Here is a 55,783-nt window from a genome sequence, read left to right as displayed (position 1 = left end):
AGGGCGGCGCGGGTGGCGCCGTTGCAGCCCGGGCCCCAGCAGTACGTCACCACCGGCACAGACTTGTCCAGGAGCTGCTCCGCCTGCTCGGGGATGAGCGCGGTGGGCAGGTGGACGGCGCCGGGGATGTGCCCCTGGTCCCAGGACTCGGTCGAGCGCGAGTCCACGACGACGAAGCCGGGGTCGCCGCCGGCCGCGAGCGCGGCGGCCACGTCGGAGACATCGGCGTGGAAGGCCAGGCTCGCCCGGAAGTGGGCGGCCGCCTCGGCGGGGGCCGCGGGCGCGACGCGCAGGACAGGGTTTTCCGTGGTCTTCGTGATCATGAGTGGAAATCTACGGCTCGCGGCCCGGTCCCTGAAGCAGGGATCCACGGCGTTCCCCTTGTCCAGGCCGGGATTTCCCTGCTATCCATCCGGGATGACCGTGTATTCCCCGGACGCCACCGACTGGCGCATCCTCGAGGTCCTCCAGCGCGAGGGCCGGGCCAGCTACGCCGAGCTGGCGCGGGCGGTCTCCATGTCGCCGAGCGCCGTCACCGAACGGGTCCGCCGGCTGGAGGAAGCGGGCGTGATCCAGGGGTACGCGGCGGTCGTGGACCCCGAGCGGCTCGGGCTGCCGATCCTCGCGTTCGTACGGCTGCGCTACCCGAACGGCAACTACAAGCCGTTCCACGACCTGGTGGCCGCGACGCCCGAGATTCTGGAGGCGCACCACGTGACGGGCGACGACTGTTTCGTCATCAAGGTCGCCGCCCGGTCCATGTCCCATCTGGAGGAGATCTCCGGGAAGATCGGCGCGCTGGGCTCGGTGACCACCAGCGTTGTGTACTCCTCGCCCCTGCCCCGGCGCGCACTGGGCCGCTGACGCCGGGCACCTGGTCAGACCCCCCGCTGCCGCAGCGCGGACCCCGATCTGCCCTTGACGACCTCCAGTTGGGCGTGGATGCGGCGGCGCAGGTCGGGGACGTGGCTGACGATGCCGACGCTGCGGTCGCGTTCGCGCAGGGAGTCCAGGACGTCGAGGACCTCGTCGAGGGTCTGGTCGTCGAGGCTGCCGAAGCCCTCGTCGATGAACAACGTGTCGAGGCGGACGCCGCCGGCTTCGTCGGTGACGACGTCCGCGAGGCCGAGGGCGAGGGCGAGGGAGGCGAAGAAGGTCTCGCCGCCGGACAGGGTGGCGGTGTCGCGTTCGCGTCCCGTCCAGGCGTCGACCACATGCAGCCCGAGCCCGCTGCGGCCGCGTCCGGTGCGGTCGTCGGAGTGGACGAGGGTGTAGCGGCCCGACGACATGCGCTGCAGCCGGGCGGTCGCGGCGGCGGCGACCTGCTCCAGGCGGGCCGCGAGCACATACGACTCCAGGCGCATCTTGCGTTCGTTGTCGGCGGAGGTGCCCGCGGTGAGGGCGGCGAGGCGGGCGACCCGGTCGTACTCCTCGCGGAGCGGGGCGAGCCGTCGGACGGCCTCCCCGGCGCGCGCGGAGAGGCGGTCCAGCTCGGCGCAGCAACGGGCCGCCGCATCGCGTGCGGACGCCGCCTCGCGCAGCCGGTGTTCGGCCGTGGCGGCCGCGCGCTCGGCCGTGGCCGGGTCGGCGGGCGGGCGCTGGGCGGCGGCCGCGGTGTCGGCCTCCGCCAGTACCGCGCGTACGGCGGCCTCCTCGGCCTGCCAGGCGTCCAGGCGGTGCTGCAGTTCGCGGTGGGCCGCCGCGTCCAGGAGAGCGCCGGCCGCGGCCTGCGGGGTGTCGAAGCCGGCCCGGTAGGCGGCGTCGGCGAGGCGGGCGTCGGCGTCCTTCAGTCGCTGGGCGGCGTCCTCGGCGGCGCGCACGGCGTCGGCGGCGTCGGTCAGCAGCGCCGTCTGCCGCTCCAGTTGCGCGGCACGTGCCGCCACACTGCCGGAGTTGCCGCGCGCCTTGGTCAAGGTCTCTTCCAGTTGGGCCTGTTCGCGCTCCAGGGTCTCGCGCCGGGTGAGCCGGGAGGCGGCCCGTACGGCGGCCTGCTGGCGGTCGGCGAGGCGCTGTTCGCGCTCGTGCTCGGCGCGCCGCAGCTCCTCGTGGGCGGCGTGCAGCGCGGAGGCGTCGCGCCGGGCACGGGCGTACTCGTGCTCCAACTGCGCGCTCGCCTCCTCAAGTTGGGTGGTGGGCGTGTCTCCGGCCTCGGCGGTGGCGGCGGCCAGGGCCTCGCGGACGACGCCGAGCCGCCGCTCGTCCTCGGCGTGCTGCTCCTCGGCGCGCCGGCAGTCGGCCAGGGCCCGGTCCTCGGTCTCCCGGTCGACGTGTCCGGCGACCTTGCGGGCCGGCGCCGGGTGTTCGGTGGCTCCGCAGACCGCGCAGGGCTCGCCGTCGGTGAGGTGGGCGGCCAGTTCGGCGGCGATGCCGTTCAGGCGCTGTTCCTTGAGGTCCAGCCAGTGGGCGCGGGCGTCGAGGGCGCGCTGACCCGAGGCGGCCGCCTGCAGCCGGGCCCTCTCCAGGTCGGCGGCCAGCTGGTCCCGGGTGCGGGCCGCTTCGAGGCGCCCGCGCATCGGTTCCCGCTGGACGGCGAGCTGTTCGGCGCGGGTGGCGGCCTCCTGGGCGGAGTCGACGCGGGACTGCAGCGCCGCGCGGGTGGCGTCCCAGCCGTCGAGCCAGGCCTCGGCCTCGCGGAGCACGTCCTCGTCCGCTCGCTCCTGGCGGTCGAGCCCGGACCGCTCCTCGGTCAGTTCGGCGAGCCGCCGCTCCGCCCGCCGGGCCGCGTCCAGACCGCCCAGCTCCTCGGCGGCCCGGCGGGCGGCGGCGGCGAGTCCGGCCGCGCCCGCGTCGGCGTAGGACTCGGGGAGCATGCCACGCGTGCGTGCCTCGGCCGCGGCCGTCCTGCGGTGCTCCTCCTCGGCGGCCTCGCGCAGCTCCAGCGCGGGCGCGACCGCCTCCGCCTTGCGGGACCGCTCCATGCGCCGCTGGGCCTCGTGATGGGCGCCCGCCCGCTCCTGGAGCCGCTCGGCGCGCTGCCGGGCCTCGGCGAACCGGCTCTGCAGACGGGCGAGTTCGCGCACGTCGTCCAAGCCGCGCCGGGTCTCGGCGTGGGCCGACTCGGCGGCGGCGAGCCGGCAGTGGGCGACCGTGAGGCGTTCGCGGGCGGTGGCTCGGGCGACCGCGGCGGCGCCGAGGACGGCGTCGGCCAGGCCCGGGTCACCGGGAGCCAGCTCGGGCAGCTCCATGGCGTCGCCGGCCTCCTGCTGCATGCGGTGGGCGTCGGCGAGCAGCGCCGCGTCGCCTTCCCGCACGCGTGCCTCGGTGGCGCGGCGGCGCTCGGCGAGTCGCTTCTCGACGTCGGCGAAGCGCTGGGTGTCGAAGAGGCGGCCCAGCAGCCGGCCGCGGGCCTCGGCGTCGGCGCGCAGGAAGCGGGCGAAGTCGCCCTGGGGCAGCAGCACGACCTGGCAGAACTGCTCGCGGCTCATGCCGAGCAGCTGGGTGATCTCCTCGCCGATCTCCTGGTGGGAGCGGCTGCGGTCCTTCCAGGCCCCGGCCGCGGCGTCGTACTCGCGCAGCCAGGTCTGGGCCTTGTCGACGGTCGTACCGGCGCCGCGCAGTTTGGGCCGCTCCCAGGGCGGTTGCCGGGTGATCTCCAGGCGGCGGCCGGCGACGGTGAGGTCGAGGCGGACCTCGGTGCGGGTGCGCGGCTCGGCGTGGTCGCTGCGCAGGTGCATGCCCTGGCCGCTCTGCCGGGCGCCGGGGACGGAGCCGTACAGGGCGTAGCAGACGGCGTCCAGGACGGAGGTCTTGCCGGCGCCGGTGGGGCCGTGCAGCAGGAAGAGTCCGGCGGCGGACAGGGCGTCGAAGTCGATGCTCTGGGAGCCGCCGAAGGGCCCGAAGGCGGTGATGTCGAGCCGGTGGAGCCTCACCGGGCCACCTCCCGTACGGCGGCGTCGGCGCGCATGGCGTCGAAGGCCTCGCGCAGCACGGCCGCCTCCCGTTCGTCGGGCCCGGCGCCGCGCACATGGGCGACGAAGTCCTGGGCGATCTGCTGGTCGCTGCGGCCCGCGAGACGCCGGGCGTAGGACACCTGGGGGTCGTCCGGGCCGCGCTCGGGGGCGAAGACGAGGCTGAGGGTGTGCGGGAAGCGCTCGGTGAGCCGGGCCATGGGTTCGGCGGGACGCACCGGGTCGGTGAGGGTGGCCTCGACCCAGGCGTCCTCGTGGCGGGCCAGTGCGGGGTCGGCGAGGAGGTCGTCCAGCGTGCCCTTGATGCGGGCCAGCGGGCGCGGCACCGGGCAGTCGACGCGCTCGGCGGAGACGGAGCCGTCGGGCCCGAGGTCGATCAGCCACATGCTCTTGCGGTGGTCGGCCTCGGAGAAGGAGTAGGCGAGCGGGGAGCCGGAGTAGCGCACGCGCTCGGTGAGGGCCTGGCAGCCGTGCAGATGGCCGAGCGCCACATAGTCGACACCGTCGAAGACCCCGGCCGGTACGGCGGCGACCCCGCCGACGGTGATGTCCCGCTCGCTGTCGCTGGCCTCACCGCCGGTGACGAAGGCGTGGGCCAGGACGACCGAGCGGGTGCCCGGCCCGCGGCCGGCGAGGTCGGCGCGGACCCGGTCCATGGCGGCGCCGAGCACGGCCTCGTGTCCGGCCTTGTCCACCGCGAACTCGTCCTTCACCAGGGCCGGTTCGAGGTAGGGCAGACCGTAGAAGGCGACGTCGCCGTGTGCGTCGGTGAGCACCACGGGGGTGCCGGCGGCCGACGGTTCGGTGCGCAGGTGGATGCCGGCGCGGTCGATGAGTCCGGCGCCGACGCCGAGGCGGCGGGCGGAGTCGTGGTTGCCGGAGATCATCACCGTGGGCACACCGAGGTCCGCGAGGCGGTGCAGGGCGTCGTCGAACAGCTCGACCGCGGCGAGCGGGGGCACCGCGCGGTCGTACACATCGCCCGACACGACCACCGCGTCCACCTCGCGCTCGCGCACGGTGGTGACGAGGTGACCGATGAACTCGGCCTGGGCCCCGAGCATGTTCACCCGGTGGAAGGCCCGGCCGAGATGCCAGTCGGACGTGTGCAGGAGTCTCATGATCCCCGAGACTAACGGCCGGGTCTGACATCACGGGCGGTTACTCCCGTATCGACCCGACACAGCCGGTCAACTATGGCCGCATTTGCCCGACCGGGGCGGTATGTCAGGCATCTCCGTAGGCCTCGCCGCCCAGTTCGAACCCTGCCGTGCCCGCCGTCGCATCGGCGAGCCAGGCACGGAAGGCTGCCACGTCCGCGTCCGGCAGGCCGATCTCGATGGTGACCGCCTCGGCGTAGCGGACGTCCCGCACCTCGCGTCCGGTGGCGCGCAGGTCGTTCTGGACCTTGCCGGCGCGCTGGTGGTCGACGGTCACCGTGGCCAGCCGGAAGCGGCGCCGGGTGATCGTGCCGAGGGTGTCGAGGGCCTCGCCGACGGCGCCGCCGTAGGCCCGGATGAGTCCGCCGGCGCCGAGCTTGACGCCCCCGTAGTAGCGGGTGACGACCGCGACGACGTAGCGCATCTCACGGCGCAGCAGCATCTGGAGCATGGGGACGCCGGCGGTGCCGCCCGGTTCGCCGTCGTCGCTGGCCTTCTGCACGGAGGCATCGGCGCCGATGACGTACGCCCAGCAGTTGTGGGTCGCGTCGGCGTGCTCCTTGCGCACGGAGGCGATGAAGTCCTGCGCCTCCTGCTCGGTGGCGGCCGGGGCGAGGGCGCACAGGAAGCGGGAGCGGTTGATCTCGATCCCGTGCACGCCCGCGCGGGCGACTGTGCGGTACTCGTACTGCATCCCGCAAGCCTATGTGCTGACACGGAGTGGGCGGCGACGGGCGCATGCCGACGATGGGGGCACGGACGACGGTCGGGTACGCGCGCGCAGCCGGTGGTCACGGCGCGGGCGCGCACGCGCGCGTGGGCCTACTTCGTGGTTGCCGGAGATCCGGACCAGCGGCGGCCGCGCGCACGCGCGCGTGGGCCTACTTCTTCTTCCCGCGTGCCACGATCAGCGAGGTCAGGAGGGCGGTGCCGGCGCCGAGGGCGGGCCAGCCGGTGCCGTGCCAGGACAGGACGGCGATGGCGGACGTGGGGAACTTCGTCCGCACCCGCTCCAGCGTGTCCTCCAGACCGTCCCGCGCCAGCTCCAGGACGAGTTCCTCGAGACCGGGGTTGTGCCCGACCAGCAGGAGCGTCTCGACCTCGGGCGGCGCCTCGTGGACCACCTCCAGGAGTTCCGGTACGCCGGCCGCGTACAACCGCCGGTCGTAGCGCACCGGCGGCGGAGTGCCCCACTCGGCGGAGGCCAGCTCCCAGGTGCGGCGGGCGCGCACGGCCGGGGAGCACAGGGCGAGGTCGGGCAGGCAGTCGGCCTCGGCGAGGGCGCGTCCGGCGGCCGGGGCGTCGCGCAGCCCACGCGGCGCGAGCGGCCTGCGGTGGTCCTCGACGCCCTCGGGCCAGGCGGACTTCGCGTGCCGCAGGACCACCAGCCGGCGCAGCGAGCCCCTGCCCGCCCGCGTGATCACGCCGGGCTCCCGAGGTCGCGGGCGAGGTCGAGGGCCAGCAGCCGGTCGGCGTACACGTAGGTCTCGAACCGGGCTCCGTCGGGCAGGTCCGGGGCGCTCTCCACGTCCCGCAGCACCGCCAGCACTCCGGGCAGGTCGAGATCGTCCTCCCACGCGGAGCGCAGCCGCGCCCGCACCTCGTCGGGCACGGGCCGCGAGGGCTGCCGCGCCCACCCCGCCACTGCCCGCCGCCACCGGTCCAGCCGCCCGGCGACCTCCTCCAGCACGGCGAGGCCCAGCCGGACCGGCTCACCACGCGGCACGCGGAGCAGCGCGAGCCGAAGGGCAGCGGGGTCGGAGAGACCGGAAAGGAGGTCCGGGAGCGTGGGGTGTGCAGCGGGCTCGGGGACGTGCCCCGCGACGGGATCCGCCCCCGGGCCGCCCACCGGCTCCCCCGTCCACTCCACCGGCGCCACCCACGCCACCGGCCCCCCGCCGGGGGTGTCCGGGATTTCGGTGGTCACGTGGATCGTCTGCGCCTCCCCGAGGCCCGGCGTGACGTCGTGGGCGTCCTCGAAGGGGCGGATGGCCAGGGTGGTCGCGGCGGTGCGGAGGCCGACGGGGCCGTGGGGTGCGGCGAGGGTCGCCCAGACCGGTGTGCCGCCCAGTTCCAGGGCGCGGACGAGGAGGTCGGCGGTGAGCAGCACCCGCAGGGAGGTCGGGCCGGGGCCGGAGGCGTGGGCCTCGATGCGGGTAAGGCCGCGGCGGGCGGGCGCGGCGGGGACGGGCTCGCCGGTTCGGGCGTCGAGGATGCGCAGCACGGGCTGAGCGTAGGCGGGTGGACGGTCGTACGCAGGCATCTTGTGTCCATTCCGGACATGGTGGCGAGGCGGCGGGCCGGGAATCCGGACCTGCCGGGGTGCTGTTGCCCAGGGGAACAGTTTCCCGCAGCCCCGAGGAGGCGGCGTGTACGGCGACGAAGCGACGATCCGCAGGATCCTGACCGAGCTGGGCGACACCTGGGCGGTGGTCGGTCTGTCCGGCAACCGGAGCCGGGCCGCGTACGGGGTGGCGCAGGTGCTCCAGCGGTACGGCAAGCGGATCGTGCCGGTGCACCCCAAGGCAGAGACCGTGCACGGTGAGCAGGGCTACGCCTCCCTCGCGGACATCCCCTTCGAGGTCGACGTGGTCGACGTCTTCGTCAACGGCGGCCTGGCCGGCGCGGTGGCCGACCAGGCGGTGACCAAGGGCGCGCGGGCGGTATGGTTCCAGCTCGGTGTCGTGGACGAGGCCGCCTACGAGCGCACACGGACGGCAGGTCTCGACATGGTCATGGACCGGTGTCCGGCCATCGAAATTCCCCGTCTGGGCTAACGAATCTCTCCTTCTACTCACAATTGGTCGCTGAATATTGACATTCCGACTAGGCATCTGACCTGTGACAAGTCAGTGACCGAGTGTGCGCCCAAGACACCGAAGATCCCAGGTCAAAATTTGGTTAACACTCTTTTGCTCACTCGGAAAGCATCCCTAGCCTGTGGCCTCCTTGCTCGTAAACGCTGCGTATAGATCTGAGAGGCCACTAGACATGGCGAAAGTCGACCAGGCTGCTACGCCGGTAGCCACAAGCGACACCGGCGGCGGCCTGCGCCGCGATGTGGGGCTCATCGGCCTGATGTGGGCTTCGGTGGGTTCCATCATCGGCTCCGGCTGGCTCTTCGGTGCCGAGAAGGCGGTCACGGCGGCTGGCCCCGCGGCGATCATCTCGTGGGTGATCGGTGCCGTGGCGATCGTGCTGCTCGCCCTCGTGCACGCCGAGCTCGGCGGAATGTTCCCGGTTGCGGGCGGTACCGCCCGTTACCCGCACTACGCCTTCGGCGGTCTGGCGGGTATGTCCTTCGGCTGGTTCTCCTGGCTGCAGGCCGCGACGGTGGCCCCGATCGAGGTCGAGGCCATGATCGGCTATGCCAAGCACTGGCACTTCGCCGACGGACTGCAGAACGCGAACGGCACGCTCACCACCAGCGGCATCGTCGTCGCGGTGCTCCTCATGGCCGTGTTCGTCGCGGTCAACTTCCTGGGCGTCCGCGTTCTGGCCCACACGAACAGCGCCGCCACCTGGTGGAAGATCGCGGTCCCGCTCGCGGCGATCTTCATCATCGCGATCGGCAACTTCCACCCGGCCAACTTCACCTCCGAGGGCTTCGCCCCGTTCGGCGCCAAGGGCGTCCTCACCGCGATCAGCTCCAGCGGCATCATCTTCGCGCTCCTCGGCTTCGAGCAGGCCATCCAGCTGGCCGGCGAGAGCCGCAACCCCAAGCGTGACCTGCCGCGCGCGACGCTCGGTTCGGTCGCCATCGGCGCCACGATCTACGTCCTGCTCCAGGTCGTGTTCATCGCCGCCCTGCCGCACGCCTCCTTCGCCAAGGGCTGGGCGAACCTGGCCTACGCCGGCATCAGCGGCCCCTGGGCGGGTCTCGCCTCGCTGGTCGGCCTGGGCTGGCTGGCCTGGGTCCTGTACGCCGACGCGATCATCTCCCCCGGCGGCACCGGCCTGATCTACACCACCGCCACGTCCCGTATCTCCTACGGCCTGGCCAAGAACGGCTACGCGCCGAAGGTCTTCGCCAAGACCGACTCGCGCGGTGTGCCGTGGTTCGGCCTGGCGATGTCGTTCGTGACCGGTGTGGTCTGCTTCGCCCCGTTCCCGAGCTGGCAGACGCTGGTCGGCTTCATCACCTCGGCGAGCGTGCTGATGTACGCGGGTGCCCCGCTGGCCTACGGCGTCTTCGCCGACCGGCTGCCGAACCACGAGCGTCCGTACAAGCTGCCCTTCGGCAACATCATCTCGCCGCTGTCCTTCGTGGTCGCCAACCTGATCATCTTCTGGTCCGGCTGGGACACCCTGTGGCGCCTGGGCTTCGCGATCCTGATCGGCTACGTGCTGCTCGGCTCCTACGCCTGGTACGCGATCCGCAAGGAGCTGCCCAACGCGCCGCGGCTGGACTTCAAGGCCGCGCAGTGGCTGCTCCCCTACCTGGCGGGCATCGGCGTGATCTCCTACCTGAGCACCTTCGGCGGTAACGGTGACCTGCCGCTGTGGTGGGACATCCTGGTCGTCGCGGTGTTCTCGCTCGGCATCTACTACTGGGCCAAGGCGACCGCCTCCAAGCCCGAGCAGATCGAGCGCGACATCGAAGAGGTCGTCGTCACCGACACCCCCGCCCACTGACCCCCTCCCCCCTGGTGTCCCGTCGGCCGGATCCGGCTGACGGGACACCGTCATAATGCGGGGATGATCTCCCCTTCCCCCCACCTCCACTCCGCGCCCGAGGAACGCCGTACGATCGTCGTCGTGGGCGCCGGGCCTGCTGGGCTCACCGTCGCCGGCATCCTGCGGGCCGCCTCCGTCGACTGCGTCGTCCTGGAGACCGAGAGCAGGCAGTTCATCGAGACCCGGCCCAGGGCCGGTGTCATCGAAGAGTGGGCGGTGCGTGAACTCGGCCGGCGCGGACTGTCCGAACGGCTCCCGGAGCGGGCCGAGTCGCACAGCGCCTGCGAGTTCCGCTTCGACGGCGAGCGGTACCGCTTCCCCTACGCCGACCTGACCGGCAGCCGTCACTACGTCTACCCGCAGCCGTTGCTGGTGACGGACCTGGTGCGGGAGTACGCCGAAGCACGCGGCGGCGACATCCGCTTCGGCGTGCGTGACGTCACGCTGCACGACCTGGGCTCCGACCGGCCCGCGGTCTCGTACCGGTGCCCGGACACGGGTGAACGGCGGCTGCTGCGCTGCGACTTCGTCGCGGGCTGCGACGGGGCGCGCGGGGTGACCCGGGACGCGATACCCGTCGAGCGCCGGCGCATCGCACGGCAGGACGACGGCATCGGCTGGCTGGCGCTGCTCGCGGAGGTCCCGCCGTCGACGGACTGCGTCCTGTTCGGCGTCCATCCGCGCGGTTTCGCCGGCCAGATGCCCCGCAGCCCGGAGCTGACCCGGTTCTACCTCCAGTGCCCGCCCGGCGACGATCCGGACAACTGGCCGCACGACCGGGTCTGGACCGAGCTGCGCGAGCGGCTCGGCGCGGCCGGAGCGCCCCCGCTCACCGAGGGCCGGCTGATCGAGAAACGCGTCCTGGACATGCACCACTATGTCGTCGAACCCCTGAGCCACGGGCGGCTGTTCCTGGCCGGCGACGCCGGTCACCTGGTCGCGCCCATCGCCGCGAAGGGCATGAACCTCGCCCTGCACGACGCCTTCCTGCTCGGTGACGCGCTCGCGGCCTGCGTCACCAAGGGCGACGGCAGCGGCCTGGACGGCTACTCGACGGCCTGTCTGCGCCGGGTGTGGGACTACCAGGAGTTCTCGCAGTGGCTGTCGGACATCTATCACGGTGTCGCGTCCGGCGATCCGTTCCGCGCCGGCACCACACTGGCCCGGCTGCGCCGCCTGTTCACCTCACCGGCCGCGGCGGCGGCCTTCGCCGAGCAGTACCTCGGCACCGCCACCGCCTACTGAATCCCGCCATGGGCCGGGCCATGCGAGGGGCAGCCGCCTCAGGCGACCCCGAGGCCCTCCAGCACCACGGCGCCCGGCAGTTCCGCGAGGGCCTTGCCGGGCACCAGCAGCTTGCCGCGCCGGCGTCCGCTGCCGACGAGGACGTAGGGAAGGTCCACGACGGCCGAGTCGATCAGCAGCGGCCAGCCGGCGGGCAGTCCGACCGGGGTGATGCCGCCGTACTCCATGCCGGTCTCGCCGGTCGCCGTCTCCATCGAGGCGAACGAGGCCTTGCGCGCGCCGAGTTGGCGTCGGACCACGCCGTTGACGTCGACCCGCGTGGTGGAGAGCACCAGGCACGCGGCGAGGGTGGTCTCGCCGCCCCGCTTGCCGGCGACCACCACACAGTTCGCCGACTGCTCCAGCAGCTCGCGGCCGTAGTGCTCCACGAAGACGGCGGTGTCGGCCCAGCGCGGGTCCGTCTCGACGTAGAGGACGCGGTCGGCGGGGATCACACCCCGCCAGTTGCGTACGGCGTCGGCGACCGGGGCGGTCAGCTCCTCGAGGCAGTCCGGGACAGGGGTGGCGGTGTCGAAGTCTCCGATGGGTGCGCGCATGGCCGCACGCTAACAGGCCGCCGGAGTGCGGTTCAGCGCACGGGCGGCACGGAGACGGCCATCACCATCTCCATCGGTACGTCACCCTCGTTGCCGTAGGTGTGCGAGGTGCTCGCCTCGAACGTGGCGCTCGCGCCGGTCGGCACCAGGTGCTTGACGCCGTCCACGGTGAGGGTCAGTTCGCCCGCGGTGACATGGACGAGTTCCACGGTGCCCACGGGGTGCGGCTCGGAGGGGCTCTGCTCGCCGGGCATCAGCCGCCAGTCCCACATCTCCAGCGGTCCGGGCGCCTCCGTGCCGGCGAGGAGGCGGTTGTAGCTGCCGGCGTCCGTGTGCCACAGCCGTACGGCCTGTTCGGCGGGGACGATGCGGACGGTGGGGCCCTGTTCGTAGTCGAGCAGGGTGGTGATGCTGATGCCGAGCGCGTCGCCGATCTTGACGACGGTGCCGATGCTGGGGTTCGTCCGCGCCTGCTCGATCTGGATGAGCATGCCGCGGCTGACGCCCGCGCGGGCCGCGAGCGCGTCCAGGGTGAAGCCGCGCTCGGTGCGCCAGCGCTTGACGTTGCGCGCCAGGGACTGGGTCAGCAGGTCGAGGTCCGACACATCACGTCCATCGATGAGGGTTCAATATATGGGATGACGGGGTTCACTTGACTGAACTACGGTGTGGTGTACCTGATTGTTCACCAAACTGTACTGCGAGGTCGGCCGTGACAGCATTCTTCGCCCTCACCACCAGTCTGCTGTGGGGACTGGCCGACTTCGGCGGTGGACTGCTGACCCGGCGCACGCCCGCGCTGACGGTCGTCGTCGTCTCGCAGGCCGTCGCGGCGACGGTCCTCGGCGCGATCGTCGTCGCGACCGGTGGCTGGAGCGAGGCGGGGCCCCGCCTGTGGTTCGCGTTCGCCGCGGGGCTGGTCGGACCGATCGCCCTGCTCTCCTTCTACAAGGCCCTCGCGCTCGGCCCCATGGGGGTCGTCTCCCCGCTCGCGACACTGAGCGTGGCCGTGCCGGTCGGCGTGGGCCTCGTCCTCGGCGAGCGGCCCGGGCTGCTCCAGGTCGCGGGCATCGCGGTCGCCGTCACCGGGGTCGTCCTCGCGGGCGGCCCACAGTTGCGCGGCGCGCCGGTCCAGCGGCGGACGATCCTGCTCACACTGATCGCGGCGCTGGGCTTCGGCACGGTCTTCGCCCTGATCACGGAGGCCTCGACCACCGTCACCGGCCTGTTCCTGTCCCTGTTCGTCCAGCGGCTGACGAACGTCGCGGTCGGCGGGGCCGCGCTCGCCGTCTCCGTACGGCGGGGCGGCCGGGCGGTGCCGGAGGGCGGCTTCCCGTGGGCCTCGCTGCCCGCGCTGGCCTTCGTCGGGCTCGCCGACGTGGCCGCCAACGGTACCTACGCGGTCGCCGCCCAGCACGGCCCGGTCACCGTGGCGGCCGTCCTCGCCTCGCTGTACCCGGTGGTGACCGCGCTGGCCGCGCGCGGCTTCCTCAGCGAGCGGCTGCGCACGATCCAGGCGGCGGGCGCGGGCCTGGCCCTGCTCGGCACACTGCTGCTGGCGACCGGCTGAGCGGGCCGCGGACCCAGTTCCAGCTGGGCCGACCTTCGGTTTCCAGCTCCGAAAGGGTCAGCCTGCGGGCTCTGGTCCTGACGGAGCCGACCTGCGCGCCCTGGTCTCGGTCGAACCCGCCTGCGGAATACCACCACCGAGCTGACCTGCGAGCCCCGGTCCCGATCAAGCCGACCTGCGGATTCGGCCCCGGCCCAACCCACCCGCGGATTCCGGTCCCGGCCGAACCGACGGAATCCACCACCACCGAGCCGACCTGCGCGCCCCGGCCCCGACCGAACCGACCTGCGGGCTCCGCTCCCGACCGAACCGACCCGCGGGTTCGGCCCCGGCCCAACCCCCTGCGGATTCCGGTCCCGGCCGACCCACCTGCAGGCTCCGATCCCAGCCGAGCCGACCCGCGGGCCCCGGCCCCGACCGAACCGACCTGCCGATTCCGCTCGCGACCGAACCGACCCGCGGGCGCCCGTCCCGACCGAACCCACCTGCGCAATCCACCACCGAGCCGACCTGCGGGCCCCGACCCCGGCCGAACCGACCCGCCGACTCCACCCCCAGCCGAACCGACCCGCGAACTCCACCCCCGACCGAACCGACCCGCCGACTCCACCCCCAGCCGAACGACCCGCGGAATCCACCCCCAGCCGAGTCAGCTCTCGGTTTCCAGTTCCGCGAGGCGGGCCACCGCGTCCTCGTCCAGTTCCGCCAGTGCCCGCAGCTGCTGTGGTGTCATCCCGTCCGGGATCGGCACCGGGGCCGGCGTCCTGAGCGGCGGCTGCCAGCCCTGCTCGGTCGTCCAGCGCCGGACGACCCGGGCGGGCGCCCCCGCCACGACGGCGTGATCGGGCACCGTGCCGCGGACCACGGCGCCGGCCGCGACGACCACGTTCCGGCCTATGCGCGCGCCCGGCAGGATCACCGCGCCGGTGCCGATCCAGCAGCCCGGGCCGATCTCCACCGGCTCCATGCGCGGCCACTGCCTGCCGATGGGCTGGTGCGGGTCGTCGTAGGAGTGGTTGGTGGAGGTGACGTAGACGTACGGGCCGAAGTAGCAGTCGCTGCCGATGGTGACCGTCGTGTCGGCGATGACATGGCTGCCGCGGCCGAGGACCACGCCGTCGCCGATGCGCAGGATCGGGTCCGGGCCGAGGTCCAGGTCCGGCATCAGGCCGGCGGTCAGCGTGACCTGTTCGCCGATGATGCAGTGCGAGCCGAGGTGGATCCAGGGCTCGCCGAAGACCGTGCCCAGCGGGAAGGCGAGCCGGGTGGCTTCGCCGATCGCGCCGAACTTCAAGCGGCCGGGATGCTCGGCGGAGACGGAGCCGGTGCGTTGGGCCCAGGCCCAGGCCGTGTGCACCGCGCGTTGGGCGAGGCGGCGGCGCCAGGACGAGAACGTGTTCTTGGGCTTCGGCACGGGCTTACGTTACTCATCGGTCGCCTTCGGCGAGAGGGCGGGCTGCTGTGATCTTTGCCCCACGCCGTGTCGTAGCGTGCGGGGTACTTATGGATGCGAGGAGACGGTGATGACACAGCAGGCGCTGATCGTGGGCATCGGGGGCAAGGAGCCGCGGGTCGATCCGGAGGCGTTCGTGGCGCCGACGGCTTCCGTGATCGGTGATGTCACGCTGCACGCGGGGGCCAGTGTCTGGTACGGGGCTGTGGTGCGCGGGGATGTCGAGACGATCACCGTGGGTGCGCAGGCGAACGTGCAGGACAACGTCACGCTGCATGCGGATCCCGGGTTCCCGGTGAGCGTGGGCGAGCGGGTGTCCATCGGGCACAACGCCGTCGTCCATGGGGCGACCGTGGAGGACGACTGTCTGATCGGGATGGGGGCGACCGTCCTGAATGGGGCGGTGATCGGGGCGGGGTCGCTTGTCGCGGCTCAGGCGCTGGTCCCGCAAGGGATGGTCGTGCCGCCCGGGTCGCTGGTGGCCGGGGTGCCGGCGAAGGTCAAGCGGCCGTTGTCGGAGGAGGAGCGGCAGGGGGTCACGCTCAACGGCACGATGTATGCGGAGTTGGCCAAGGCGCATCGTGGGGTGCATGAGTAGGCGCATCGGCGGGTGAGGGTGCGGGTGCGGTTGATCGCGTAGTTCCCCGCGGCCCTGTGGGGGCCTCTTACTCCCCGGCGCTTACAGGTTCTGTCTCTCGGTCCGCCTGATGCTGGGCCTTCTTCGCCTTGCGCTTGATGATCAGCATGGTGGCGAGGCCGAGCAGGACCGCCGCCGCGAGGCCCACGTAGGAGAACTTCTTCAGCCAGCCCTCGGCGACCACGCCGACGTAGTAGACGGCGGCCGTGGTGCCGCCCGCCCAGCAGATGCCGCCGAGGACGTTGGCGATCAGGAACTTCCAGTACGGCATCTGGAGGACGCCCGCGAGCGGGCCGGCGAAGATGCGCAGGAGGGCGATGAAGCGGCCGAAGAAGACGGCCCACATGCCCCACTTCTCGAACGACCGCTCGGCGGTGGCCACATGGCCCTCGCTGAAGTGTCTCGGGAACTTGTCGCCCAGCCAGGCCAGCAGCGGGCGGCCGCCCTTGCGGCCGATCGCGTAGCCGATGGAGTCTCCGATCACGGCACCCGCGGTCGCGCACGCGCCGAGGACGACCGGATTGATGCCCGAGTGCTGGGAGGACATCAGCGCCGCCGAGACCAGGATGATCTCTCCGGGAAGCGGGATGCCCAGGCTCTCCACACCGATCACCAGGGCCACCACTGCGTAGACGGCGGCCGCGGGCACCGTGTCGAGCCATTCCTGGACGTGCACCGCGGGATCCTCCCCTGTCGCTGTCCTGCCTTCCGGGCCGCCGCATGCACGGCGCGCCCCAAGGGAAGGCTACCTGGTCGGCGGTGAACGGCGGCTTGCGCGCACCCGCCCGGCGGCACCGTCCCGCCCTCGCGCCTTCGGTTTTCGGACATCCCCGTGTCACGCGGGAGGGGAAGGCTCCCCGCGGTATCGCCCGACCCGCCTCCCCCAGGTCCCCGCAGGGACCCGCTGCGGAAGGACGACGTCCCCGTGTCCTCACTGTCTCCATCCCCCTCAGTGTCCTCCCCGCCGTGCCCCCGGACGGCGGATCCGCTCCCCGTCGACTCCGGTGCCCCGCCCGACACCGGTTCCGAATCCGCTCGTCGGTCCGCGTCCCCCCTCGCGGCCCGGCACGTCCGGCTGGTCCTGTGCCTGGCACCTCTGCTGCTCGCCGCCGGCTGGGCCGTCGCCAACCGCCCCGTGATGTACGAGGGGGTCCGGCGGCTGGTCGCGGCCGACCCCGGGTGGCTGCTGGCCGGGGCCGGTTTCACCTGTCTGAACTGTGTGGCGGCCACGTGCGTCCGGCAGGGCGCGCTGCCCGACCGGGTGCCCCCGGGGCTGCTGCTGGCCTCGCAGTTCGCCGCCGGTGCCGCCAACCACGCGCTGCCGGCCGGGCTCGGCGCCCATGCCGTCACGCTGCGCTTTCTGCGGGGCCAAGGGGTGCCGCCGGCCCGGGCCACCGCGTCGATCGGGCTGTACTCGCTGGCCAAGTCGAGCGCGAAGACCCTGGTGCTGCTGGTGTTCCTCGCCACCTCCCCGGCCTGGCGGCGGCTCGCGGATCTGGTCCCGGACGGACGGCTGGTGGTTCCGGTCGCCGCGGTCGTGGGCGGGGCCGTCGCGGTGGCGGGGGTGCTGCTGACGGTCGTACGGCCGTTGCGGCGGCCGGTGACCGGACTGCTGCGCTCCGCCCTCGCCGACGCCCGGGAGGTGCACACGAGGCCCTGCCGCGTGGTCGCGCTGTGGGGCGGGGCGGTGGCGATGCCGCTGGTGCAGGGGTCCACCCTGGCCTGTGTCGGTGCCGCGCTCGGGCTGGGGCTGCCCTGGGCGCATGTGGTGCTCGCCTATCTCGCGGCGGGCACGGCCGTGGGTGCGGTTCCGGCGCCGGGCGGGTTCGCGGTCGACGCGGCGCTGGTGTGGACGCTGGTCACGTTCGGCGCCGGGCCGGCGGTGGCCACGGCGACGGTCATCGGCTACCGGGTGCTGACCGACTGGGTGCCGCTGCTGCCGGGCACCCTCACGCTGTCCGCGCTGATCCGGGCCAAGGTGCTGTGAGCGGGGTCACTCGCGGCGCGCCACCAGGCGGTAGGCGTTGGACAGGCCGAGGCGGTGGGACAGGGGGCGTATCGCGAACCGGTCGAGCAGCGTCGCCGCGATGAGCGCGGGCACCCCCGCGAGCAGCAGTGCGGTGCGCGTGGCTCGGCGCAGGGCGCCGGGCGGCTCCGGCAGCCAGGGGGCGTCCTCGCGCGGGGCGGTGTGGTCGAGGGCCAGCCAGACCGCGGCGAGCAGGTCGACCGGGTCATGCGCTTCGGCGTGCTGCTCGGCGAGCACGGTGAAGCCCCGCTCGGTCAGCCGCCGTCGGAGGCCCGCGACCGGCATGAAGTGCAGGTGCTGGGGCTGGAGCCAGGGCAGCCACCAGCGGCCGAGCAGCCGGGCGTAGCGGCTCTCCGGGTCCGGCACCTCGATGAGCAGGTGGCCGCCGGGGCGTACGACCTGGTGGGCGGCACGGAGTTCGCGGTCCGGGTCGGTGCTGTGCTCCAGGTAGTGGAACATGCTCACCACGTCGTAGCGGGCGGCCAGTTCGGGGGCCAGATCGGGGAAGGCGCCGCGGTGGGCGTGGTCCACGCGGCCCTCGCGGGCGGCGAGTTCGACTCCGTCGGTGAAGTCGAGGCCGTCGAAGGAGGTGCCGGGCAGGACGGCGCGGGCGCTCGCGCAGAAGTGGCCGTGGCCGGTGCCGACGTCCAGCCAGGTCTTCGGGGCGGGGTCGTACGGGAGCATCGCCTCGGCGCGGGCCCGGTACATGGCACCACGGCCGCCGAAGGTGCCGCTCATGCGCTGCTCGCCGAGGCCGTCGTAGAAGTCCCGGTAGTAGAACTCCAGTCCGTCCTCGGTGAGTTGGGGGTTCTGGAAGATGTGGCCGCAGTCGTCGCACCGGTCGAGGGTGAAGCGGCCGGGCTTGTGCTGGAGCAGGTCGGTGGTGCGCAGGCGAGTGGTGAGCCGGGCCGAGCCGCACCAGGGGCAGTCGGGGCGGCGGTCGGTGAAGAAGCGGTCCGTGCCGGCCGCCAGGTCGCTCTGGTAGGCGGGACGCAGGGCGGCGATGCGCGCCGTCTTGTCCTTCTCGGCGCTCTCGGCGTTCTTTTCTTCGTGGTCGCTCATCGGCTCTCCGCTGCGAGTCGTTCGAGATGGGCCGCCGCGGACCGGGCACCGCCCGCGGCGCGGAACGCGGTGCGGATGCGGACGGCGGCGGCCCGGTGGACCGGATCGGTGAGGACGGTGTCGAGTGCCGCGCCCAAGCGGTCCGCGCGGGCCCGGCCGAAGCGGACCCGGACGCCGGCGCCGGCGTCCACGACCTGTCCGGCCACCACCGGCTGATCGTCGCGAATGGGCGCGACGACGAGCGGGACGCCGTGCCACAGGGCCTCGCACACGGTGTTGTGTCCGGCGTGGCAGACGACGGCGTCCATCCGCTCCAGCAGAGCGAGCTGCGGCACGGACGGAAGGACCAGGACGTCCTTGTCGCCGGGTGGCACCGCGAGGGCACCACCCGGGTCGGCGATCACCGCCTGCACCCGGTCGGCGCGTTCCCGCAGCGCGCCGAGGCACTCGGCGAGGAACCGGCCGCCCGCGTCGGCGTTCGCCGTGCCCAGGGTCACCAGCACCTTCGCCCGGGACCGGTCCAGCCGTTCCCAGGGGAAACCGGGGCCGGTCGGGCGGGCGGCGAGGGAGGGGCCGACGTAGTGGATGTGCGTGGCCAACGGCGCCTGGGGGCCGAGGAGTTCGGGCGTACTGAAGATCAGCATCAGGTGCGGCGAGAAGCGTGGGTCGGCGGTGCCGGACGGGTCGCCGACGCGGGCGCGCAGTTCGGTCAGGCGGTCTCGCAGCCAGGAGGCGACCTTCGGCAGGCCGTCGTAGGCGCCGGTGAACTCCGCCGAGGTGGTGGCCGAGGTGGCCCACGGCAGGCCGAGGCGTTCGGCCACCAGGGCGCCGGCGAAGGCCTGCTGGTCGGCCACCACCACGTCCGGGCGGAACGCCCCGGCCGCCGCCCGGACACCGGGCGCCATGGCGTCGGCGAGCGGGAGCAGATAGCCCTCCCACAGGAACCTCAGCGCCTCCGCGCCGCGCAGGTCCGGCGGCCGTACGGCACCCTCGTCGCCCGGCACCGGGCCCGCGCAGCCGAACACCTCGGCGTCCGGACCCGCGAGCCGCCGTACCAGCGGCGGGTCCGCGCACACCCAGGCGACGCGGTGTCCGTGCGCGGCCAGTCGGGCGGCGACGCCGACGGCAGGGTTGACGTGCCCGGTCAGCGGCGGCACCACGAAGAGGAAGCCGCTCATCCGAGGACCCCCGCCCCGGCGCCGATCAGGTCCAGGATGTGCCCGCCGACGGCCGTGTGCGCCTCCACGAGCACCGAGTGCTCGTGCCCGGGCAGCACGACCGCCCGGTAGTCCGTCAGCAGCGCCCGCATCAACGGGACCAGGTCCGCGAGGTCCGACTCGCCGCCGTAGACGCCGAGGACCGGGCAGCGTACGGCCCTGATGGCGGCCTCGGTCAGCACCCGGCTGGTGGGGATGTCCCGGCCGAGGGTGGTCTCGCGGGCGAGCCGGGCCGCGCCCTTGGCCAGCCGGGCGGTGTTGTGGCCGCGGTGCGCGGTGATCCAGGCGATCGCGTCGGGTTCGTTGTGGGCGAGTTCGGTCATGACCCGGTCGAGGATCCGGCCGAGTTTCGCCGCCCAGGCGGTGGTCGCGGGCTCGGACTCGATCAGCGTCAGACTGGCCGTGCGCGCCGGGTGGCGGGCGGCGAAGCCGAAGGCGATCGTTCCGCCGTAGGAGTTGCCCACGAGATGGACGGGCCCGGTGACGGCCAGCCGGTCGAGGAGGGCCTCCAGGTCGTCGATGTTGTGGTCGAGGGTGTAGCCCCGCGCCGGGCGCTCGCTGCGGCCGTGGCCGCGCAGGTCGTACATGAGGACGTCGAGTCCGGCCGCGGCGAACATGGGCGCGACGGTGAAGTAGTAGCTGGCCAGGCTGTCGGTGAGCAGCCCGTGCACCAGGACGACGGTGGCGTGCGGGACGCGGCCGTCGGCCGGCCCCGTGCGCTGGACGTGCAGCCGGATCCCGCCGGCGTCGACCATCGCCACGGCTCAGCCCGCCTGCGCGGTCTTCAGGCTCCACACGACGTGCTCCACCAGCCGGCCGACGGTCAGTTCGATGATCTCGTCGAAGTCCATGCCGGCCAGGAACTCGGCGAGGTTGACCCGCTGCCCGTAGCGCTCCTCCAGCAGCCCGGCCAGGGTGACGAGGTCGATGCTCTCCAGCTCCAGGTCGCGGTTGAAGGTGGTGGACATGGTGATGACCACGTCGTCGTCGCCGTACTCCGCGAGCACCGTGCGGAGCATGCCGGTGAGGTCGGCGAGCACGGTGTCGGCGGTGGGCTGCGCCGGGGCCGGCTGGGTGGGGTTCATCGGGGGTACTCCTCGGCTGCTTCGTCTGGTTGTCCGGCGTCGGGGTGTCCGGCATCGGCTGCGGGCCCGGTCGTCCAGGCCACCACGTAGGTGCGCTGTGGCAGGGCGGGCGGGTTGGCCACCGGGGTGCAGTGCACGGTGTAGACGCGTTCCAGGCGGCCGGAGACCAGCAGCCGGGTGCCGTCCGGCGCGGCCTCCAGCACCGCGAAGTCCCGCGGTCTGCCGCCCAATCCGGCGCCCTCGGCCTTGGCGACCGCCTCCTTGGCCGCCCAGAACCGGGTGAACCACACGGCCTGCCCGCCCGTGGCCGCATGGGTGTGCAGCAGGCGCAGTTCGGTGGGGCCGAGCGCGGTGGCGAGGGTCGCCGCGTCGCGCTCGGCGACCTCTTCGATGTCGATGCCGGGGCCGGGCCACGGGGTGTGCGGCCGGACGATCGCCACGGCCGCCTCGGCCCGGTGGGCGAGCGACACGTCCAGCGGGGGCAGGGCGCGTCCGTACACCCCGGTGGCGTACGGGCGCCCCGACTCGTCGTTGCGCACGCGCAGTTCCGCGGGGAACACGGGTCCTTCGCCATGCTGCCAGAGCCACTGCCGTACGGCGTCCTTGACGGCGATCCGGCCGAGCAGCCACTGGCGGCGGCCGCGCGGCGGGCGTTCGGCGTACTCGGCCCGTTCGGCGCCGCCGAGCGAGTTGCGCATGATCAGCTCGCGGGAGGCGAGGTCCGGCCAGCGCTCGTGCACCAGCGTCCAGCCGCCGGGCATGGCCTGGGACAGGGTGTGGCGTTCGGGGAAGCGTTCGACGGGCCGGGTGCTGGGGTCGTTGTCGAAGCGGCGGTCCTGCCAGCCGCCGATCACCGCCCACACCCGGCTGCCGACGGTGAGCTCCGCGTCGGCCTCCAGGACGGTGTCCGTGAGGGAGCTGATCCGCAGCACGCAGCCGACCTCGGTGCCGGGGGCCGGGTGCGGTCCATGGAACCGCAGGTGCCGTATCCGCACGGGGAAGACGACGGTCCGCTCGGTACGGGTCGCCATGATCCAGTAGCCGAGCAACTGGCCCACGTTGTCCAGCAGCGCGCCCGGGGCGGCTGGCGCGGTGATGACTCCCCGGATGTGCCGCTCGCCGATCGCGGTGAGGTCGGTCAGGCCCTGGAAGCCGGGGCCGTGGAACATCCAGCGGTCCCGGTAGAGCTGGGCGGCGGTGTGCTCGGGCCGGCGTTCGGGGGCGTTCGGGAGGGGGCTGGGTGGGGGCTGGGTGGGGTAGTGCGGGGCGAGCTCGACCGTGGCGCGGGCCGTGGGGCCGAAGGCGACCGTGACGCGGATCGGGTGGCCGGGGGCCGGAGTGACGGTGACCGGTACGTCGACGGGGGGTGTGGCGGTGAGCCAGCGGTCGAACCGGGCCTCGTGCACGGCGACCGCCCGCAGGCCGGGGGCCGCCGCCTCCGCCGCGTCGATCATGTGCCGGACGATCGTGGTGGCCGGGACGACCGGCCACCGGTCCTCCAGGTCCGGCCAGTCGGGGCGCTGGGGGAAGAAGCAGTGGTCGAGGAGGTGGGGCATGGTGTGAGGGGAGATGTGGACGGTGGTGGTCGTCGCGGTCGGCGTGACGGTGGTCCTGGTCGCGGTGGGCACGGCGGGTGGGGCGGTGGGCGGGGCAGCGGGCGCGGGCGCCGTGGCTGTGGGGGCGGGGCCGCTCCGGTCGCGCCGGGCGCTCGCCGCGATCAGCTCCGCCGCGGTGTCCGCGGTGTCCCGCAGCAGGGCGGTCAGCTCGGCGGCAGCCGGGAAGTACGGGGCCAGGTCGTCCAGTTCGCCGAGGCCCGGGCCGTTCGGGCGAGCCGTGGGCGCGGGGCGTGCGGCGGCGGACGGTCCCGGGTTGTGCGTGGGTGCGGGGTGTACGGCAGGTGGTGCGGGGCGCAGTTCTGCGCGGAGCGCGTCGAGTGCTGGTCCGTCCAGCGAGACGAGGGCCCCGCCGAGGTCGAGCCGGACGGGTGGGCGGCGCCGGGGGACCAGTGTGGTCGCTGTGACGGGTGGCGGCCCAGCGGACGTCGTCGCTGTGGTGGCCGGTGGCTCAGTGGGCGTGGCCGCCCTGATGTGCGCTGCCATGGCCGGCACCGCCGCTGCCACCGCCGCTCCGGCAGTCCACAACGCCGTTGCCGCACGGTGCAGTTGGGCCAGGCCACTGCGCTCGGGCGCGTTGGCGGTCACGGACAGGTGGTCGCGGTCGCCGAGGGTGTCGGCGATCAGGGAGGTGAGCCGACCGGGGCCCATCTGGACGAAGACGCGGTGCCCGGCGGCGTACAGGGCCTCGGTCAGCTCGCGGAAGCGGACCGGTTCCAGCAGATGCCGTACGAACAGCTCGCGCACCGCCCGCTCGGCCCGGGGGAAGGGCGCGGCGGTCGTCCCGGACCACACCGGTACGGTCGGCGGGTGGAGCCGGAAGCGTTCGGCGGCCTCCCTGATGGGGGCGAGGTACGGCTCCAGCATCGGCGTGTGGAAGCCGGAGCGGAAGGGCAGCACCTGGCAGATCACACCCTGGGCGCGCAGGGACCGCACGAACTCCTCGACTGCCGCGCCGGGGCCGCAGACCATGGACTGGCGGGGCGCGTTGTCGTGCGAGAGCACGATCCCGGAGTCGGCCCAGGCCTCGGCGAGCAGGGCGCGGACGTGCGCGGCGGACGTGCCGAGGGCGGCGAAGGTGAGACCGGGGACGGTGACGGTGTCCGGGTCGAACCCGGCCATGAACGTGTCCACTTGCTCCGGCGCGTACAGCCCGCCTGCCGCCATGGCCGTCCACTCGCCGACGCTGTGCCCGGCGACCGCGTCCGGTACGACACCCATACGGCGCAGGGCCCGGTCCAGCAGGCGGCCCACCCCGACGACGCCGAAGCCGTGCCGACCGACGTCACCGACGCGGACGTCCGTGCCGGGCAGCGGGGTGAGGCCGAAGTGGGCCGCGAGGTCGTCGGTGCGGGGTGTGAAGTCGCCTTCCAGGCCGGGGAAGACGAACACCAGCCTGCCGCCGCCGGCCGGGCCGAGCAGTGGGTCCGGCCGGAACCAGACATCGCTCCGGCCGTGCCAGCCACGCCCCTTGGCGACCGCACGGCGGGCCAGGGCGAGCCGCTTGGCGGTAGGGTCCACGATCCCGAGCCGGACCGGCCCGGCGACGGGGTGCGCCCGGCCCGGGTCGAGACCGGCGGCGAGGACGGCGGAGTCGTCGGCACCGAGTACGGCCGCGAGGTCCGTCACGCCCTCGGCGGCGAGCAGCAGGATCCGCTCGGGCTCGCTGACCTGCGCGGAGGCGGAGGCCGGGCGCGCATCGGGCGGCGCTGTCCCATCCACCCCTGGTCCCCCCGACCGGCCACGCACCGTCTCCGCAGGCTCCCGACGAACACGCGCGACCCCCGTCCGGCCGGAAGGCGCACCCGTGGCCCGGCCCGGCCTGGAACCGGCACCCGGCGCCTCCTCCAGCACCACATGGGCGTTGATCCCGCCGAAGCCGAACGCGTTGACGGCGGCCCGGCGGACCGGCTGCCGGGGGTCCTTCTCCCAGGGCTGTGCCTGCTGCAGCGCGCGGAAGCGGGTGGCGGCGAGGCCGGGATGGGGGTCGTCGCAGTGGAGGGTGGGCAGGAGGGTGCCGTGGTGGAGGGCGAGGGCGGCCTTGACCAGGCCGGCGACCCCGGCGGCCGGCATGGTGTGACCGATCATCGACTTCACCGAGCCGAGGACCGGGCGGATGCCCTGGCCGTTCGGTGGCCCGAACACCTCGGCCAGAGTGGTGAGTTCGGCCGCGTCACCGGCGGGTGTGGCGGTGCCGTGCGCCTCCAGCAGGCCGAGGGAGTCCGGTGCGGCGGGGTCGAGCCGGGCGGCCCGCCAGGCCTGGCGCACGGCTCTGGTCTGCCCGCCGGGGTCCGGTGCGGCCGGCCCCGCCGTACGACCGTCGCTCGCCACGCCCGTGCCCCGGATCACGGCGTAGACGCGGTCGCCGTCGCGTTCGGCGTCCGCGAGCCGCTTCAGTACGACGACGCCGGTGCCCTCGCCGATGAGGATGCCGTCGGCGCCGCGGTGAAAGGGGCGGATGCGCTGGCTCGGGGACAGGGCGCGCAGTTGGGCGAAGACGCTCCAGAGGGTGATGTCATGGCAGTGGTGCACTCCTCCGGCCAGCATCAGGTCGCAGCGGCCGGTGGTGAGTGCGGTGACCGCCTGGTCCACGGCGACCAGGGAGGAGGCGCAGGCCGCGTCCACGGTGTAGGCGGGGCCGCGCAGGTCGAGCCGGTTGGCGATGCGGGAGGCGGCGAGGTTGGGGACCAGGCCGATCGCGGACTCGGGGCTGTCGGGGCCGAGCCGTTCGGTGAACGCCGCGCGGATCCGGTCGAGTTGGGCGGTGGCGAGGTCGGGTAACAACTCGCCCAGGGTGCGGGTGAGTTGTCCGGCCGTGCGCACCCGCTGGTCCAGGCGGACCAGGCCCGGGGTGAGATAGCCGCCGCGGCCCAGGGCGACCCCGATCCGGTCTCGGGCCGGGAGCCGTTCCTCGCCGCCCGCGTCCGCGAGCGCGGCGGCGGCCACGTCGAGGGCGATCAGCTGGTCGGGCTCGGTGCCCGGCACCGAGGCGGGCATGATGCCGTAACGGGTGACGTCCACCTCGGCGAGGCCGTCCACGAATCCGCCGCGCCGGCAGTAGATCCGGTCGGGGGCGGCGGGTCCGGTGGCCGAGCCGGGCCGGTAGTAGTCGGCGTCCCAGCGGTCCGCGGGGACGTCGGTGATGGCGTCGACGCCGTCGCGCAGGTTGCGCCAGTAGGCGTCCAGGCCGGGGGCGCCGGGCAGCAGCACCGCCATCCCGACGACGGCGACGGGGATCTGACGTGCCGTCATGTCACCAGCCCGACGCGGTGTAGACGACGGCACGGGCCGACGGTTCGCCCCAGGCGAGTTCCCGCAACAGGGCCGCGGTGCCCTCGTCGGGGTCGATCAGCTCGATCCCGCGCCGGGCGTACTCCCGGCCGAGTTCCGCGCCGACCATGCCGCCGTGCGTGGCGGCCGGCGCCCAGGGGCCCCAGTGGACGGTCAGCGCGCGAGCGCCGGTCCGGGCGGCCCAGTCGGCGCCGAGGACTTCCAGGGCGTCGTTGGCGGCGGCGTAGTCGGCCTGGCCGCGGTTGCCGAGCACGGCGGCGATGCTGCCGAACAGCACGGTGAACGCGGGTGCGCCCGGCAGGTCGTCCAGGGCCGCGAACAGGGCGGCGGCCCCGGCCGTCTTCGTGCCGTAGACCCGCTGGAAGGACGCGGGGGTCTTGTCGGCGATCAGCCGGTCCTCGATCACCCCGGCGGCGAAGACGACCCCGTCGAGCCGGCCGTGTTCGGCGTGGATCTCCTTGACGGCCCGCAGGACGGCGTCGCGGTCCCGGAAGTCCACCGAGCGGTAGCGTGCCTCGCTGCCGAGCGCGCCGAGTTCCGCGAGGGTCGCGGTGATCTCCCGCTGAGCGAGGACCAGTCCGGCGGCCCGGTTGATCTCGGCTGGGCCGGGCGCGCCCGGTCCGGCGGCGAGCGCCGCCCGCAGCTCGACCGGGGTGCGCGCGGCGGCGGTGTGCGGGTCCTCGGGTGCGGTGGGCGCGGGCGTACGGCCGAGCAGCTGGATACGGCAGCGGCTGGCGCCGGCCAGGGTGGCCGCGAACCTCGCGGTGATGCCCCGGGCGCCGCCGACCAGCAGGACCACGGAGTCCCGGTCGAGGCCGAGCGCTGCGGCCTCGGCGGCGCCGTCCCCGGCGGGTCCGGCACCGGTGGCGGCGAGCGGGCCGAGAGGCGCGGGCACCAGCGCGAGACCCCGCCGGGCACCGGCCGCCGTACGGAGGACCACGGGAGCCGGTTCGGGCGCCCGCAGCTCGGCGAGCAGGGCGTCGGCGACGGCCGCCGGGGCGGTGTCCGCGACGGCGACGACCCGTGCGAGCAGGTCCGGGTACTCGCGGCCGACGCTGCGGAACAGGCCGTCCAGTCCGGCCGACCGGAGAACGCCGGCACGGTTGGCTGCCGGCAGAGCGCCCGCGCGATCGTCGGCCCGCAGGGCGCCGTCACGATCGTCGGCAGGCAGGGCGCCATCAAGGTCGGTGGCCCGGACGGCGAGCAGTCGGCGCGGGCCGCACGCGAGCGCCGCGCGGAGCACCGGGAAGGCGTCCGGCAGCACGGGGAGGTCCGGGCCGGGCAGCGCACCGAGGTACACGACGTCGTCCACCGGGCCGTCGGCCGCTGTGAGGAGGTGGCCCGCGTCGAGCAGTACGGCTTCGGCGCCGTGCTCGGCCAGCCGCGCCGCGGCCTCCGCCGCCGCACCCGCACCGTCCCCGAGGAGGGCGAAACGCCGGCCGGACAGGGCGTGGTCCTGTGCGTCGGCGGCAGCCGGGTCCGGCTCCGGGAGGGGCACGGGCCGCAGCTCGCAGCGCCGGGGCGAGACGCCGAGGGCCGGGGCGGGGGCGTATACCGCCTCGGCCGGTTCCCGGGTGGGCGGCGCCGCCGCGTCGGTGAAGGCCGCCTCGGTCTGCTCTTGCGCGTACCCGGCCTGGCCGCCGGTGCTGGACTCATCGTGTCGGCCTTGCCCGTGACCGGACCGCGCCCCCATCCGCGCCGTCAGCCACCCCGTCACCGCGGCCGCCGTACGCGCCTTGGCCAGTTCCTCCATTTCGGCGTCGTCCAGTACCTCGGCGCCGCCCGCGATGCCCAGCCGCCTGGCGAGTTCGCCCGCTATCTCGGCCCGCTTGATCGAGTCGATGCTGAGGTCGGCCTCCAGGTCGAGGTCGGGCTCGATCATGTCGACGGGGTAGCCGGTGCGTTCACCGATGATCTCCAGGACGACCCGCTCGACGTCGTCCACCGGTCCGGCCGACTCGGCTTCAGCCGGTGGTGGTTCAGGTGTGACCAGCTGCGGAAGCGGTGCGGATGGGACGGGCGCCGGCGGTGTCACGCCGGGTGCCGCGCCGAAGTAGGTGAGCAGGACATCGCGCTGGGCGGTGATCATCTCCCGGCTGGTGCGCAGGAATTCGGAGATGAGCGCGTCCCGGTCGGCCGGGGTGCCGTACGGCTGGTCGGTGGTCACGGTCGTCTCCACGACTCGTCGGGCCGGTGCGAGGGCACCGGGCAGGAGTGCTCCGTCGGCGGTGCGGACGAGGTGTCCGTCGACCGTCCAGCCGGGTCGTTTCGGTGCATGGCCGCGCAGCGCGTCGACGGCGTCGCGGCCCCGCAGGAGCCAGGAGGTGCGCACGGGCTGTCCTGCGACGGCGAGCCGGGCGAGGGCGTCGAGCCAGCCGCGCAGGCCGCTGTCGGCGTCCGGTTCGCAGGCGATCGTGCGGTGCGGGCGGTCGCCGAGGATGCGTGCGACGAGCCGGGTGAGGACGGTGCCGGGGCCCGCCTCGACGAATATGCGCGCACCGGCCTCGTACATGGCCTCGATCTGGGCGGCGAACGCGACGGGGGCGCCGATCTGGGCGGCGAGTTCGGCGCGCACGTCGTCGGGGTCGAGCGGATAGGGCGCGGCGGTGCGGTTGGCCCAGACGGGGAACTCGGGGGGCCGTACCGTCTTGTCCGCGAGGATCTTGGCGAACCGTTCCCCCGCCGTGGCCACGAGCGGGCTGTGGAAGGCACAGGCCACGGGGATGCGCCGGGCGCCGAGCCCCGCGTCGCGCAGCAGCCCTACGGCCGCCTCGACATCCGCCGTCGGTCCCGAAATCACCGTCTGCTCGGGTGAGTTGAGGTTGGCGACGACGACGGAGGCGGGTGCGCCGGTCGTGTGCAGGGTACGTACGACGGTCTCGGCGGGGGCGCCGACGGCGGCCATGGTGCCCGGGTCGTCGCCCGCCGCCGCCAGGATCGCGCCGGCTCGCTCGGCGCTCAGGTCGAGCAGCGTCTCGGGGTCGAGGGCGCCGGCTGCGGCGAGGGCGACCAGCTCGCCGTAGCTGTGTCCGGCGGCCTGGTCGGGGTGGACCCCGGCCGAGGTGAGGAAGGCGTGGGCGGCGAGGCCCGTGATGCCCAGGGCGGGCTGCGCGGCCCGGGTGTCGGTGAGGGCGGCCCGGCGGCGCGCTCGCGCGTCCTCGTCGAAGGCGGCGGGCGGGTGGACGGTGCCGGCGTGCGCGCCACCGAGGTCCAGGTAGTACCGCAGCTCGGGAAGGTGCACCAGGAGCTCGGCGAGCATGCCCGGGCGCTGGCTGCCCTGACCGGGGAAGAGGAAGGCGACCTCACCAGCCACCCAGCGGTCGCCCTCCCCGGCCACCGAGCGGTCGCCCTCCCCGGCCACCGGGTGGGCGACCTTGCCCGCCGTCGCGAGAGCGCCCGCGCCCGGCACCGGGTCGGCGAACTCGCCAGGCGCCGGGGCGGCGGCCTTGCTCTGGAGCACGTCGGCGTTTCGGCCCGGCATCGGGTCGTCCAACCCGCCAGGCACCCGGCCCTCGATCACGCCCGGCACCGGACCCGCGACGCCCCCCTCCCCACGGTCCAGCACGCCGTCCCGCACCGAGTGCGCGGCCTCCCCCTGTGCCGGGGCGGCGGGAGCCTCCCCCTCCGCCAACGGGTCGGCGAGGTGGATGCCGGCGGCCGGGTCGTGCTCTCCGGCGAGGAGCCGTCGTAGCTGGTCGGTGAGTTCCTCGGTGTCGCCGGCCACGAGCGCGGCCCGGACCGGTTCGTGTGAGGTGTCGGCGCAGTGGGCCGCGGCGAGGGCGAGGTCGCGCAGGCGCCAGGGGGCGCCCTCGGCCTCGGCGGCCCGGAGGATCTCGGCTGCCTGCCGGTGGGCCGCCGTCGTGTCCCGGCCCCGGAAGAGGAACAGCTCGGCCGGCCAGGCGTCCACAGCCTGGCGGGGTGGTACGGCGTCGGCGTGGGCGGCCAGCACCGCGTGGAAGTTGGTGCCGCCGAAGCCGAACGCGCTGACTCCGGCCAGGCGTTCGGCGGCCGGTGCCGTCCAGGGACGGGCGCGGGTGTGGAAGGCGAACGGGCTGTCGCCCTCCGCCCAGGCCGGGTTGGGCCGCTCCAGGTGCAGGGTGGGCGGGATGACACCGGTGTGGAGGGCGAGGGTGGTCTTGATGAGGCCCGCGAGGCCGGCGGCGCACTTGGTGTGGCCGATCTGCGACTTGACCGAGCCGAGCGCACAGCCGCCCGTCCCCGCCCCCGCCTCACCGAACACCTCGGCGAGGACGGTGAGTTCGGTGCGGTCGCCGACGACCGTACCGGTGCCGTGCGCCTCCACCAGGCCGACGTCCGCGGGCGAGACACCGGCGTTGCGGTACGCCCGCTCCAGCGCCGCCCGCTGGCCTTCCGGGCGGGGTGCGGTGAGGCCGAGGGAGCGGCCGTCGCTGGCGGAGCCGAGGCCCTTGACCACCCCGTAGATCCGGTCGCCGGCGCGTTCGGCGTCCGCGAGCCGTTTGAGGACCAGGCAGGCCACGCCCTCGCCGAGCGCGATGCCGTCGGCGGAGGCGTCGAAGGCACGGGAGCGTCCGGTCGGGGAGAGCGCGTGGACGGAGGAGAACAGGACGTAGTCGTTGATGCCGTTGTGCAGGTCGGCGCCACCGCACAGGACGAGGTCGCTGGTGCCGGAGACGAGTTCCTTGCAGGCCACGTCGAGGGCGGCGAGGGAGGAGGCGCAGGCGGCGTCGACGGTGAAGTTGGCGCCGCCGAGGTCCAGCCGGTTGGCGATCCGCCCGGAGATGACGTTGGCCAGCATGCCGGGGAAGGAGTCCTCGGTCAGGTGGGGCAGTTGCTCGTCCAGCCCGTCGGGCACGGTGCCGTAGTACTTCGGCAGTACCGCGCGCAGGGTGACGGCGTTGGACAGGTCGCTGCCCGCCTCCGCGCCGAAGACGACCGAGGTCCGCGCGCGGTCGAACGCCCGCCCCTGTTGCCCGTATCCGGCGTCCTCCAGCGCCCGCCGGGCCGCCTCCAGGGACAGCAGCTGGACGGGTTCGATGCTGCCGAGGGAGGCGGGCGGAATGCCGTATTGCAGCGGGTCGAAGGGGATGCGGGGCAGGAATCCGCCCCACTTGGAAGCCGTGCTGCCGGCCGCGTGGTGCACGGCCGGGTCCCAGCGTTCGGGCGGCACCTCGGTGACGGCGTCGCGGCCGGTGACGATGTTGGACCAGAAGGCGGCCAGATCGGGGGCCTCGGCGAACATGCAGGCCATGCCGACGATGGCGATGTCCAGCGGTGCAGGCGGCTCCGGCTCGGCGGCGGAAGCCGCGTCCGGATGGGCGGCCCGCCGCGTCCGGACATCGCCGGCGCGCCGCGTCAGGAACTCGGCGGCGCCGTCGGTGACCGAGCGGTGCAGGTCCGCCAGGGTGGTGGTCGCCGAGCGCAGGACGGTCACCTCGCCGGCCATGAACATCCCGTCCGTGAGCTGCCGTTCCTCGGCCACGGTCGCCAGCGCGCCGTCGGCTCCGCGCTCGACGCCCTTGCTGGCGATGCGCAGCCGGCCCACGTTGAGCCGTTCCAGCGCCTCCCAGACCTCGCGGTCGGTCAGCCCCTGCGCGCGTAGCGCGGCCTCACGGGCACGGTAGTCGGCGGTGAAGGGGCTCGGGACACAGCGGGTGGCGTGGCCGGGGGCGGTCTCCAGGAGGGTGGTCATGGTGGCCTTGAGCACCTGCCGCTGGAAGAGGGGCCGGACGGCACCGTGTGTGACGGCCTCCTCGGTGAACAGGTAGGCGGTGCCCATGAGCACGCCGACGGCGGCGCCCCGGGCGGTGAGCGGTGCGGCCAGGGCCGCGACCATGGCAGCCGACCGCTCGTCGTGGACGCCGCCCGCGAAGAACACCTCCAGCCGCCGGGCGGTCGCGCCGTCGGCGTCGGCCAGGAAGTCCTGCAGTACGGCGAGTTGGGCCTCCCAGAGGGGGAAGGAGGCCCGCGGTCCGACATGACCGCCGCACTCGGACCCCTCGAACACGAACCGCCGTGCGCCCGCGTCGAGGAACTGCCGCAGCAGGCCGGGCGAGGGCACGTGCAGGAAGGTGTGGATCCCGGCCCGCTCCAGCGTCTCCGCCTGGGCGGGCCGTCCGCCGGCGATGATCGCGTGCGTGGGCCGCAGTTCCCGTACGGCGTCCAGTTGGGCGTTCCTGATCTCCTCGGGCGCGAAGCCGAGCACGCCCACGCCCCAGGGCCGCCCGTCCAGCGCGGCCCGCGCCTCGGTGAGCATCGAGCGGGTCCGCTCGCCGTCGGCCAGGGCCAGCGCCAGGAACGGCAACGCCCCGTCCGCGGCGACGGCCGCGGCGAAATCCGCCTGGTCGCTGACCCGGGTCATGGGCCCCTGCGCGACGGGGAGCCGGGTGCCGAGGGCCCGGCTCATGGCCGACCCGGGGCGCAGCACGGTGGCCGCACCGCCGTCGGCCACGGCGTGCATCGCCGCCGACACCTCCCGCACCGACCGCCGTACGTCCCCGAACCGTTCGGCGAACCGGGCGGCGAGGAAACCGTCCTGGCCGACCGGCAGCAGCCGGCCGCGCAGATCGCCGGCGCCCAGCAGGGACGCGACCGCCTCGGGGTCGTCCGCCGGTGGCCGCGGGGCGTCCGGCCCCCGGCGCCTGAGGACCCGGTGGCCGCCGAGCACCACGGTCTCCGAGCCGTCCAGGGAGCGCAGCACCGACCGGACCGTCTCGGACAGCCCCGACTCGGCGAGCAGGGCCAGCTGGCTGTCGAGGACCACCCCGGCGGCACCGCCGGCCACGGCGGCCGCCGCGCTGCGCGGGCCGATGCCGCCGCAGGCCCAGAGCGGGACGCGGCTCGACTCCTCGTCGGACAGCAGCTGTTGCAGCAGGACGAAGGTGCTCGACGCACCGACCCGGCCGCCGCTCTCGCCCCCGCGGGCGATGAGCCCCTGGGCACCTGCGCGCAGGGCCGCGTGCGCCTGCCGGATGTCCGTGACCTCGGCCAACACACGGCATTCGGAGGGCAGTTCGGTCCGGGACCAGGTTGCGTCCGCCGTGCGGACCACGGTGTCCGGGGCGTCGCCGAGCTCGGCCGGGGTCAGGGCGCAGCGCCCGGTCACCCGCACCCCGAAGGGGCCTGGGGCCGACCGTCTCAGCCGGGACAGCGCCTCTCGGGATCTGCGGTCTCCGGTGCCGAGGTCGAGGATGCCGAGCGCGCCGGCGGCGCAGGCCGCGGCGGTGAGACCGGCGTCGGGTTCGGCGAAGGGGGTGAGGCACAGGACGAGGTCATGGGGGCGCACAGGCGAGGTCATGATGCTCCGGCACGATCGGCGAGACAGCACGGTGGGGGGTGTGCGGCGGAACGCTCTGGTGCGAGGGCACCGGAAACTAGCCTCGGGCTACTCACGGGTCAATAACGCCGCCCTCTTTTCGTGCCTGGTGACATGGATTCGGCCAGTGGGTCGAATTCCGCGCAAGAACCGGAAAACGCGGTAATTCCCCTCACCGGTGCGTACGGGGGACCGCCTGGGCCCCCGCACCACACCACCATAACCCCGGCAAAGTGCCCGCCCGCTTCACCGTGCACTCACCCCGCCGCAATGCGGCGGGACATCCACTCGAAGTCTGTAAATTCCGCGTGACTTCGGCGCCGTGGCTCGATCGCGGTCAGGGGCTCCGGGGACGTCCCGGGTCGCGCGTCAGCGCAGCGTTCCGCCCACGGTCGCCGGTACGGCGGCGATCGTGGCGGCGGGCGGGAGGGCCCGGTGCACTGCGCGCACCGCCCGCGCGGGCGGCACGGACCCGGTGCGCCGCCGGCCGCGGTCGGCGCGGGCCTGGGCGATCCGGGTCTCGTTCGGCTCGCCGGACTCCCCCGGGGTGTCCCGGGGCGTCGGGCCCTCACCCTGTGAAAGTCCGTCGCCCTTCGAGGAGCCATGGTCCTGCGAGAATCCATGGCCGAGCGAGGACCCATCGCCCTTGGAGAACCCCGGCTGCCGGCCACCCGGCGTGTCCGACCCGCCCTGCACCGCGTCGGGCCGCCCTCCTCCTGTCCCCTCCGCCCCCGGTCCCAGCACCCACCGCTGCTCCGGCGAACCGTCGCGCGGTGCCGGCACGACACGGGCGGACGCATCGCCGGTGCCGGGAGCGGGCGCGAGGCCCGCGTACCGAAACGGCAGGATCTCGCCGCGCACGGTGATGCCGTACACCATCTCCCCTGTGTGCGAGACGCACGCGGCCGGCACGACGCGCTGCGTCCCGGGGGCGGCGGCCAGGCACAGGGACGGGTCGGCGGCGCTGCGCGGCGACCCGTCGTCCTGGTACGACCACTGTTGCGAGGCAGCGGAGGAACACGGCGCGAGCCCGACGCCGGCGCCCTCCCGCACGCCGTCCGGAAGCACGTCGGGACAGCGCCCGGAGCTGAGGCCGCGCAGGCCACCGTGGGCCGGCTCGACGGGTTCGCCGGCCGGGGCGGCGGACGGGGCGGTGGCGGCCCGGGGTCCGGTGTCGCCCGGACGGGTGGTGTGGCCGGCCGGGGCACCCCAGGTGGCGCCGGGCGCGGGGACACCGTTGTCGTCCGACCAGCTTTTGGCCACGAGGACGGTGGCGAGCAGCGCCAGCGAGGTCAGTCCGATGCCGATGACGACCGCCTTGCGGTGGCGGCTGCCGGGCCCGGTGCGGTGTCTGCCGCCGGCCCCCGCTCCCGTCGGGGCGGCTTGCGGCGCACACGGCAATTCCTCGGCGGCACCGCGTCCGGGGCGCGAGTCGAGATAGCGGCGGGCGCCCCAGCCGAGCACGGTCTCGGCGAGCAGGAGGCCCAGGCCCTCGTCGAACAGCCCGAAGGTCTCGGCGGCGTGCCGGCAGTAGGCGCACACCGTCAGGTGCTGTCGTACGTCGGGCAGCAGGGCGCCGCCACGGCGCATGGGAACATCCAGGAGCCGGTTGTAGAAGCGGCATTCCTTGGAGGGCGCGAGTTCTCGGTGGGCGCGTACGCAACCCGTCCGGAATTGCTCGCGCGCCTGTTCCCGGGCGGCCGTCGCGGTGGCCGGGTCGATGCCCAGCAGACCAGCAGGTATGTTTATGGGTTCGGCTTCGACCTCGGTGTGCCACAGAAGGCATTGCGAGGCGCCGGGAAGTGCCCGGAAGGCGCGTTCGGCGAGTTGTCGCCTTTCCGGTGTTCCGGGCTTTGTCGCACGCAGTCCGCGCCCTCCGGCGGGTTTGCGCAATTCCGGCAGAGTCGCGCAGGCCACGTCGTCCGCCGCCCAGGCGCGGACGATGTCGCGGACGGCGACCAGCAGTTGCGGGCGCAGGGCGCCGCCGACCACTCCGCCCGCCATCCGGCCGAGGACCTCGTGGAAGGCCGCGGTGGCCACGAGTTGCGGCGTGGGACCGGCGGAGGCCAGGCAGACGACGGCGTAGTCGCGGGCGGCCCGCCAGTGGCGGGCCAGCAGCAGGGCGACGGCGTGATGGCGGACGGGATGCGGGCCGCCGAGCCTGGCGGCGAGATTGCGGTCGGACTCCCCGGGCGAACCGGGCAGCGGCGGATGGGGCGGGCGTGGGGGGTGGGGGGGCTGCACGGAACCATTTCCTTCCAGCCGCAGGACCGCACTCGAAATGCCGTCCTGTCGGAAAGCAGTGCCGATGGGGGGCATGCCTGGTTCTGGTACATACCTGTAGGGCCGGCCTTGGCGTTCGACGCCTGGCTTTGCCCTCCCGCGGGAAGGCTCACCTTCGCACACGCGACTCACAGGAAACAAGAAGTTCGATTGACCCGGCTTCACATCCGGTGAATTGCAGGAGAGTTACCGCCGGTATCGCTTCCACAGCCGGTTCCCAGGTTTCTCCCGGCGTGCTCTCATCCGCGCCGCCGAGGATGGGCCGCATGATCACCCCCACTCCGCAGCGAACCCCGCCCTCGCCCGTACGGTCCGCAAGGCGGTCGTACCGGCCGCCGGACTCGGCACCCGATTCCTGCCCGCGACCAAGGCCACACCGAAGGAGATGCTGCCGGTCGTCGACAAGCCGGCCATCCAGTACGTGGTCGAGGAGGCGGTCGCGGCCGGTCTGGACGACATCCTGATGGTCACCGGCCGGCACAAGCGGGCCATCGAGGACCACTTCGACCACGCGCTCGAACTGGAGCAGGTGTTGGCGGCCAAGGGCGACACCGTGCGTCTGGACGCGGTGCGCGACCCGGCGCGGCTCGCCGACATCCACCACATCCGCCAGGGCGACCCGCTCGGCCTCGGCCACGCCGTGCTGTGTGCCCGCCACCACGTCGGCGACCAGCCCTTCGCGGTCCTCCTCGGCGACGATCTGATCGACCCGGGCGAGACCCTGCTGAGCCGGATGCTGGAGGTCCGCGAGCGTCAGGGGGGCAGCGTGGTGGCGCTGATGGCGGTCGATCCGGCGCAGATCCACCTCTACGGCTGCGCGGCGGTGGAACCGACCTGCGAGGACGGTGTCCTACGCGTCACGGGGCTGGTGGAGAAGCCGGCGCCCCAGGCCGCGCCGAGCCGGTACGCGGTCATCGGCCGCTATGTCCTCGATCCGGCCGTGTTCGAGGTCCTGGAGCGCACCCCGCCGGGCCGCGGCGGCGAGATCCAGCTGACCGACGCCCTGCAGGACCTCGCGGCGGACGGCACCGTGCACGGCGTCGTCTTCGACGGTCTGCGCTACGACACCGGCGACAAGGCCGACTATCTGCGCACGGTGGTCCGGCTGGCCTGCACCCGTCCCGACCTCGGCCCCGATTTCATCGGCTGGCTCAGGGAGTTCGTGGCGGGACTGGAGGAGGGCGCGAGCGGCGGCCGGGACGGACGCCGGGCCGCGTAGCCCGACGCACGCAGGAGAGGGGCTCCTACGAGTGAGCCCCTCTCGAACACCCCATGGGCGCCTAGCCGTTGGGCCGCAGCGTCCAGACGACGGTCATCTCGCCCGTCACGGCGCCGTCCGCGCGGCGGATCTCGATCGCCACGGGGAACTCGGGGCGCTGCCCGGCGTCCAGCTCGGCGACGACCTCGGCGGCCGGGCGGCCCAGCGTGGCGGTCGCGGTGACGGCGCCCATCGCGAGCTTCTTGTAGGCGATGTCGGCACGGACCGCCAGCGGCACCGCGCGGGAGAGCTGGTCCCCGAAGGCGGCCAGCACGATGGCCCCGCTGGCCGACTCCCCGAGGGTGAACATCGCACCGGCGTGCGGCCCGCCCACATGGTTGTGATACGCGCCCTGGTCCGGCAGGGACACGACCGCCTTGTCCGGAGAGGTCTCCACGAACTCCAGGTTCAGCGTCCGGGCCATGGGCACGGTGGCGGCGAGCATCTCGCCGATCGACATCTGGTCTGCGCTCATGGCGTCATGTTACTCACGAGTAGCCGAAACTGGCCAGCACGGGATCGTCGCCCGCCCCTCTTCGCTACGACCCTGACGAGGGCCGGTGACCGAATCGTGTCCCTGGCGGCACTAGGGTTACTCGCCATGTGGCCAGATCAGCAGCCGCCAGGGGGCGCGCCCAACCCGCAGAACAACCCGTATCAACAGCCGGGTTACCAGCAGCCGAACCCGTACCAGCAGCCCGGATACCAGCAGTATCCGCAGGCCGGGCCGTACGGTCAGCAGCCGCAGTGGGGGCAGCCGCAGCCGCCCACCGTGCCCGTCCCGCAGCCGCCGCAGGGAGGTGGCGGGCGCACCAAGCTGATCGCGATCGCCGCGGCCACGGCGGTCGTGGTGGCCGCGGGAGTGACCGGCTATCTCGTCCTCGGCGGGAAGGACGACAAGAACGACCAGGCGGACAGCGGCAAGGGCGGGCAGCACGCCGGCCAGTCGCCCACGTCCCAGCCCGCGGCCAGTTCGTCGGCGACGGACGATCCGCGCGGCACCGGGACGGAGAAGCCGACCATCGCCGGCTGGAAGGCCGTGGTGAACCCCAAGTGGGGCGTGGCCTTCGACGTACCCGCCGGCTGGGAGGTGCAGTCCCCCGGCATGAGCATCGGCTTCGACTTCCCGAAGGGCGAGCAGGACACGGGCATCATCATGTCGGGCGTCGCCGAGGACCAGCCGAAGTGGTGCACCTCCGACGACGACAAGGACGGACGTACCGAGGACACCTCGCTGGGGACCGTGGGCGTCAAGGGGGCCAGCGGCGCCAAGAACACGGACGAGATCGCGATCAACACGCCGGCCTGGTGGATCTACGGCGGTTACACCCAGCCCGACAAGAAGAGCATCTCCTGGGACAAGAAGGCCACGCCCTTCACCACGGATTCGGGCATCAAGGGCAGCTACGCGTGGGCCCAGTCGACGCACACGCCGAAGAAGGGCAAGTGCATCAGCGACGGCAAGGCGCTCACCTTCGGCTTCCAGAACTCGGTGCACGACTACGTGTCGTTCAACTTCTACGGAGCCACGGGAGTGAACGGCGAGGTCCCCAGGGCGACCGTCCTGAAGATCCTCCACACGGTCCGCCTGCACGGAGACCCGACGAACCAGTGACCCCGCGGGGCGGCTTCGGCACCGCGGTCGAAAACGCGCACTGCACGGCGAGCCGGGCAGTCCGGCGATCGCGGGGGAAACCGTTTGCCGACGCGATGTTGCCGACCGGGGCGGACGTCGTGACCGGTGTCGGTGCCAAGGGCTCGCTCGCCGCCGCCGCGTTCGCCGTGCGGTACGCGGGCGGCGACGGCGCGGTCGTGGATCTGGTCGCCGTCTCGCGCACCGTGCAGCGCCGCCACCCGCCTACGATCAGCGGAAACGCCGTCGAAGAACAGAGCCGCCCCATGTCTGCACCAGGCGCGGTGGCGGGCCGCCTGTCGTCGGCAAGGTCGGACCGAGGGCACGCAAGCGGCGGGCTGAGGTCATAGGCACACGACGACCAGGGCGGTGTCGTCGGTGGCGTCACCGGCTGGGAGCAGATCGGCGAGCACGGCGTCGGCGAGGGCTTCGGGCTCTTCCGCCCGGTGGCGGGCCAGGGAGTCGGCGAGCCGGGCGAGGCCGGTGTCGATGTCCTCGCCTCGGCGTTCGATCAGGCCGTCGGTGTAGAGCGCCAGCACGGAGCCCTCGCGGAGGGCCGCGGCGGCCTGGATCCGGGGAGCGTGTTGAAGGCAGGCGGCCAGGGGTGGGTCGGTGGCCTGGTCCAGGAACTCGACGGTCCCGTCCCTGTGCACGAGCGCAGGTGGGGGGTGGCCGGCGCTGCTGTAGGTGATGGTGCCAGTCTCCCAGCCGATGAATGCCGTGGCCACGGTGGTGTTCTCGGCGCCGTCGAGGGTGCGGGCGTACAACCCGAGGACTTCCAGGGCGCGGGCGGGGCCTTCGGCGACGAGGCAGGCGGCGGTGAGGGCGCTGCGCAGTTGTCCCATGACGCAGGCCGCGTGCAGGCCATGGCCGACGACGTCGCCGACGGTGACGGCGATGCGGTCGCCTGGCAGGTCGACCAGGTCGTACCAGTCCCCGGCCACATTCAGCGCTTCGGCGGCGGGCCGGTAGCGTACGGCCGCCGGGTGCCGGTCGACCGGGCGGGGAGCGGGCAGCATGGCTTCTTGCAAGGTCAGCGCGACCTCACGGGCGCGGATGAGTTCGGTGACGTCCTCCACCCGTTGCAGCAGCAGCGCCACCCGCCCGTCCGGGCCGAAGACGGGAACGTTGGTCAGGTCCAGATACCGCTCCTGCCGCACCCCAGGCTGCTCGGGGTCCTCCACGTCGTAGCGCTGCAGCGCTACGGTGTCGCGCTCACCGGTGTCCACCACCTTGCGCAGTGACGTCAGAATTTTGAGCAGGAAGGGGGCAGCGGCGTCGTTCTCGTGGCGGTCCTCGGGCAGGAAGCGACCTACCAGTCGCTCGCGGGTCCCGCCCCGGATGCGCGAAAACTCCGCGTTGACGTCCGCGTAGATCAGCTGCGGGGTCACCAACGCCACGGCCCCGGGGAGGGCCCGGAACACCGCCGTATAGTCGACTTCCGGTTCCGTCATGACTTGCCTGCCTTGCCGCCTCTGTCCGTCTTTTCACGATACGAGCGGGGAGCCACACCTCGCTCAGGCTGACAGGCCACATTTAGTTTCAGGCGATACCATATCGAATGAGTGGACAGCGTAAAGTTGGCTTCATGAGCGCCGACGTTCCTCCCAGGACCACGCCCTCGCGTGTGACCGACCGCCCTGGTGATACCTCACCTTTCGCTCTCGGGCTGCTGCTGCGCCGGGCGCACTGGCGCGCGGCTGCTGTGATGGAGGAGGCGCTTCGGCCGCTCGGCATCGAGTTGCGGCACTTTGCCGTGCTGATCGTGCTTGTCGACCGTGGGCCGACGGTGCAGCGGGACTTGGCGGCGGCGACAGGGTCCGACAAGGCGGGCATCATGAGGATCGTGGACGATCTGGAGCGTAGCGGGCTCGCTGTACGCAAGAGCGTTCCAGGGGACCGGCGGGTGCGGGCGGTGGAGATCACGCCCCAGGGCGTGGAACTTTTCGATGCGGCCCATGTGGCGGCGGAGCCGCTGGCCGAGCATCTGGTTGCCGAGCTCGGTCCCGGCGAGCCCGAGAAGCTGACGGATCTACTGACCCGGATTGCCTATCCCGCAGACGGTGAGGCGTAAGCGCGCCTGCGCACTGGTTGCACCGTCGGAGAGGGCACAGCCGGCGAGGCCGTGTGACCCCTCGCCCCAGGGCGTCACACGGCACCCATGGCCGTGGGGTCACACGGTGAGGCGCTGTGCGAGCTCCTTGGCCTTGGTGATCGCGCGTTCGAAGGCACGCTCGCGGGAGGCCTCGTAGAGGGGGACCAGTTCGGACATGGCCGGGTTGCGGGGGGCCATGGTGAGTTCCGGGACGATGAAGTCGAGGTCCAGGCCGAGAGTGCCCTCGAGCACGGCCTCCAGGTAGTTCTGTACGAAGTCGCAGCCCTCGCGCGGAGTCCCCGGCGCGTAGGAGCCGCCACGGCTGGCGACGACGATGACCGGGGTGCCCTGGGCGGAGGGGGCTTCACCGGCGGTGCGACCGAGCAGGAGCACGCTGTCCAGCCACGCCTTGAGGGTCGAGGGGATCGAGAAGTTGTACATGGGGGCGCCGAGCAGGACGACGTCCGCCTGCTCCAACTCTTCGATGAGCTTCACGCGCGCGGCGAACGCGGCGGACTGCTCCGGGGTGCGCTCGGTGGGGGCGGCGTATCCGGCGGACCAGGCGTCGGCAGTCATGTGCGGGACAGGGGCGGCGGCGAGGTCGCGGTAGATCACCGTGCCCTCCGGATGCTGTTCCTCCCAGGTCCTGCGGAAGGCGGCCGTGACCGAGCGGGACGAGGACGTCTCGCCGGGAAACACGGACGAGTCGATGTGCAGCAGCGTGGCCATGGACCTTCTCCAAAGTGGCTGGGGATTTGTGCTCGACGATAGTTAAACACGAGATGGTATTGAGTGATACCATCTTGCATGTAACGGAAGCAGAGGCGTTTCAGCAGGCGAGGAGTGGGACGGTCATGGACGTCTATGAGGCGGTCGGGAGCAGACGAGCGGTGCGCGGATTCACCGATCGGGATGTTCCCAGGGAGACGCTGGAGCGCGTGCTCTCCGCCGCGGCCTGGGCGCCGTCCGCGTCGAACCTCCAGCCGTGGCACGTCTACGCGGTGACCGGCGCGCCGCTGGCCGAGATCAAGAAGCGCGCCGGCGAACGCCTCGCCGCGGGCGACCCCTGGGACGAGCCGGAGTACGAGCAGTACCCGCCGGCACTGAAGTCCCCGTACCGCGAGCGCCGGGCCGCCTTCGGCGAGCAGCGCTACGGCGCACTCGGCATCGCTCACGAGGACACAGAGGCGCGCCAGCGGGCCGCTTCGGCGAACTGGGACTGTTTCGGCGCGCCCGCCGCCCTGTTCTGCTACATCGACCGCGACCTGGGACGGCCGCAATGGTCCGACGTCGGCATGTATCTGCAGACCGTCATGCTGCTGCTGCGCGCCGAAGGACTGCACAGCTGTACGCAGATGGCCTGGGCGAAGTTCCACAAGACCGTCGCGGAGACCCTGTCACCCCCGGACGAGCTCATCCTCTTCTGTGGTATGTCGATCGGGTTCGAGGACACCACGGCCCGTGACGCCCGTACGGGCCGGGCCCCACTCGACGAGACGGTCACCTTCGTCGACGGTCTCTGACGCCACCCTTCCTCAGTCCCATGAGGCGCCTGTTAACCACACCCGCTTAGTCGCACATATGCCATATTTGCCCACATAATCCCAACGGAAGGCATACCATGAAGATCGCAGTCATCGGCGGTACCGGGCTCATCGGATCACAGGTCGTCAAAGACCTGAACGCTGCCGGGCACGAGGCGGTACCCCACTCGAAATCCACCGGTGTCGACGTCATCAGCGGCCAGGGACTCGACCAGGCTCTCGCAGGAGCCGACGTCGTCGTCAACCTGACGAACTCCCCGACCTTCGACGAAGCCTCCCCGGCCTTCTTCCAGACCTCGATGGACAACCTCCTGGCCGCGGCCCACAAGGGCGGCGCCGGGCACTTCGTCATCCTCTCGATCGTCGGGGCGGACCAGGTGCCGGAGCTGGACTATTACAAGGCCAAGGTGCTCCAGGAGAAGCTCCTCGCGGCCGGGCCGGTGCCCTATTCGATCGTCCGGGCGACGCAGTTCATGGAGTTCATGGACGCCGTCCTGTCGTGGACCGCCGACGGCGACACTGTCCGGTTGCCCGCCACGCCGATCCAGCCGATCGCCTCCAAGGACGTGGCCATCGCGGTGGCACAGGTCGCCGCGGGTGCCCCGCTGAACGGCATTCGCAACATCGCCGGCCCCGAGATCTTCAGCCTGGACGAGCTGGGCCGCATGACCCTGTCCCACAGGGGCGACAACCGTACCGTCGTCACCGACCCCGCTGCCGGCATGTTCGCCGTCGTCAAGGGTGACGTCCTCACCGACAAGAACGCCCACCTCGCCCCCACCCGCTACACCGACTGGCTTTCCTGACCCGCTCGCATTCTCTCGGAGCAGATGAGGGAGGTAGATGATCTTGGATGTCTATGAGGCGGTCATGAGCCGACGGGCGGTTCGCGGGTTCACCGACCGACAAGTCCCGCGGGAGGTGCTGGAGCGTGTGCTCTCCGCCGCGGCCTGGGCGCCGTCCGGATCGAACCTCCAGCCGTGGCATGCCTATGTGCTGACGGGCCCGCCTCTGGCCGAGCTCAAGAGGCGCGCCGGCGAGCGTGTGGCCGCAGGCGACCCCTGGGACGAGCGGGAGTACGAGATGTACCCGGCCGCACTGAAGTCCCCGTACCACGAGCGCCGATCCGCCTTCGGCCATGAGCGCTACAGCGCACTCGGCATCTCGCATGAGGACTGGGAGGCGCGCCAGCGGGCCGCTTCGGCGAACTGGGGCTGCTTCGGCGCGCCCGCCGCCCTGTTCTGCTACATCGACCGCGACCTGGGACGGCCGCAATGGTCCGACGTCGGCATGTATCTGCAGACCGTCATGCTGCTGCTGCGCGCCGAAGGACTGCACAGTTGCCCGCAGATGGCGTGGTCGGTGTATCGCAAGACCGTCGCGCAGATCCTGTCACCCCCGGACGAGCTCATCCTCTTCTGTGGCATGTCGATCGGGTTCGAGGACGCCACGGTGGGCTACATCCGTACGGGCCGGGCGCCGCTCGGTGAGACGGTCACGTTCGTCGAGGGTTAGGTTTTCCCGGACGTCCGCACGCCGGTCCGCCGCAGCCGGCCGCCGCCTCCCCGGCCGCGTCAGCCGATGCCGAACGCCCCGCCGGGGGGCTCGGGGGACGGTACGGCGTCGGCGTCCTCGACCGGCCGGGCGGCACCGGTGAACTCCCTCACCGCGGCCCCGTGTTCGACCCGCGCGGGAAAGGCGTCCGCGGCGGCACGGCGGGCCAGCGCGGCGGTGTCGAGGGGCCGGTGCGCGGCGGCGAGCACCGCGTTGCCGAACCGCCGCCCGCGCAGCACCGCCGGCTCGGCGATCAGCACCAGCTCCTCGAAAACGGCGGCGAAGGTGGCCAGTTGGGAGCGCAGGAACCCGAACGGCGCGGCGTCCGCGAGGTTGGCCAGATAGACCCCACCGGGCCGCAGCACCCGTTCGGCCTCCCGTGCGTAGGCGAGCGTGGTCAGATGCGCCGGTACCCGGGACCCGCCGAAGACATCGGCGATCAGCACATCGGCGTGGTCGTCCGGGGCCCCCTCCAGCCAGGCCCGGGCGTCGGCGGCGTGCACCGCGACGCCCGAGCCCTCCGGCAGCGGCAGATACTCGGCGACCAGCTCCAGCAGCCCCCGGTCGGCCTCGACGACGTCCTGCCGCGAGCCGGGCCGGGTGGCCGCCACGTACCGGGGCAGTGTCAGCGCCCCTCCCCCGAGGTGCAGCACATCCAGCGGCCGCCCGGCCTCGGCGACGGTGTCCAGGACATACCCGAGCCGACGCGCGTACTCGAACTCCAGATACGCCGGCTCATCCAGATCGACGTACGACTGCGGCGCCCCGTCGACGGTGAGCAGCCAGGCCCGCGCACGATCGACGTCGGGCATGAGTTTGGCGGTGCCGTGGTCGGTGGTGCGGGAAACGGGTATCGGTTCGTTCACTTGTCCATTGTGGTGTCCGTGGGGGGTCTCACTCCACGGTGGACACCGTCCCCGCGCCCACGGTCCGTCCACCCTCACGGATGGCGAACCCGAGCCCCGGCTCCAACGGCACCTCCCGCCCCAGTTCAACGACCATCTCCACGGTCTCCCCGGGCCGGGCGGCACCCACCGGACCGAGGTCGACGTCCCCCACGACATCCGCCGTACGGATGTAGAACTGCGGCCGGTACCCGGTCACCACCGGCGTCGTACGGCCCCCCTCGCGCCCCGACAGCAGATACACCCGAGCCGAGAACCGCCGGGCGGGCACGACACTGCCCGGCGCCGCCACGACGTGCCCGCGCCGCACGGCGTCGCGTGGCACACCCCGCAGCAGCACCGCCACGTTGTCCCCGGCCTGCGCCTCGTCCATGGGCTTGCCGAAGGTCTCCAGCCCGGTGACGACGGACTCCACATCGGCGCCGAGCACCGACACCCGGTCCCCCAGACGGAGCGTCCCCCGCTCCACGGCGCCGGTGACGACCGTGCCCCGGCCGGTGATCGTGAGCACGTTCTCCACCGGCAGCAGGAACGGCGCGTCCAGGTACCGCTCCGGCATGGGCACATAGGTGTCCACCGCGTCGAGCAGCGCCTCGATGGATGCCGTCCAGCGCGGGTCGCCCTCCAGCGCGCGCAGCCCGGAGACCCGTACGACCGGCACGGCGTCGCCCGGGTAGCCCTGGGCCGTGAGCAGGTCGCGGACCTCCAGCTCGACGAGGTCGATCAGCTCCTCGTCGTCCGTGCCGTCGGCCTTGTTGAGCGCGACGACGATGTGGTCGACGCCCACCTGCCGGGCGAGCAGCACGTGTTCGGCGGTCTGCGGCATGATGCCGTCGAGCGCGGACACGACGAGGATCGCCCCGTCGAGCTGCGCCGCGCCGGTGACCATGTTCTTGACGTAGTCGGCGTGCCCCGGCATGTCCACGTGGGCGTAGTGCCGGGTGTCGGTCTCGTACTCGACGTGCGCGATGTTGATGGTGATGCCGCGCGCGGCCTCCTCCGGGGCCCGGTCGATGCGGTCGAACGAAACGTATCGAGTGGTGCTGCCGGTGCCGCGCTCGGCGAGGACCTTGGTGATGGCGGCGGTCAGGGTGGTCTTGCCATGGTCGACGTGCCCCATGGTGCCGATGTTCAGGTGCGGCTTGGTGCGCACGTAGGCCGTTTTGGACATGGCTGTACCTCGAAGCCTCTCAGCCGTGAGAAGGAAATGCGGGACCCCGGGGACTGGCCGACCCTCCCCCTGCGGGGTCCGCCGGACGTTCCGGAGAGGGTCAGCTTCGGGCGCCGTCGACAGCGGCCACGAGGATCGGGACGGCAGCCTTCGGCGCATCCGCGACGGCGGATGCTGCGAGGAGGAAGGCGTACCGGAACATGCCGTCGATCCTCGTCGACGGCGTGTCCGGCGTCGAATGGTTTTCCGCCATGGGGAGTTCAGCCGCCGATGTTCTCCAGCGCCTCCCGGACGGTCAGCGGCGCGAACCGGCCCCGCTCCCGCGCCAGGAAGGCCCGTACGGCCTCGGGGCCGGTCTTGGCGTACTCGCGCAGGGCCCAGCCGATCGCCTTGCGGACGAAGAAGTCGGGATGCCCGGACTGGAGCAGGCAGTAGGTGAACAGCCGGTCGGTGTCGGTGCTTTCCTTGCGGGCCGGCTGATGGAGCAGGGCCGTGCGCACCAGCCACAGGTCGCCGTCGGTGATCCAGGCGTCCATGTCGGCGGTGAGCCCGGGATCGGCGGCGACCAGGCGCCCGACCACGTGCGCGGCGAGCGGATCCACGGTGTCCCACCAGGGGACGGTGGTGACGAGGTGCCGGGTCACCGGCACGAAGCCGGAGGAGCACCGTCCGGCGTGCCGGCGCAGATGGTCCACCGCGAAGTAGTGGTACTCGCGCCCGGGCAGTGCCCAGCAGCACAGCGCGATCGCGGTGCAGTCGGCCTCGTCGGGGCGCGGGGTGCCCGCGAGGACGGTGCGGGACAGGGCGCGGCGGTCCAGGGTGGGGATGCCGAGGAAAGGCGCCACGTCCCTCGTGTACGCCCGCATCGGGCCGGCCCGACCGGGGTCTGCGGCGGCCGGGAACACGGCCGTCACCTGCTCCAGCACGGTGTCGGCGAGGGCGCTGCGCGGCAGCTGCGGCGGGGCCGCCCCGGTGACGGCCATGAACGAACCCTGCTATCGAATACACGTTCGTACATGCCGCGCGAACCACAGCTCAGCGGCCCCTCCCGACGCGGGTTGCACCCCCTTGCACACCGGCGTTACCTGGAGGTACTGGCGGTGGAGCGGCGGAGGTGACAGAGGTGAAGGCCGTCGTCTACGAAGAGCCCTTCAGCGTGGTGGTGAAGGACGTCCAGGATCCCCGGATCCAGCATCCCAACGATGTGCTGGTACGCGTCACGTCGAGCGCCATATGCGGCTCGGACCTGCACATGTACGAAGGCCGCACGGCGGCCGAGTCGGGCATCGTCTTCGGGCACGAGAACCTCGGCATCATCGAGGAGGTCGGCAGCGGCGTGACCTCCCTGAACCAGGGTGACCGTGTCGTGATGCCGTTCAACGTCGCCTGCGGATTCTGCAAGAACTGTCTCGCCGGGAAGACCGGCTTCTGTCTGACGGTCAATCCCGGATTCGCGGGCGGGGCCTACGGCTATGTGGCGATGGGCCCCTACAAGGGCGGCCAGGCCGAGCTGTTGCGGGTGCCGTTCGCCGACTTCAACTGCTTGAAACTGCCTCCGGGCGACGAGTTCGAGACCGATTTCGTGCTGCTCGCCGACATCTTCCCGACGGGCTACCACGGTTGCGAACTCGCCCAGGTGTCCCCGGGTGAGAGCGTGGCCGTCTACGGCGCCGGACCGGTGGGGCTGATGGCCGCCTACTCGGCGCTGCTGCGCGGTGCGTCGAAGGTGTTCTCCGTCGACCGGGTGCCCGAGCGGCTCGCCAAGGCGGAGGAGATCGGGGCCATCCCGATCGACTTCACCAAGGGCGACCCGGCGGAGCAGATCAAGGAGCAGACCGGGGGCGAGGGCACCGACAAGGGTGTCGACGCCGTCGGCTACCAGGCCCAGGCGCACGACGCCAGCCACGAGGAGCCGGCCATCGTCCTCAACGAGCTGGTCATGACGGTACGGCCGACCGGCATGCTCGGTGTGCCGGGTCTGTACGTGCCCTCGGACCCGGGCGGTCCCGACGAGCACGCCAAGCACGGCCAGCTGCTGGTCTCCATCGGCAAGATGTTCGAGAAGGGCCAGCAGATGGGCACCGGTCAGTGCAACGTCAAGCGGTACAACCGTCAGCTGCGCGACCTGATCATCGCCGGGCGCGCCAAGCCCAGTTTCGTGGTCTCCCACGAGCTGCCGCTGGACCAGGCGCCGCAGGCGTACGAGAAGTTCGACAAGCGGGTCGAGGGCTACACCAAGGTGGTACTGCACCCCGGGCACGCGCTCGCCGCGTGAGACACGGGCCGACGGGTCCGGGCGCCTTGGGTGCCCGGACCCGTCGATGCGCGGCACTTGACGGCGATCACACGCGTTCGTCGGTTAATGTCACCGGATGCTCGATGCCAACCGCTCTGGCACCGCCACGGCCCCTCCCCGGGCCGCCGCCACGGAGCTCGTCGTACCCGTGTCGCCCCTGCCCCGCGCCGGTTTCGCCGGGCGGTGCGCGCGGGCCCTGGCGCACCCCTATGCCCGGCTGTCGCTGCTGCTCGCCCTGCTCGCCGCTGCCGCCGCGTGCGTGCTGGTCTTCGAACCGCAGCGGCTGCTGACGGACGGCTGGCCGCCGCAGCTGGGCGGGGCCGCGGCGGCCGCGGTGTTCGGTGTGGCGTACGGGCTGTGCACCGTGGCGTTCGTGCCGCGTCCCCTGCTCAACCTGGCGGCGGGCGCGCTGTTCGGCTCGCAGCTGGGGCTGGCGACGGCGCTGGCGGGCACGGTGCTCGGGGCGGGTGTGGCCTTCGGGCTCGGGCGGGTGCTCGGGCAGGACGCGCTGCGCCCGCTGCTGCGGGGCCGCTGGCTGCAGGCGGCCGACGGTCAGCTGAGCCGGCACGGGTTCCGGTCCATGCTGGCGGCCCGGCTCTTCCCGGGCGTGCCGTTCTGGGCGGCGAACTACTGCGCGGCCGTCTCCCGCATGGGCTGGTGGCCGTTTCTGCTGGCCACCGCGGTCGGCTCGGTGCCGAACACCGCCGCCTACGCGGTCGCCGGCGCCCGCGCCTCCGCGCCGACGTCTCCCGCCTTCCTGATCGCGATGGCCGGTATCGCCGTACCGGCGCTGCTGGGCGCGGTGGTGGCCTGGCGCAAGCGTCACCACCTGCGCCGCCCGTAACGGTCACATCGGTCAGACGCCTTCGAGGATCATCGCGTTGGCCAGTCCGCCCGCCTCGCACATGGTCTGCAGGGCGTAGCGGGCGCCGCGTTCCCGCATGGCGTGGACCAGGGTGGTGGTCAGCCGGGTGCCGCTGGCGCCGAGCGGGTGGCCGAGGGCGATCGCGCCGCCGTGCACATTGACCTTCGCCAGATCGGCGCCGGTCTCCTGCTGCCAGGCCAGCACCACGCTGGAGAAGGCCTCGTTGACCTCGAAGAGGTCGATGTCGGCCAGGCTCAGCCCCGCCCTGCGGAGCACCTTCTCGGTGGCCGGTATGACGCCCGTCAGCATGAGCAGCGGATCGGAGCCGGTGACGGCGAAGCTGTGCAGGCGGGCCAGCGGGCGCAGACCGAGGCGGGCCGCGGTGTCGCTGGAGGTGATCAGCACGGCGGAGGCGCCGTCGTTGATCGGACTGGCGTTGCCCGCGGTCACGTTCCACTCGATCTGCGGGAAGCGCTCGGCGAAGCCGGGGTCGTGGTAGGCGGGCCTGAGGCCGGCGAGGACCTCCGGGGTGCTGTCGGGGCGTACGCACTCGTCGCGGGCAACGCCGTCCAGCGGCGCGATCTCGGCGTCGAAGAGGCCGGCCTGCCACGCGGCGGCGGCCTTGCGGTGCGAGGAGACGGCGAACTCGTCCATCCGCGCGCGCGTGAGGGACCACTTGGCGGCGATCAGCTCCGCGCTGATGCCCTGCGGGACCAGGCCCTCGGGGTAGCGCTCGGCGACGCCGGGACCGAACGGGTCCTTGCCCGCGGGCACGTTGGACCACATCGGCACTCGGCTCATCGACTCCACACCGCAGGCGACCACCAGGTCGTACGCCCCGGACATGACGCCCTGCGCGGCGAAGTGCACGGCCTGCTGGGAGGAGCCGCACTGGCGGTCCACCGTGGTCGCCGGGACCGTCTCGGGGAAGCCGGCGGACAGTACGGCGTACCGGGTGGTGTTCATGGCCTGCTCGCCGACCTGGTCGACGGTGCCGCCGATGACGTCGTCGATCAGCGCGGGGTCGACGCCGGAGCGCTCGACCAGGGTGCGCAGGGTGTGGGCGAGCAGTTGCACGGGGTGGACATGGGCGAGGGAGCCGTTCGGCTTGCCCTTGCCGATGGGGGTGCGCACGGCTTCGACGATCACTGCGTCGCGCATGGCGGGGCCTCCTTGGCCGCCTGGCTGTCCGCGGCGAGCCGGGTGGCGGGCTACGGCAGCTACCAGTGAGTAGGAAATCCAAACTCACCATAGCTCGGAGGGTTGGAAAAACAAACCCTCCTCTAGACTTGCCCTCATGGCCGCCACGAAAGACCCGCGCCCCTGCTCCATCGCCGACGCCCTCGCGCTGGTCGGCGAGAAGTACTCCCTGCTCGTCCTGCGCGAGGTGTGCCTGGGCAACGGCCGCTTCGACCAGCTCGTGCGCAACATCGGCGCCCCGCGCGACATCCTGGCCGCCCGGCTGCGCCGGCTCGTGGACGCCGGGATTCTCACCAAGCGCGCCTACAGCGAGCGCCCGCAGCGCTTCGAGTACCGGGCCACGCAGGCCGGCCTGGAGCTGGAGCCGGTCCTGATGACGCTCAAGGAGTGGGGCGACCGCCACATCCGCAAGGGCGTCGACCTGCCCATGGCCGTCGAGCACATCTGCGGCAACGAACTGGTCCCGGTGGTCACCTGCCGGGCCTGCGGCGAGGAGGTCCGCCACGAGGACGTGACGGCCCATCCGCAGGCGCCGGGGTGGACGCGCACCGGACCGACGGCGGCGTGAGGCTCAGGGCGCGGTGAGGGCCTCGTTCCACTCACGGATGCGCCAGGCCTTCACCACCCCGTGCAGGACGAACGGGTCACCGGCGACGAACTCCTCGGCCGCCTCGCGCGTGCGGAAGACGGCCATCGAGCCCTCTTCCCGGGGGTTCGCGAACGGGCCGATCATCAGCAGCTCGCCGCGTTCGACGAACGGCTGGTAGCGGGCCACGTGGGCGGCGAAGTGGGCGGGCGCCTTCTCGTCCAGGTCGTCGGCCGACTCGTAGAACACCACGTACTTCATCGAGCCTCCCCGCGCATCGGGCCCTTCCCTCTCCAGGCTACCCGCCCGGCAACCGGGCCGACCGGCCCGGGCCCCGGCGGGCCGGCCATGGCCGGCTTGCCACGGCCGGGGCGCGGACGCCCCCGGACGCCGGCACGACCTCTAGGGCCCCGCGTAGCCGTCCAGCCGCCCGCACATCCCGAACTTTCCCTGCTCAACGGGCAGTTCCGCCCGCACGACCGCCTCGGCGAGGTACGAGACGTCACCCCGTTCCAGGCGGTCCAGCTGCTCCCCCGTGGCCACGGCGGCAGCGGCGGCGCCGCTCCTCCAGCGCCGGCGCCACTCGGCGATCCGGGGCCGCACCAGCGCGGCGGCGGCCCGGTGGAAGGCGGCCAGCGGCTGAGGCCCCGAGGCCTCGCGGAGCGCCCGGTAGCCGTCCAGGGCCAGGTCACGTCGAGCGCGGGCGATCCGCTCCCGCTCGGCTTCCGGGGCCTCGGCCGGGATCGTGGTCGCGGCGGCGTACGTCTCCGGGTCGGCCAGGTACTCCGGCGGGAGCGTGAGCACCGCGTCCCCCGCCTCCGGCAGCCCGCTGTTCTGCATCAGGACGGTGATGCGCAGATCGCCCTCGTTGACCAGCCGGTGGATGGTGCCCGGCGTGAACCAGGCGACCCTGCCGGGCGCGAGCGGGGTGACCTCGTAGCCGGACGCGGTCAGCGTCTGTACCGCGCCCCGGCCACCAGTGACGACGTAAGCCTCCGAACAGGCCAGATGGACATGGGGAGTTCCGCCGCGCACCCCGTCGGCGGCGGGCCAGTCGTACACGCACAGCCCCGAGACGGCGACGCCGCCCGGCAGACCCGTGAACGTGTGCTCCCCTGCGCTCACCACGGATGCGCCTCCAGGTACTTGACGACGTCCTCCCGCTGCCAGGCACCGTCCGTCACGACGACCCGGTAACGGCGGCGGAGCGTGTCGCCGGGGGCGAGTTCCAGCTCCTCGAAGAAGGACCAGGAGGCGGCGACGGCGGCGAAGGGATCGTTGCGCACGAACCAGTGGGCGGGATGGGTTCCGCCCGCACCGGAGTGGTCGTTCCCCGGGGCGTGCGCGAAGACGAGGGTGGCATGGCCGTCGGTGCCGTCGTGTTCGCCGCAGTACGCGAGCCAGGGCGCCCGGGTGCCCATCAGCGCGGGCCCCTCCCCCTGCGGCCCGATGATCCGCCCCTCCCGGAAGGCACGTGGGCCCCGCCAGAACAGGCCGGTGTAGCCCGCCAGTTCCCGCCCGGCGGTGGTCGGGCTGCCGAAGACGAGCGGCTCGGCACGCCGGTTGGTGATCGCACTGGTCCACGTCAGCGCCCAGGAGCCGGAGTCCGGCTCGACGTCGTGGACCTCGATCCGCCGCTCCTCCTCGGCCCACAGCTCACCGTCGTACGGATGCCAGGTCAGCCGCTCGGCGATCGTCGCCCGGCCGTCGGCCGCCGCCGAGACCTCGTCGAAGCCGGCGTGGCGCATCGAGCCGACCCGCTCGGGCAGTTCGAGATACCCCTGCCCGTGGACGTAGGTGTTGCCGCCCCACAGGTTCGCCCCGGACAGGTGCGAGGCGGTCAGGGACAGGCCCTTGTGCCAGCGGTGGTCGTTCGGGCGGTAATCGGTGACGACGGCACCGGCGAGGGTGCGGACCGGGTGGAGGTACGGCCGGGGGGCCTCCCAGGCGGCTTCGGGGCGGTAGACGTAGCTGAACAGCTCGACGCCGCCGACCGGTTCGGAGACGGTGATCCGGTCGCCGTACGCATGGACGAGCCGCAGTCCGCCGGTCATGCCGGGACCTCCTCGGCGGTCGCGGGCGCCCAACCGGGGGCGCCGCCGTGCAGGGCGGTGTAGTAGGGGTCGCCGGGGCCGATCTCGCCGGCGCGGACGGTGGTGTCGGTGAAGGCCGACTTGTACAGGGCCGTGATCAGCTCCAGGCTGGTGCGCCCGTCCGCGCCGCTGCTGCGCGGCCGCTCGCCCGCCCGCATGCTCGCGACCAGTTCGCGCAGTTGGGCCAGGTGCGAGCTGGGCACGTCCGGACCGAAGTCCCGCCACCGCTCGGCCTGTTCGGCGGGGACGTGGGGGGCCGGGGTGATGCGCCAGTTGTCGTTGGCGTGGCCGTAGAGGTGGGTCAGCTCGACGGTCGCGCGCTCGCAGTCGATGCGGATGCGGCTGACCTCGTCGGGGCTCAGCACGCTGTTGACGACGGTCGCGAGGGCGCCGCTCGCGAAGCGGACCAGCGCGGTGGAGACGTCCTCCGTCTCGACGTCGTGCACCAGCCGCCCGGCCATGGCCCGCACCTCGCTCCACGGCCCGAGCAGGTCCAGCAGCAGGTCCATCTGGTGGATGCCGTGACCCATGGCCGGGCCGCCGCCCTCGGTGTGCCAGCGGCCCCGCCAGGGCACGGCGTAGTAGGCGGAGTCCCGGTACCAGGTGGTCTGACAGTGCGCCACCAGGGGCCGTCCGAGGGCGCCTTCGGCGAGCAGCCGGCGCACATGCCGGGATCCGGAGCCGAACCGGTGCTGGAAGACGATCGCCGCGTACGGACCGCCGTCCGCACCCTCCTCCGCCTCGATCGCGTCGAAGTCGGCGAGCGAGGGCACCGGCGGCTTCTCGCACCACACCCAGGCCCCGGCGCGCAGCGCCGCCACGGTCTGCGCGCGGTGCAGGGTGGGCGGTGTGCAGATGCTGACCAGGTCGGGCCGCTGTTCGGCCAGCATCCGGTCGAGGTCGGTATAGGCGTGCGGGATGCCGGTCTCGGCGCAGAAGGCCTCGACGGCGCCCTGGTCGATGTCGACGGCGGCGACGACCTCCGTCTCACCCTCCTCGGCGAGCCGAGCCAGTGCGGGCAGATGGGAGCCGCGCCCGATGGCGCCGGTGCCGATGACGGCCGCCCGGATGCGCCGGCCGGTGAACGGAGTTGTCGGACGAGGGCGGTTGGGCCTGGGCGGGAGGGGAGCGGGTGGCATGGGCGGGTTCAGCACTCCTCCGGTACGGCGGGCGCGCGGGCCGGCAGTGCGGCAAGCAAGGCAGCAAGCGCTTTCTCCTGCGCTGCAACGTAAGCGGCGGCGCCGGGGCCGGTCAACACCGGGGAGCGAATGAGCCGTTCACCCCCTGATTCGGCGCGGCGGCTCCGGCCCGCCTTCCCGGCGATCACCCAGATCGGCACGGAGAGCCGCCCCGGCTCCTGTCCGACCGCCGCTGTTTCGGACATCTCCCGGGCCCTGGACGGAACGGACCTCGACGGCGTCCTCGCCCGACTGCCCACGGCCCCACCCGCGGCCGCCGCTGCCTGCGGATTCCCCGGCTTCAGCGGTGACGTACGGGCCTACCTGGCCGGGCACTTCACCGCCACCCGCGCCTTCTTCCGCGAGGCGGCCCGGCGGGGCATGTGCGTGGTGGTCCGGATCGACTGAGGACGCGACGGCCGGCGGCGGTGACCAACCGCATACGTTCTGTGTAGCCGGGCGGTAGCGCACTGTCAGTGCTTACCCCTAGGCTGTCCGCGTGTCCCCCGATTTCCCGCCCTCTGGTTCCGTGCGGTCTGCCGCCGAGGTGAACGAGCAGATCCGGGCGCTGTGGCTGCGTGCGGGCGGCACCCTGTCGGCCCAGGAGCGCGCGGAGTACGAGCTGTTGGTGGTCGAGTGGGCCGAAGCGATCCGCGGTGAGGTCGTGAAGGCGGCCTGACGCGGGCGCCGGCCCGCTGCCGCCGGTCTGCGCCCGCAGATGCGCGAGCGCCTCGCCCGCCACCGGATACGGCAGCTCCTGGGGCAACAGCCTTGTCCCCCGCTCCAGTTCTGGCCGTGCGGCAGAGCTTGTCGGACCCACGTGGTTCCGCGTCCCGTGCAGCCACTGCCCCTGCCCGCTCAGCGGCACCTCCTGGCCGACCCGGACCCGGAGAAGCGAAGGCTCGTGGAACTCGACGCCGAGGCGTCCGTCGACGCCGTGGTCCAGTTGCTCGCCGACCCCGACAAGCGGGTACGCGCCATGGCGGGCGGCCGGCCACCCGGCGCTGCCGGTCGATCTGATCCTCCGGAGCTGCGGAGATCCGGAGACCTCCGCCCACGCCCTCGGCAACCCGAGCCTTCCCACGGAAGCCATGCACCGATACCTGGATGATGCGGGCATCCCTCGCTGGCGCGGACAGATCAGAAGCGCACAGCACGTCTCCGGCACGCGCCGGCGATTGTCCCGGCGCGCCTCTTGGCTCCGCGCCCGCCATGCCCAACACTGTGCCGATGACGCAGCGCGCTGAGCTCGCGACCGTGATCGACCGGCTGGCCGTGGACGAGCTGATCACCGCGTACGCGGTGGCGGTGGACGACGGAGACTGGACCGCGTACCGGATGCTTTTCACGACGGACGGGCGGGCCGACTACCGTTCGGCCGGCGGCATAGAGGGCGACGCGGGACAGGTCGCCGGATGGCTCGCGGAGAGCCTGGCACTGTTCGCCATGCGCCAGCACCTGATCGTCAACCGCCAGATCCGGTTCGGCCTCCTGGAACACGACACCGGCGACACCGCCTCGGTACGGGCCGACTACCTCAACCCGATGCGCTTCGCGAGCAACGGCAGCCCTACGGCTCCGGACCTGGTCTGCGGCGGCCGGTACGACTTCGCGCTCCTGCGCACCCGGGAGGGCTGGCGCCTGCGCAAGGTGGCGGTCGAGGAAAAATGGCGGCGCCTGCCGGCCAAGGGCACTGAAACCCCATAGGCGCGCGGGGTCCCGAACTCTTCCGCGCGCCCCCACGCCCCCTGTCGTAGATCGCCCCCACCGCGCACACTGGAATGAGCGCAGGGCAGGGAGGGCCCCCATGAGGACGATCAACCACTGGCTCGCCTCCCCTTGGCGGCGCTCGGGCGCTGCCGCGATCGCCGGCGCCCTTCCCGTGCTCTCGTTCCCGGCGCCGGCCCTGTGGTGGTTCGCCTACGTCGCGCTGGTCCCCTGGATTCTGCTGGCCCGGTCGGCTCCGAGCGGGCGCCGCGCGGCGTACGACGGCTGGTGCGGCGGCTTCGGCTTCCTGGTGGCCGTGCACCACTGGCTGTTGCCGAGCCTGCACGTGTTCATCTTCCTGATAGCCGCCCTGCTGGGCGCGCTCTGGGCGCCCTGGGGCTGGCTGGTGCGCCGGTTCCTCGGCGAGCAGCCGTCCCCGGGGCGGGGCGCCGCCGCGGTGCTGGTGCTGCCCTCCGGCTGGCTCATGGTGGAGCTGGTGCGCTCCTGGCAGGGGCTGGGTGGGCCGTGGGGCATGCTGGGCGCCAGCCAGTGGCAGGTGTCGCCGGCGCTGCGGCTGGCCT

General features: G+C 73.0%; 49 protein-coding genes (2 of these 49 only partly in view). 20 read left to right on the top strand and 29 right to left on the bottom strand.

The features are described from left to right. On the bottom strand, nt 1-323 hold the 5' portion of the coding sequence (locus ACWCQS_RS39730) for a rhodanese-like domain-containing protein (protein WP_451009005.1). 154 nt of this gene lie to the left of the window's left edge; the window shows 323 of its 477 coding nt (coding positions 1-323); its start codon is at nt 321-323; the stop codon falls past the left edge of the window. A gap of 94 nt (nt 324-417) precedes the next feature. Here ACWCQS_RS39730 and ACWCQS_RS39725 point away from each other — a divergent pair, with 94 nt between their 5' ends. Further along, the gene (locus ACWCQS_RS39725; protein ID WP_356030067.1) at nt 418-864 is read left to right on the top strand and encodes an Lrp/AsnC family transcriptional regulator; all 447 of its coding nucleotides are present in this window, start codon (nt 418-420) and stop codon (nt 862-864) included. A gap of 14 nt (nt 865-878) precedes the next feature. Here the strand turns inward: ACWCQS_RS39725 and ACWCQS_RS39720 are convergent, their stop codons facing one another. The 5 genes from ACWCQS_RS39720 to ACWCQS_RS39700 form a co-directional block, all read right to left on the bottom strand. Continuing rightward, a complete protein-coding gene (locus tag ACWCQS_RS39720) occupies nt 879-3,869 on the bottom strand; it encodes an AAA family ATPase (RefSeq protein WP_451009004.1) in 2,991 nt (996 codons plus the stop codon). Further along, complete coding sequence (locus ACWCQS_RS39715; protein WP_451009003.1) at nt 3,866-5,029, bottom strand: exonuclease SbcCD subunit D; 1,164 nt, start codon at nt 5,027-5,029, stop codon at nt 3,866-3,868. The genes ACWCQS_RS39720 and ACWCQS_RS39715 overlap by 4 nt, the downstream gene beginning before the upstream one ends. Before the next feature lie 106 nt (nt 5,030-5,135). After that, nucleotides 5,136-5,762, bottom strand: coding sequence for a YigZ family protein (locus ACWCQS_RS39710; RefSeq protein ID WP_451009002.1), 627 nt, complete (start codon nt 5,760-5,762; stop codon nt 5,136-5,138). Nucleotides 5,763-5,949: 187 nt separating this feature from the next. Continuing rightward, complete coding sequence (locus ACWCQS_RS39705; protein WP_451009001.1) at nt 5,950-6,492, bottom strand: SixA phosphatase family protein; 543 nt, start codon at nt 6,490-6,492, stop codon at nt 5,950-5,952. After that, nucleotides 6,489-7,331: a hypothetical protein gene (locus tag ACWCQS_RS39700; RefSeq protein ID WP_451009000.1), complete on the bottom strand. Its 843-nt coding sequence runs from the start codon at nt 7,329-7,331 to the stop codon at nt 6,489-6,491. The genes ACWCQS_RS39705 and ACWCQS_RS39700 overlap by 4 nt, the downstream gene beginning before the upstream one ends. A 106-nt stretch (nt 7,332-7,437) precedes the next feature. Here ACWCQS_RS39700 and ACWCQS_RS39695 point away from each other — a divergent pair, with 106 nt between their 5' ends. The 3 genes from ACWCQS_RS39695 (at nt 7,438) to ACWCQS_RS39685 (ending at nt 10,990) form a co-directional block, all read left to right on the top strand. Beyond that, a complete protein-coding gene (locus ACWCQS_RS39695) occupies nt 7,438-7,845 on the top strand; it encodes a CoA-binding protein (protein WP_451008999.1) in 408 nt (135 codons plus the stop codon). A 214-nt stretch (nt 7,846-8,059) separates the two neighbouring features. Next, a complete protein-coding gene (locus tag ACWCQS_RS39690) occupies nt 8,060-9,703 on the top strand; it encodes an APC family permease (protein ID WP_451008998.1) in 1,644 nt (547 codons plus the stop codon). A 63-nt stretch (nt 9,704-9,766) separates the two neighbouring features. Further along, nucleotides 9,767-10,990, top strand: coding sequence for a 4-hydroxybenzoate 3-monooxygenase (locus ACWCQS_RS39685; protein ID WP_451008997.1), 1,224 nt, complete (start codon nt 9,767-9,769; stop codon nt 10,988-10,990). A gap of 38 nt (nt 10,991-11,028) precedes the next feature. Here ACWCQS_RS39685 and ACWCQS_RS39680 read toward each other — a convergent pair whose 3' ends face one another. Both ACWCQS_RS39680 and ACWCQS_RS39675 read right to left on the bottom strand, forming a co-directional pair. Then, a complete protein-coding gene (locus tag ACWCQS_RS39680) occupies nt 11,029-11,586 on the bottom strand; it encodes a YbaK/EbsC family protein (RefSeq protein ID WP_451008996.1) in 558 nt (185 codons plus the stop codon). 32 nt (nt 11,587-11,618) lie between these two features. Continuing rightward, on the bottom strand, nt 11,619-12,191 hold the full coding sequence (locus ACWCQS_RS39675) for an XRE family transcriptional regulator (protein ID WP_351807939.1): 573 nt from the start codon (nt 12,189-12,191) through the stop codon (nt 11,619-11,621). Nucleotides 12,192-12,298: 107 nt separating this feature from the next. Here ACWCQS_RS39675 and ACWCQS_RS39670 point away from each other — a divergent pair, with 107 nt between their 5' ends. Continuing rightward, nucleotides 12,299-13,156, top strand: coding sequence for an EamA family transporter (locus ACWCQS_RS39670; protein WP_451008995.1), 858 nt, complete (start codon nt 12,299-12,301; stop codon nt 13,154-13,156). A gap of 649 nt (nt 13,157-13,805) precedes the next feature. On the opposite strand, the gene ACWCQS_RS39665 is transcribed toward ACWCQS_RS39670, so the two are convergent. After that, on the bottom strand, nt 13,806-14,570 hold the full coding sequence (locus ACWCQS_RS39665; RefSeq protein WP_451008994.1) for an acyltransferase: 765 nt from the start codon (nt 14,568-14,570) through the stop codon (nt 13,806-13,808). A 109-nt stretch (nt 14,571-14,679) separates the two neighbouring features. Between ACWCQS_RS39665 and ACWCQS_RS39660 the strand changes: the two genes are divergently transcribed. Continuing rightward, on the top strand, nt 14,680-15,207 hold the full coding sequence (locus tag ACWCQS_RS39660; RefSeq protein WP_450985538.1) for a gamma carbonic anhydrase family protein: 528 nt from the start codon (nt 14,680-14,682) through the stop codon (nt 15,205-15,207). 67 nt (nt 15,208-15,274) lie between these two features. Here ACWCQS_RS39660 and ACWCQS_RS39655 read toward each other — a convergent pair whose 3' ends face one another. After that, nucleotides 15,275-15,922 carry a DedA family protein gene (locus tag ACWCQS_RS39655; RefSeq protein WP_451008993.1) on the bottom strand — a complete coding sequence of 216 codons (648 nt, stop codon included), beginning with the start codon at nt 15,920-15,922 and terminating at the stop codon, nt 15,275-15,277. Between the two features lie 276 nt (nt 15,923-16,198). Here ACWCQS_RS39655 and ACWCQS_RS39650 point away from each other — a divergent pair, with 276 nt between their 5' ends. Beyond that, nucleotides 16,199-17,233 carry a lysylphosphatidylglycerol synthase transmembrane domain-containing protein gene (locus tag ACWCQS_RS39650; RefSeq protein WP_451008992.1) on the top strand — a complete coding sequence of 345 codons (1,035 nt, stop codon included), beginning with the start codon at nt 16,199-16,201 and terminating at the stop codon, nt 17,231-17,233. A 6-nt stretch (nt 17,234-17,239) separates the two neighbouring features. On the opposite strand, the gene ACWCQS_RS39645 is transcribed toward ACWCQS_RS39650, so the two are convergent. The 7 genes from ACWCQS_RS39645 to ACWCQS_RS39615 form a co-directional block, all read right to left on the bottom strand. Next, entirely contained in the window at nt 17,240-18,334 is a 1,095-nt protein-coding gene (locus tag ACWCQS_RS39645) for a class I SAM-dependent methyltransferase (RefSeq protein ID WP_451008991.1), read from the bottom strand. Further along, nucleotides 18,331-19,512: a glycosyltransferase gene (locus tag ACWCQS_RS39640; RefSeq protein ID WP_451008990.1), complete on the bottom strand. Its 1,182-nt coding sequence runs from the start codon at nt 19,510-19,512 to the stop codon at nt 18,331-18,333. The genes ACWCQS_RS39645 and ACWCQS_RS39640 overlap by 4 nt, the downstream gene beginning before the upstream one ends. Continuing rightward, nucleotides 19,509-20,306 carry an alpha/beta fold hydrolase gene (locus tag ACWCQS_RS39635; protein WP_451009019.1) on the bottom strand — a complete coding sequence of 266 codons (798 nt, stop codon included), beginning with the start codon at nt 20,304-20,306 and terminating at the stop codon, nt 19,509-19,511. The genes ACWCQS_RS39640 and ACWCQS_RS39635 overlap by 4 nt, the downstream gene beginning before the upstream one ends. A 9-nt stretch (nt 20,307-20,315) precedes the next feature. Further along, on the bottom strand, nt 20,316-20,636 hold the full coding sequence (locus tag ACWCQS_RS39630; protein WP_451008989.1) for an acyl carrier protein: 321 nt from the start codon (nt 20,634-20,636) through the stop codon (nt 20,316-20,318). Beyond that, complete coding sequence (locus tag ACWCQS_RS39625; RefSeq protein WP_451008988.1) at nt 20,633-25,501, bottom strand: beta-ketoacyl synthase N-terminal-like domain-containing protein; 4,869 nt, start codon at nt 25,499-25,501, stop codon at nt 20,633-20,635. Before ACWCQS_RS39625 ends, ACWCQS_RS39630 begins: the two co-directional genes overlap by 4 nt. A 1-nt stretch (nt 25,502) precedes the next feature. Further along, nucleotides 25,503-32,816 (bottom strand): SDR family oxidoreductase, encoded by a 7,314-nt coding sequence (locus ACWCQS_RS39620; RefSeq protein WP_451008987.1) that lies wholly within the window; start codon nt 32,814-32,816, stop codon nt 25,503-25,505. Nucleotides 32,817-33,203: 387 nt separating this feature from the next. Beyond that, a complete protein-coding gene (locus tag ACWCQS_RS39615) occupies nt 33,204-35,078 on the bottom strand; it encodes a ricin-type beta-trefoil lectin domain protein (protein WP_451008986.1) in 1,875 nt (624 codons plus the stop codon). A 280-nt stretch (nt 35,079-35,358) separates the two neighbouring features. Here ACWCQS_RS39615 and galU point away from each other — a divergent pair, with 280 nt between their 5' ends. Beyond that, nucleotides 35,359-36,336, top strand: coding sequence for a UTP--glucose-1-phosphate uridylyltransferase GalU (galU, locus tag ACWCQS_RS39610; protein ID WP_451009018.1), 978 nt, complete (start codon nt 35,359-35,361; stop codon nt 36,334-36,336). A gap of 61 nt (nt 36,337-36,397) precedes the next feature. Here the strand turns inward: galU and ACWCQS_RS39605 are convergent, their stop codons facing one another. After that, a complete protein-coding gene (locus ACWCQS_RS39605) occupies nt 36,398-36,850 on the bottom strand; it encodes a DUF4442 domain-containing protein (RefSeq protein WP_451008985.1) in 453 nt (150 codons plus the stop codon). A 126-nt stretch (nt 36,851-36,976) separates the two neighbouring features. Here ACWCQS_RS39605 and ACWCQS_RS39600 point away from each other — a divergent pair, with 126 nt between their 5' ends. Continuing rightward, on the top strand, nt 36,977-37,990 hold the full coding sequence (locus ACWCQS_RS39600; protein ID WP_451008984.1) for a hypothetical protein: 1,014 nt from the start codon (nt 36,977-36,979) through the stop codon (nt 37,988-37,990). 362 nt (nt 37,991-38,352) lie between these two features. Here ACWCQS_RS39600 and ACWCQS_RS39595 read toward each other — a convergent pair whose 3' ends face one another. After that, complete coding sequence (locus tag ACWCQS_RS39595; RefSeq protein ID WP_451008983.1) at nt 38,353-39,462, bottom strand: PP2C family protein-serine/threonine phosphatase; 1,110 nt, start codon at nt 39,460-39,462, stop codon at nt 38,353-38,355. 134 nt (nt 39,463-39,596) lie between these two features. Here ACWCQS_RS39595 and ACWCQS_RS39590 point away from each other — a divergent pair, with 134 nt between their 5' ends. After that, complete coding sequence (locus tag ACWCQS_RS39590) at nt 39,597-40,082, top strand: MarR family winged helix-turn-helix transcriptional regulator (protein ID WP_451008982.1); 486 nt, start codon at nt 39,597-39,599, stop codon at nt 40,080-40,082. Nucleotides 40,083-40,181: 99 nt separating this feature from the next. Here the strand turns inward: ACWCQS_RS39590 and ACWCQS_RS39585 are convergent, their stop codons facing one another. Beyond that, complete coding sequence (locus tag ACWCQS_RS39585) at nt 40,182-40,832, bottom strand: FMN-dependent NADH-azoreductase (protein ID WP_451008981.1); 651 nt, start codon at nt 40,830-40,832, stop codon at nt 40,182-40,184. A gap of 125 nt (nt 40,833-40,957) precedes the next feature. Between ACWCQS_RS39585 and ACWCQS_RS39580 the strand changes: the two genes are divergently transcribed. The 3 genes from ACWCQS_RS39580 to ACWCQS_RS39570 all read left to right on the top strand — a co-directional run bounded on the left by ACWCQS_RS39580 (nt 40,958) and on the right by ACWCQS_RS39570 (nt 43,162). After that, a complete protein-coding gene (locus tag ACWCQS_RS39580) occupies nt 40,958-41,626 on the top strand; it encodes a nitroreductase (protein ID WP_451008980.1) in 669 nt (222 codons plus the stop codon). A gap of 98 nt (nt 41,627-41,724) precedes the next feature. Continuing rightward, nucleotides 41,725-42,453: an SDR family oxidoreductase gene (locus ACWCQS_RS39575; protein ID WP_451008979.1), complete on the top strand. Its 729-nt coding sequence runs from the start codon at nt 41,725-41,727 to the stop codon at nt 42,451-42,453. Nucleotides 42,454-42,496: 43 nt separating this feature from the next. Continuing rightward, nucleotides 42,497-43,162, top strand: coding sequence for a nitroreductase (locus tag ACWCQS_RS39570; protein ID WP_451009017.1), 666 nt, complete (start codon nt 42,497-42,499; stop codon nt 43,160-43,162). A 59-nt stretch (nt 43,163-43,221) separates the two neighbouring features. Here the strand turns inward: ACWCQS_RS39570 and ACWCQS_RS39565 are convergent, their stop codons facing one another. The 4 genes from ACWCQS_RS39565 to ACWCQS_RS39550 form a co-directional block, all read right to left on the bottom strand. After that, nucleotides 43,222-44,067, bottom strand: coding sequence for a spermidine synthase (locus ACWCQS_RS39565; RefSeq protein WP_451008978.1), 846 nt, complete (start codon nt 44,065-44,067; stop codon nt 43,222-43,224). Between the two features lie 28 nt (nt 44,068-44,095). Continuing rightward, nucleotides 44,096-45,277: an elongation factor Tu gene (tuf, locus tag ACWCQS_RS39560; RefSeq protein ID WP_451008977.1), complete on the bottom strand. Its 1,182-nt coding sequence runs from the start codon at nt 45,275-45,277 to the stop codon at nt 44,096-44,098. A 100-nt stretch (nt 45,278-45,377) separates the two neighbouring features. Continuing rightward, nucleotides 45,378-45,530, bottom strand: coding sequence for a hypothetical protein (locus ACWCQS_RS39555; RefSeq protein WP_451009020.1), 153 nt, complete (start codon nt 45,528-45,530; stop codon nt 45,378-45,380). Between the two features lie 7 nt (nt 45,531-45,537). Then, nucleotides 45,538-46,260: a DNA alkylation repair protein gene (locus ACWCQS_RS39550; protein ID WP_451008976.1), complete on the bottom strand. Its 723-nt coding sequence runs from the start codon at nt 46,258-46,260 to the stop codon at nt 45,538-45,540. Between the two features lie 140 nt (nt 46,261-46,400). Here ACWCQS_RS39550 and ACWCQS_RS39545 point away from each other — a divergent pair, with 140 nt between their 5' ends. Continuing rightward, a complete protein-coding gene (locus ACWCQS_RS39545) occupies nt 46,401-47,552 on the top strand; it encodes a glutathione-independent formaldehyde dehydrogenase (RefSeq protein WP_451009016.1) in 1,152 nt (383 codons plus the stop codon). Nucleotides 47,553-47,649: 97 nt separating this feature from the next. After that, nucleotides 47,650-48,417 carry a TVP38/TMEM64 family protein gene (locus ACWCQS_RS39540; protein WP_451008975.1) on the top strand — a complete coding sequence of 256 codons (768 nt, stop codon included), beginning with the start codon at nt 47,650-47,652 and terminating at the stop codon, nt 48,415-48,417. Between the two features lie 12 nt (nt 48,418-48,429). Here the strand turns inward: ACWCQS_RS39540 and ACWCQS_RS39535 are convergent, their stop codons facing one another. Beyond that, nucleotides 48,430-49,599, bottom strand: coding sequence for a thiolase family protein (locus ACWCQS_RS39535; RefSeq protein ID WP_451008974.1), 1,170 nt, complete (start codon nt 49,597-49,599; stop codon nt 48,430-48,432). Nucleotides 49,600-49,735: 136 nt separating this feature from the next. Here ACWCQS_RS39535 and ACWCQS_RS39530 point away from each other — a divergent pair, with 136 nt between their 5' ends. After that, entirely contained in the window at nt 49,736-50,206 is a 471-nt protein-coding gene (locus ACWCQS_RS39530; RefSeq protein WP_451008973.1) for a winged helix-turn-helix transcriptional regulator, read from the top strand. Nucleotides 50,207-50,209: 3 nt separating this feature from the next. On the opposite strand, the gene ACWCQS_RS39525 is transcribed toward ACWCQS_RS39530, so the two are convergent. From ACWCQS_RS39525 to ACWCQS_RS39510, 4 genes are all read right to left on the bottom strand, one after another. Further along, on the bottom strand, nt 50,210-50,485 hold the full coding sequence (locus ACWCQS_RS39525) for a YciI family protein (RefSeq protein ID WP_451008972.1): 276 nt from the start codon (nt 50,483-50,485) through the stop codon (nt 50,210-50,212). A gap of 141 nt (nt 50,486-50,626) precedes the next feature. Then, nucleotides 50,627-51,349 carry a cupin domain-containing protein gene (locus ACWCQS_RS39520; protein WP_451008971.1) on the bottom strand — a complete coding sequence of 241 codons (723 nt, stop codon included), beginning with the start codon at nt 51,347-51,349 and terminating at the stop codon, nt 50,627-50,629. Next, the gene (locus ACWCQS_RS39515; RefSeq protein WP_451008970.1) at nt 51,346-52,278 is read right to left on the bottom strand and encodes a DUF6807 domain-containing protein; all 933 of its coding nucleotides are present in this window, start codon (nt 52,276-52,278) and stop codon (nt 51,346-51,348) included. Before ACWCQS_RS39515 ends, ACWCQS_RS39520 begins: the two co-directional genes overlap by 4 nt. After that, the gene (locus ACWCQS_RS39510; protein WP_451008969.1) at nt 52,275-53,456 is read right to left on the bottom strand and encodes a Gfo/Idh/MocA family protein; all 1,182 of its coding nucleotides are present in this window, start codon (nt 53,454-53,456) and stop codon (nt 52,275-52,277) included. The genes ACWCQS_RS39515 and ACWCQS_RS39510 overlap by 4 nt, the downstream gene beginning before the upstream one ends. Nucleotides 53,457-53,585: 129 nt before the next feature. Between ACWCQS_RS39510 and ACWCQS_RS39505 the strand changes: the two genes are divergently transcribed. From ACWCQS_RS39505 to lnt, 4 genes are all read left to right on the top strand, one after another. Next, nucleotides 53,586-53,903: a hypothetical protein gene (locus ACWCQS_RS39505; RefSeq protein WP_451008968.1), complete on the top strand. Its 318-nt coding sequence runs from the start codon at nt 53,586-53,588 to the stop codon at nt 53,901-53,903. A 91-nt stretch (nt 53,904-53,994) separates the two neighbouring features. After that, nucleotides 53,995-54,174 (top strand): hypothetical protein, encoded by a 180-nt coding sequence (locus ACWCQS_RS39500; RefSeq protein ID WP_451008967.1) that lies wholly within the window; start codon nt 53,995-53,997, stop codon nt 54,172-54,174. Between the two features lie 551 nt (nt 54,175-54,725). Further along, nucleotides 54,726-55,202 carry a nuclear transport factor 2 family protein gene (locus ACWCQS_RS39495; RefSeq protein WP_451008966.1) on the top strand — a complete coding sequence of 159 codons (477 nt, stop codon included), beginning with the start codon at nt 54,726-54,728 and terminating at the stop codon, nt 55,200-55,202. Nucleotides 55,203-55,302: 100 nt separating this feature from the next. Continuing rightward, a protein-coding gene (gene lnt / locus ACWCQS_RS39490; RefSeq protein ID WP_451008965.1) for an apolipoprotein N-acyltransferase crosses the window boundary here: on the top strand, nt 55,303-55,783 show its beginning. 1,094 nt of this gene lie beyond the right edge of the window; 481 of the gene's 1,575 nt are visible here — the first part of the coding sequence; its start codon is at nt 55,303-55,305; the stop codon falls past the right edge of the window.

Source organism: Streptomyces sp. NPDC002076, assembly GCF_053593835.1.
The sequence above is the reverse complement of the archived record's forward strand: the minus strand, read 5'-3'. Positions and strand labels throughout refer to the sequence as shown.

Excerpts from the sequence above, each read along its gene's own strand:
- tuf (WP_451008977.1), bottom strand. The coding sequence starts at position 45,277 with ATGTCCAAAACGGCCTACGTGCGCACCAAGCCGCACCTGAACATCGGC.
- ACWCQS_RS39595 (WP_451008983.1), bottom strand. The coding sequence starts at position 39,462 with ATGACGGAACCGGAAGTCGACTATACGGCGGTGTTCCGGGCCCTCCCC.
- ACWCQS_RS39680 (WP_451008996.1), bottom strand. The coding sequence starts at position 11,586 with ATGCGCGCACCCATCGGAGACTTCGACACCGCCACCCCTGTCCCGGAC.
- ACWCQS_RS39630 (WP_451008989.1), bottom strand. The coding sequence starts at position 20,636 with ATGAACCCCACCCAGCCGGCCCCGGCGCAGCCCACCGCCGACACCGTG.
- ACWCQS_RS39585 (WP_451008981.1), bottom strand. The coding sequence starts at position 40,832 with ATGGCCACGCTGCTGCACATCGACTCGTCCGTGTTTCCCGGCGAGACG.
- ACWCQS_RS39685 (WP_451008997.1), top strand. The coding sequence starts at position 9,767 with ATGATCTCCCCTTCCCCCCACCTCCACTCCGCGCCCGAGGAACGCCGT.
- ACWCQS_RS39600 (WP_451008984.1), top strand. The coding sequence starts at position 36,977 with ATGTGGCCAGATCAGCAGCCGCCAGGGGGCGCGCCCAACCCGCAGAAC.
- ACWCQS_RS39510 (WP_451008969.1), bottom strand. The coding sequence starts at position 53,456 with ATGCCACCCGCTCCCCTCCCGCCCAGGCCCAACCGCCCTCGTCCGACA.
- ACWCQS_RS39525 (WP_451008972.1), bottom strand. The coding sequence starts at position 50,485 with ATGAAGTACGTGGTGTTCTACGAGTCGGCCGACGACCTGGACGAGAAG.
- ACWCQS_RS39540 (WP_451008975.1), top strand. The coding sequence starts at position 47,650 with ATGCTCGATGCCAACCGCTCTGGCACCGCCACGGCCCCTCCCCGGGCC.
- ACWCQS_RS39690 (WP_451008998.1), top strand. The coding sequence starts at position 8,060 with ATGGCGAAAGTCGACCAGGCTGCTACGCCGGTAGCCACAAGCGACACC.
- ACWCQS_RS39590 (WP_451008982.1), top strand. The coding sequence starts at position 39,597 with ATGAGCGCCGACGTTCCTCCCAGGACCACGCCCTCGCGTGTGACCGAC.
- ACWCQS_RS39645 (WP_451008991.1), bottom strand. The coding sequence starts at position 18,334 with ATGAGCGACCACGAAGAAAAGAACGCCGAGAGCGCCGAGAAGGACAAG.
- ACWCQS_RS39635 (WP_451009019.1), bottom strand. The coding sequence starts at position 20,306 with ATGGTCGACGCCGGCGGGATCCGGCTGCACGTCCAGCGCACGGGGCCG.
- ACWCQS_RS39575 (WP_451008979.1), top strand. The coding sequence starts at position 41,725 with ATGAAGATCGCAGTCATCGGCGGTACCGGGCTCATCGGATCACAGGTC.
- ACWCQS_RS39700 (WP_451009000.1), bottom strand. The coding sequence starts at position 7,331 with ATGCCTGCGTACGACCGTCCACCCGCCTACGCTCAGCCCGTGCTGCGC.
- ACWCQS_RS39580 (WP_451008980.1), top strand. The coding sequence starts at position 40,958 with ATGGACGTCTATGAGGCGGTCGGGAGCAGACGAGCGGTGCGCGGATTC.
- ACWCQS_RS39535 (WP_451008974.1), bottom strand. The coding sequence starts at position 49,599 with ATGCGCGACGCAGTGATCGTCGAAGCCGTGCGCACCCCCATCGGCAAG.
- ACWCQS_RS39640 (WP_451008990.1), bottom strand. The coding sequence starts at position 19,512 with ATGAGCGGCTTCCTCTTCGTGGTGCCGCCGCTGACCGGGCACGTCAAC.
- ACWCQS_RS39710 (WP_451009002.1), bottom strand. The coding sequence starts at position 5,762 with ATGCAGTACGAGTACCGCACAGTCGCCCGCGCGGGCGTGCACGGGATC.
- ACWCQS_RS39550 (WP_451008976.1), bottom strand. The coding sequence starts at position 46,260 with ATGGCCGTCACCGGGGCGGCCCCGCCGCAGCTGCCGCGCAGCGCCCTC.
- ACWCQS_RS39725 (WP_356030067.1), top strand. The coding sequence starts at position 418 with ATGACCGTGTATTCCCCGGACGCCACCGACTGGCGCATCCTCGAGGTC.
- ACWCQS_RS39515 (WP_451008970.1), bottom strand. The coding sequence starts at position 52,278 with ATGACCGGCGGACTGCGGCTCGTCCATGCGTACGGCGACCGGATCACC.
- ACWCQS_RS39715 (WP_451009003.1), bottom strand. The coding sequence starts at position 5,029 with ATGAGACTCCTGCACACGTCCGACTGGCATCTCGGCCGGGCCTTCCAC.
- ACWCQS_RS39530 (WP_451008973.1), top strand. The coding sequence starts at position 49,736 with ATGGCCGCCACGAAAGACCCGCGCCCCTGCTCCATCGCCGACGCCCTC.
- ACWCQS_RS39620 (WP_451008987.1), bottom strand. The coding sequence starts at position 32,816 with ATGACCTCGCCTGTGCGCCCCCATGACCTCGTCCTGTGCCTCACCCCC.
- ACWCQS_RS39605 (WP_451008985.1), bottom strand. The coding sequence starts at position 36,850 with ATGAGCGCAGACCAGATGTCGATCGGCGAGATGCTCGCCGCCACCGTG.
- ACWCQS_RS39495 (WP_451008966.1), top strand. The coding sequence starts at position 54,726 with ATGACGCAGCGCGCTGAGCTCGCGACCGTGATCGACCGGCTGGCCGTG.
- ACWCQS_RS39505 (WP_451008968.1), top strand. The coding sequence starts at position 53,586 with ATGAGCCGTTCACCCCCTGATTCGGCGCGGCGGCTCCGGCCCGCCTTC.
- ACWCQS_RS39660 (WP_450985538.1), top strand. The coding sequence starts at position 14,680 with ATGACACAGCAGGCGCTGATCGTGGGCATCGGGGGCAAGGAGCCGCGG.
- ACWCQS_RS39625 (WP_451008988.1), bottom strand. The coding sequence starts at position 25,501 with ATGACGGCACGTCAGATCCCCGTCGCCGTCGTCGGGATGGCGGTGCTG.
- ACWCQS_RS39555 (WP_451009020.1), bottom strand. The coding sequence starts at position 45,530 with ATGGCGGAAAACCATTCGACGCCGGACACGCCGTCGACGAGGATCGAC.